Here is a 57671-nt window from a genome sequence, read left to right as displayed (position 1 = left end):
CGACCTTTCGCGGGAGGACGGTCGGCGTCGTGTCCGCCGCCGGGGTGGATTCGCGAGTCGTGCCGAGGCCGCGCGTGAGATGGCTGCGGTTCTGGATGGCGAGCTGCGCGGCGTCTACGAGAACCGTCGCACCACCGTCGCCAGCTTCCTGCGCGAGTGGCTCGCGACAAGGAAGCCGGTGCTCGCGCCGAACACATACGCCGGGTACAAGGCGTGTGTCGAGCGTGACCTGATTCCGGCGTTCGGCCGCTACCGGCTCCTGGATCTGCGTCCGAAGCACATCGACGACTGGGTCACCGCCCAGCTGGAGGCGAAGCGGGGGCGCGTCACCGTCTATCGTGCCGTCGCCACCCTGCGCAACGCGCTCAACGCCGCAGTGCGCTCTTGGCGGCTGCGCTACAACCCCGCCAAGCACTCCGTCCCGCCGAAGCCCCGCGCCGCCGAGCGCACCTGCTGGACCCCGGACCAGGCGGCCACGTTCCTGCGCCACGGCGCCGAGCAGTATGCCGATCAGCTCACGGATCTGTTCGAGGTCATGCTCGGCACCGGCATGCGCCGCGGCGAGATCCTCGCCCTGCACTGGTCCGACGTCCACCTCATGGACCGCAAGCTCTACGTCCGCTGGACCCTCGCCGCCATCGACAACGGGAAGATCCACCTCGGGGAGCCCAAGACCGAAGCCAGTAGGGCCTGGATCAGCCTCTCCCCCAGAGTCATGGCCGCCCTCCACCGCCAGGCCGCGATCCAGATGAACGCCCATCCGGACGGCCGGCTGGAGGGGCTGGTCTTCGGCCGCCCGGGCGGAACGCCGCTGCGGCCCCAGTGGGTCCTCGACCAGCTCCGCAAGCGCACCGCCGAACTCGGGCTTCCCCGGATCGGGCTGCACGACCTGCGCCACACCGCCGCCAGCATCATGATCGCCGAGGACATCCCCGTCGCCGTGGTCTCCAAGACCCTGCGCCACTCCACTATCGCCGTCACCATCAACCTCTACGGCCACCTCCTCAAGGACTCGGCCGACGAAGCCGTCACGGCACTCGCTTCCTCCCTCGACCGGGCGGACGCCTCCGTGGCGAGCCCGGCCGATCCCGTCACCGGTCGCCGGTTCGGACAGGCGGCGTGAGCCAGCCGGTACTGCTCGCGTCAGGCATTCGTGCCCGGCCGAGGATCGGCGAGCTCCGAATCGCCGGAGCGAGCCTCCTCGTCCGGGGCCTCTGCCGTGTCCGGCTGGAGGAGTTCGAGAAGGGTCTGTGCTGCCCAGTCCGGCAGGGTGACCGCCGCTGGGACCGGGAGCAGGGCATCACGCCGGAGGGATTCTTCCTCAAAGACGGTTCTGGTCCAACTTCTGTGAAGCAGTCACGCTCTGTAACCTCTGGGGGCTGGAGGCCCTTCGCGGCTCGTTGACAGACCTGTTTGGGATCATGCCTGCATGGACTTCGACCTCGACCCACCAAACGGCCTTGGTCCGTTGCGGATCGGCATGAATCGGCAATCGGCCAACGTGGCACTGGACTCGCTCCGCGATGTGTCCGCAGTCTCGACGTCCGACCGGCCGGGGCAGCACATCTTCCGTCCCAGTGGACTGATGATCAGCATCCACTGCACGCGAGACATGCTCGAAGCCATCGAGCTCGGGAGGCCGTCGACTCAGACAGACCGAGTCGTCTTCCGGGGCCTGGACGTGTTCGCGATACCGGCCCGCGAGCTGGTGCAACGCATGGGCGAGCACACCTCGATCGAGGCAGACCCCGACGATCCAGCGTCTTTCGTCGCCTCTGATCTGCTCCTGAGCTTCTGGCGCCCGTTCGCAGCCGACGACGAGCCAGAGGAAGAGCAGGGCTACTACTTCAGCTCGGTCCTGCTGGCACGGCCTGGCTACTACGACACCCCTGCTCAGGCTACAGAGCGACTCCAGCAGAGCTCATGACTGTCTGGTCAGGATGCCAGCAGGACTCGTTTCCGCAGGAGGCCGAAGCCAGCCCGACCGTACATCTGGCGCTTGATCATTTTGATCCGGTTGACGTGGCCTTCGACGACGCCGGAGCTCCACGGCAGTGTCAGGCCCGCGGTGACGGCGGCGAGATCGCGTTCGAGGCCGTTGGCGAAGGTATGGAGGCTGGGCAGGTCGTCGGCGCGGACCGCCTTGATCCACTGTGGGAGCCGGTCGCCCTGCAGTTCGGTGATCATCCTCCCGAACGTGCGGACGTGACCGGTGAGCGCGTCCAGTTCAGGGCAGTGCGCGAGCACTGACTTCAGCTTGAGTCGCTCGTTCTCCGGCAGGGCGTCGGGGTGGGTCAGGATCCACCCGGCGACGGTCCGCGGCGATGGTGGTCGGGCGGCCGGTGCGGTCGGTGTGGTGCGGAACGGCTGGAGGTAGGCGCGGACGGCGCCGTAGCCGCCGTGGTAGCCGTGCGTCTTGATCTCTTCCCAGAGGGTCCAGGCGTTCGTGCAGCCCTCGGCCCACCGGTCGTTCAGGTACGGCTTGAAGTCGTCGAGCTTGGTCCTGCGGTTCTGCCACTGTCCCTGGAACAGGTCTTCCGGCCTCGCGGCGTCCGCCAGCCGCTGGACGGTGCGGTAGGTCATGCCGAGCTGGCGTTGGATCGAGCGCCGGCTGTGGCCGGCGGCCAGCAGCGCGTGGACGGTGGCGTGCTTGGTGCGGGTGCGGTCGGCGAAGCGGTGTCCGGTGGGCCATGGCGAGCCGCCGTCCGCCAGTGTTTGGGCCTCTGCCTTCTGCGGGGCCGCCTCGGCGGTGGTCGCGCGCAGGCAGGAACGATGGCGGGAGATGCACCGTTCGGCGGCTTCGCCGAGGTTGCGCCAGAGGTGGAAACGGTCGGCAACCTGGACGGCGGTGGGTGCCCCGGTGCTGGCGCCTTCGGCGAAGAACGGAGCGCGGTCACGGCAGACGACCTCGATCCCCGGGCGTTCGGCCAGCCAGGCCGCGACCGTGGCCGCCTCGCGATCCGGCAGCAGGTCAACTGGTCGGCGGGTCTCGACGTCGACCAGGACGGTCCCGTAGACACGTCCCTTGCGCATCGCGTACTCGTCGACGCCGACCACCCGCGGGGTCCGCGGCTGCGGCTCCGGGAGCGCATCGACCAGTCGCAGGACCGTGTTCCGGCTGGCTCTCGCCCCGAAGACGTCGGCCAGCCGGGCACCGGCGCGGCCGGCCAGGGCGAGGCCGACCTCGGCCAGCGCCGACCGCATTCGTTCGGTCCGCTGGCTGTGTCGGCGGGTCAGGCCCGTGACCTGCTCGACGAACGTCCGCCGCTCGCATGAGGCGGCGTCGCACGTGAAGCGCCGGACCCGAAGCCGCAGTACCACCCGCCGTCCTGCCACGGGAAGATCGGCGGGAAACCGCAGGTAGGAACCATGCACCCGCTCCGACCAGCTCCCGCAGCCCGGGCAGCACGCCTTGGTTGTACGGGATCTGACACCGACGCGGACCACCTCGCCGTCGTCCTGCACCGACACCACCCTGATCTCCGGAGCCGACAGGAAGAGCAGCTCTTCCAGCCGGAGCAGTACCTCGCGCACAGCCCAGAACCATCCGCCCGAACGCCGCCGCCACCGGCCGTTTCCAGACGATCTCGGGAGGCGTCCGACGAGCGCAACGGTCACACGGAGTAGTCACACCACAGAAGTTGGACCAGAACCTCAAAGACGGCATTGGTGAGCCAGGCGAAGGTGTCGTCGTCGAGCATGTCGGGGTAGCAGGCGGCTGCGTCCGCGAGCCGCTCGGCGTCGGAAATGGCGGCCATCGCAGCGGCCGGGAGGCTGCCGTCGCCTGCGGCGCGGGCGACGTCGGTACCGAGCTCGCCGCCGTGGAGAACGCCGAACTCGGCGACCTCACCGGCCGCGCCCGCCAGGCCGTCCTCCTCAGCCGCGAAGGCGCCTCCCCCGTCCAGGTCGCCGCCGCCGACCACCTCCTCGAACAGAACCCCTTCGGCCCCGCAGCGCTGTTCACCGACATCGACCCCACCGCCGCGGCCATCGCCGCAGCCCACTGGCTCGCAGCCGCCGCCGAGGTCACCGTCGAAGCCACCGGCCACTCCCCCACCGCTGTGCTCTTCGAAGCCGACAACATCGAAGCCCTCCCCCACGAAACCCCCACCCACGTCCTCGAACTCCTCGAATCCGGCACCTCCCCGTACGACGCCGTCACCGGCCTCGTACGCCACGCCCTCCACATCGCCGACGGCCTCCTCCCCGACCCCGCCGGCCTGCGCGAACAACTCGAAGACATCGACGACACCCTCGCCCAGCACACCGGCCCCGACACCGACCCCGAGGACACCGGCCTGCGCCTGACCCCCCTCGACCCCAAACGCCCCGCCCCCGACCTCCTCGAAGACCTCCTCGCCGGCATCCACGGCTGCTGGCTCCTCCACGACGAATACGACGAACTCGACGACGAAGACGACTTCGGCGATGACGAGGACCGGGACGACGACGAACAGGACGGGCAGCAGCACGACCGCGGCCGCAACGACTTCGCCCACCTCGTTCGCGAAGCCGCAGCCGCCCACCGCAACCGGCTCATCTGAATCGCCTGCCGCAACCACCCATCGCGGATCAGGGCACCCCGACCTCGGCGGCCCGCCCGCTTCAGCCCAAGGCCGCGCACGGCCGGCCAACCCGACTGGCCGTTCACACTGCGTAGCCGCACCGGGGGGCAGGAAACACTCCCCTGCGCCCGGACGAACCTCCAGAACAGGGCTCCGGGTAGTCATGCAGGGTGGCAGTTTCCGCGTGCCCACATCGACCATGATGGGTACCACGGCAACCCACCCGTGCATTGGCGCGCCCAGCGGATCCTCACCGTGAACCGCAGGTCAGAGCCCCATTTCCGCATTGGTGATCGCATGGTGGTCGCAGACGATCATCCAATCTCGGCGCAGGTAGCCTCCGTGAACCGATCAAGAAGTCACAGCCACAGGAGGTACACAGAGTGCGCACGTCAGGACGACCGGGCCGGGTCTACCGCCGCTGCGGGTGCCGCGATGCCACCCGACGTCAGCTCGGCGCGAAGTGCCCACGCCTGGCCGAGGAGAAGCACGGCACATGGACGTTCGCCGTCGACATCCCCTCCCTCAACAGCCGCAGGCGCACCATACGGCGCGGCGGGTTCGAGGACGAGTGGCACGCCGAAACGGCACTGCGACGCTTCCTCGAAGGCCGACAGCTGGGCTTCGACGCCGACCCCCACGAGACGGTCGCCACCTACCTCACCAAGTGGCTCAAGGGCATGGAGTTCCTCCTCAAGCCCACCACCTACGCCCGCTACCGCACCTACGTGCTCTGCGAGTTGATACCCGTCTTCGGCAAGATGCGCCTGGAGGAACTCGCCCACGACCACATCGCCGCCTACACCCACCAGCAACTCGAAGTCGGCCGCGGACGCCAGGCCGTCTACCACTGCCTCGCCACGCTCTCCAGCGCCCTGGGCTCCGCCGTGCGCACCCACCGCCTGCCGTTCAACGCCGCCCAGCCCCTGCCCATGCGCCGGCCCCAGGCCGCCGAACGCGCCCCCTGGACCGCGGAACAGGCCGTCACCTTCCTCGCCCACTGCCGCGACGTCGACCCCGCCTTCGCGGACCTCTTCGAGGTCATCATCGGCACCGGACTGCGCAAGGGCGAGGCACTCGGCCTCCAGCGCCCGTGCGTCCGGCTGGACGACCGCGTCATGTACATCCGCCACACCCTGTCCGCGGTCGACAACCACGAACTCGTCCTGACCGCACCCAAGACGAAGAAGAGCCGCAACTGGGTGCCCCTGTCCGAGCGCGTCGCCGCCGCCCTCCAGCGCGCCATGGACCGCAGCACCGCCACCGTCAACGGCCACGTCTTCCAGGACACCGACGGCAAGCCCCTCCACCCCGCCGCCGTCCGCCGGCGCTTCCACGAACTGCGCGAACAGGCCGCACTGCCCCACGTCACCATCCACGACCTGCGCCACCTCGCCGCCACCCTCGCCCTGGAGGGCAACGTGCCCATGGCCGTCATCTCCAAGACCCTGCGGCACTCCACCCTGTCGACCACCGCGAACATCTACAGCCACCTGACCTGGGACGTCGCCATGGCCGCGGTCCACACCATCGAAACCAGGCTCCACCTCGCCGAGTCCCGCGCCCACTGCGGCGCCGACGCCCTCGCCAGCCCCTTGCCGAACCCGCTCTTCAGTCACGCGGCCTGAGAGCTGCGCGGCTACAGCCACCCCGGTCCACCGGGCCGCCCAGGACGCGGCAAGGACCAGCTAAACGGCCGGAACCGCCGGTCCATCACTGACACCCGCTCAGCCCCGGAGCCACCACCACACCTGACGCCGCGGGCTCCACAGGCATGCCCACTTCCGGGAACCCATGCCTGCTTCGACATGGGGCAGAAGCCCACTCAGCGAAGAACTACACTCAGTCACCACAATCGAACGGACAAAAGTCGCAAATCGATTACGTCCAAGCGCTCCACGCCCCTGAATGCGCCCCCTGGAATGACGCGAACGAGCGCCCGCGACCACACTGCGACCACCACAGCAAAAGAACGGGCACCTGGCTTCCCAAGTACCCGCCCTCACAACCGACTTCACAGTCGGGACGACAGGATTTGAACCTGCGACCCCTTGACCCCCAGTCAAGTGCGCTACCAAGCTGCGCCACGTCCCGTGGTCTCGGCGCCTTCGGCGGAGCCTGGGGGGCTCTGCGGTGGGGCTTCTCGACCTTGTTGCCGGTGTCCCGGCGACGTGGAAAACAATACAGCACGTCGGGGGGTGCTCGCTGCCAGGTATCGGGGTGGCGGGGTGGTGGGGGTCAGGGGGTGGGGTTGCGGGCGTCGTAGCGGAGGAAGGCGGGGCGGCGGGCGGCGAGGAGGAGGATGGCGGCGACGCAGGCCAGGCCGCCGCTGACGACGGAGGTGGCGGGGCTGGTGAGGGAGGCGACCGCGCCGGATTCGAAGTCGCCCAGGCGGGGGCCGCCGGCGACGACCACGATGAAGATGCCCTGCAGGCGGCCGCGCATCTCGTCGGGGGCTGCGACCTGCATCATCGTGTTGCGGAAGATCATGCTGACGGTGTCCGCGCAGCCGGCGACGGCGAGGAAGAAGAGGCCGAGCCAGAGATTGTGGATCAGGCCGAAGGCTGCGATGGCCAGGCCCCAGGCGGCGACGGCGGCAAGGACGGCGGCGCCCTGGCGGTTGACCTTGCCGACCCAGCCGGAGAAAAGGGCGCCGGCCAGGGCGCCGACGGCGGGGGCGGAGACCAGCAGGCCGACGGTGCGGGCGTCGCCGGCGTAGAAGGTGACCGCGATGGCCGGGAAGAGGGCGCGCGGCATGCCGAAGATCATGGCGGCGAGGTCGGCGAGGAAGCTGGTGCGCAGGTTGGGCTGCTCGCGGAGGAAGCGCAGGCCGTCGAGGACGGAGGCGCGGCCCTTGCGCTCGCCGAGCGGGAGCATGGTGGGCAGGCGCCACATCGCGTAGAGGGTGGCGCCGAAGGCGACGGTGTCGACGAGGTACGCGGCCTGGGCGCCGTAGGTGCCGATCAGGACGCCACCGAGCATGGGGCCGACGGTGAGGCCGAGGTTCATGCTGACGGTGTTCAGGGCGTTCGCCGCGGGGAGCTGGTGGGCCGGGACGAGGCGCGGGATCATCGCCGAGCGGGCGGGCGAGCTGAGCGCGAAGAAGCCGGCCTGGGCGGCCACGGCGACGTAGAGGACGGCGACCAGGCCGAGGCCCGCGATGGCCTGGGCGGCCAGGACGGCGGAGACGGCGGCGAGGCCGGCGGAGCCGATCAGGCCGAGGCGGCGGCGGTCCGCGGTGTCGGCGATCGCGCCGCCGTAGAGGCCGAAGGCGATCAGCGGGAAGAGCGAGAAGAGGCCGACCAGGCCGGTGGCGAAGCTGGAGCCGGTGAGGTCGTAGACCTGGACCGAGACGGCGACGGCGGTCATCTGCTGACCGATGGAGGAGACCGCCTGGCCGAACCAGACCCGCCGGTAGTCGGCGTTGTCGCGCAGCGGGCTGAGGTCGGCGAAGGCCCCGCGCGCCAGTCTGCGGTGCCAGGGGAGCGGGCCGTCCGGGAGCGCGGACGGGGAGACGGCGGCCGGCGCCGGGGCGTCGGACGGTTCGGACGGTGCTGCGCCGGGTTCCGGCGCCCCGGGGGCGGCCGTGGAATTGGCAGGATGATTGGTCGACACAGTGCCCCATACTCACTCCGCCCGCAGACCGGTCCACCACCGGGGCACCGGCTGCAGGCCTCCGTCCGGCATGACCAGCGTCCATAACCGGCAGCCGCGGCAGTGCTTATCGCCCCGGGGCGGCGGGCCCACAGACACCCCTGACCCGCCACCCGCCAGGTCCCTTGACCCGCGGCGGCCCGGCGGGCGCCGACGCCCCCGCGCTAGCGCGTGAGGACCTGCTTCTCCCCCGCCTCGACCGCGAAGTCCAGCCGGTTGCCCGGCGGCGGGAACGGGCAGATGAAGTGGTCGGCGAAGGCGCACGGCGGCAGGTACGCGCGGTTGAAGTCGACCACCGTGTGGCCGTCCGCGTCGGGGGCGGGCAGGGTGATGAACCGGAAGCGGTAGGTGTCCGTCCCGCTGCTCGCGTCGGCGATCACGCCGCTGAGGCCGTTGCCCGCGCGGCTGACCGTGAGAGTGCGGTGCTCGCCGGCGACGGTGAAGGCGATCCGGCCGGTGACGGCCAGCGGGCGCTCCTTGCCGTCCGCGTTCGCCACCACGACGGCCTGGTCGTCGCCGCTCCCGAACGGGGTGAAGATCGCCGGGACGGCCCACTCCGGCGAGTAGGGGTACGCGGAGATCCCGGCGAAGGCCGCCCGGCCCGGTGCGTCCGGGTCGAAGACCCGAAGGGCCAGCTCGCCCTCGCGCTCGATCGGGACGAGGAGCAGCTCGCCCCGCGAGGCGGTGTCGGCGGCCGGGTCGGTGTCCGGGCGGAGCAGGGCCTCGCCGTCGACCGGGGCCGTGGTGCCGGCGACGGTGATGCCGTCGCCCGCCGCCGCCCGGAGCCGGACGCCCTCCGCGTCGACCCACCAACGGCCGGGCAGGCCGGGGATCTCGGTGGGCTCGGGCTCCAGCCAGTGCGTGCCGGTGAGCGCCAGCGGTCCGTGCGGTGAACTCACGGCGGCTGCCCGGCCGTCGCTCCAGTGCTTCCATTCCTCCGCGGCTGTCGCCGTCATCGGCGTGCCCTCCCACTTCGGTCCGAGGCCCGCAGGCCTTCCTGACAGGACGTCCCCACAAGCCTTCCCGGCCGACCCGCCGGCAGGCCTTCCTGCTCCGTCAAAGGGTCGCCGCGCCGACGCGGGTCCGTACAGACCCGACATCGGCGCGTGACGACATTGGCACGGCGCGACACGAGTACGCCATCGCGTCGACACGTCTCGACGTCCTCGACACGCCCCGACACGTCTCGACGCGTCACCAGGTCAACACCGGCCACGGGGGTGGTTCATCCCTTCAGGGGCCTGAACAGACCCTCCTGCACGACCGACACCACCAGCTGGCCACTCCGGTCGTAGATCTGCCCACGGGCCAGGCCGCGCGCGCCGTGCGCGATCGGGGACTCCTGCTGGTAGAGCAGCCAGTCGTCGGTCCGGAACGGACGGTGGAACCACATCGCGTGGTCGAGCGAGGCCATGTCGAAGTGGCGGGTGCCCCAGAGCGGCTCGACGGGGGCGCGGACGGCGTCCAGCAGCGTCATGTCGCTCGCGTAGGTCAGGGCGCAGACGTGGATCAGCGGGTCGTCGGGCAGCGAGCCGTTGGTGCGCAGCCAGACGCCGCTGCGGGCCTCGACGCCGGCCAGCTCCTCCTTGCTCCACCGCAGCCGGTCGACGTACCGGATGTCGAAGGGCTGTCTGCGGCTGATGAACGGCGGCAGCTCGCCGAGCCGGGAGCCGACCTCCTCCAGCGCGCTCGGCAGGTCCTCGGGAGCGGCGACCTCCGGCATCGGGTACTGGTGCTCGATGCCGCCCTCCTCCGGGAGGTGGAAGTCGGCGGTGAGGGCGAAGATCGAGCGGCCGCCCTGGATGGCGAGCACACGGCGGGTGGTGAAGGAGCGGCCGTCCCGGATCCGGTCGACCTGGTAGACGATCGGCACACCGGGCACACCGGGGCGCAGGAAGTAGGCGTGCAGTGAGTGCACGGGGCGGTCGCTGTCCACCGTGCGCCCCGCCGCGACCAGCGCCTGGCCGGCGACCTGGCCGCCGAAGGTCCGCTGGAGCGCCTCCTCGGGGCTGCGGCCCCGGAAGATGTTCAGCTCGATCTGCTCAAGGTCCAGCAGTTCGACGAGTTCGTCGACGGGGGTACCCATGCGTGTGCTTCCTCTCCGGGTGTCCGGCCCGGACGGAGGTCTTCCGTCCGGCCGCCGGCGCCCGTTCTCTCGAATTCTCCCGCCCCTTCGAATTCTCCAGCGAGTCCGGGCATTCCCCACACCCGGGGTGGCCGTCGCCGAATCACTCGAACGAGGTGTCGACCGCCAGAACGCCCCAGCGCGCCTCCGGACCGCTCCGGAACGCACTTCCGGAACGTGCTTCCGGAACGTGCTGACCGTACTGACCGGCGGGTCGGCCCGCCCCCGGAACCGCCCCGCCCTCGGCCCTCGGCCCTCGGCCCTCAGCCCTTGGCGCCGACGCCAGCACGGGGGCCGAGGCCGGACTGCCGGACGGTGATGTTGAGCCGGCCGGTCAGCCCCAGCGCCGGATCCGCCGTACCGGGCAACGTGCGCACCACACCGTGGTAGGCCAACCGGGACGGACCGCCGAAGACCAGCAGGTCGCCGCTGTGCAGCTCCAGATCGGTCCACGGGCGGGTACGGGTCTCGGTGTTGCCGAGGCGGAAGACGCAGGTGTCGCCGAGTGAGAACGAGACGACGGGCGCGTCCGTCCGCTCGTCGCGGTCCTGGTGCAGGCCCATCTTCGCGCCGTGCGGGTAGTGGTTGACGATGGCGATGTCGGGCTCGTAGCCGGCCGCGCCCGCGATCGTCCCGACCGCCTCGCCGTACGCCTCTGCGACGGCCCGGCGGGCGAGCTCGCCGAGCTCGGGCGGGAAGGCCTTGACCGGCGTGCCGTCGGCGGCGGTCCGGCGGTAGCCGTAGGGGTACCAGTGCCAGCCGAGGCTCACCATCTGCACGGACATCATGCCGCCGGTGGGCATCCGGACGGTGTGCATCCCGGCTGGCGGTCGGGCCCACTGGCGGCAGGCGGCGACGAGGCTCAGCTGGGCGTCGACGTCGAGCCAGCCGGGGAGCAGCACCGCACCGGGCGCCGGCTCAGACCTCTCCCGGGCTTCTCCGGCCCCGGTGCCCGCGCGCCCGCCCGTTCCCGGCTCGTCGCCGAACAGCTCGCCCTGGATCACACCACCATCCTCGCGCAGCGGTCCGACAACCCGGACGACACGGGCCGGGCAGGCTCGCCCGGGCCGGCCCGGGCGAGCCTGCACAACCATCGGGCCACCGGACCGGAGGCGGCGCGCTCACTCCTCCCCGATCATCCCGATCTCCCGGGCACAGACCGGCCAGGCCTCCCACCCCTGCATCCGGAGGATCTCCTCGGCGACGGCGGTCTGCTGCCGACGGCTCGCGCGGTCGGGCCGGTCGGCGAACCGCAGGCCGCCGGACTCCTCCCAGGTCGGCGGCCAGATCTGCAGGCCGCCGAAGTAGCCGTTGCCGGTGTCGGCGCGCCAGTCTCCGTCGCTCTCGCACTCGGCCAGGTCGTCCCAGACCAGGTCCGCGACGGTCACCACCGCCCGCGCCCGCCCGTCCGGCAGCACCACGGCGGTCGCCGGCACCGCAACCGCGGCGGCAACCCCGGCGACCCCGACCACCCTGGCAACCCCGGCAACCCCGACGACCCGGGCAACCAGGGCAGCTACAGCACCGCGCCCACCCCGCGCCGGCCCGCCCCCGGTAGGGACGAATGATCCACGGCTGATCCTACGAATCGAAGGCATAGCAGCCGACCCTAGGCTCGCGCCGCCCCGCCACGCCCCGACACACCGGACACGCCGACGGCCGCTCCCCCGCACAGCGGAGAAGCGGCCGTTCCGGATCCCTCAGGACCCACTGGATCTGCGGAACCCACGGGTCCCAGGCGATCCGACCAGGCGAACCGGATCAGACGGTCAGGGCCTGGCCCGGGAAGATCAGGTCGGGGTTGCCGCCGATGACCTTGGTGTTCTTGTTGTACAGGTCGTGCCAGTCCAGGCCCTTGGCCGCGGCGATCTTGCTCAGGGTGTCGCCGGACTTGACGGTGTAGCTGCCACCGTTGACCTGCTTGGCGTCGTTCGAGGTCTCGGCCTTCCACGACTTGGCGGAGTCGTTGGACTTCGGCGCGACGGCGGCCTTCGGGGCGGCGGCCGGCTTCGGGGCCTCGGCGGCCTTCGGGGCGGCGGCCGGCTTGGGCGCCTCGGTCGCCTTCGGCGCGGCGGGCTTCGGGGCGGCGGTGGCGGCCGGGGCGGCCGGCTTCGCGGCGGTGGTCGCACCGGCGGAGGTGTCGACCGCGGCCGGAGCGCCGCCCTTGGTCAGGCCGGCCTTGACGGAGCAGACGGGCCAGGCGCCCGGGCCCTGCGAGGCGAGGACCTTCTCGGCGATGGAGATCTGCTGCGCCTTGGTGGCCAGGTTGGCCTGCGGGGCGAAGGCGGTGCCGCCGAAGGCGGCCCAGGTGCTGGAGGTGAACTGCAGACCGCCGTAGAAACCGTTGCCGGTGTTGATGGCCCAGTTGCCACCGCTCTCGCACTGGGCGACAGCGTCCCAGGTGGCGACGGAGGCGGCGGAGGCCGAGGTGGCCGTGACGAGGCCGGCCACCGGCAGGGCCGCGACAGCGGCGCCCGCCACGACAGCCATCCGAACGCGGTTGCGCTTGGTGACGGTGGAGGTGGTGGCAGCGGCAGACTCGTTACGGAAAGACATGAGGTTCCTCTCGACAGCCCCGGGCGGGCATGCGGAACCAAGCCCTCGGAGGGGATCGATTCGCTCGCCGCGTCCGTCGGGCGGCCGGGCACGTGTCGGACGTGCCGCGCCGCCCCGGCCACCCGCCACGCACCGGCGACCTGTTCGAGCGGTCGCATCGGCGGGCACGGCCTGCGCCGGGGTGAGCCGGCGGGCTGTGCGTCGGGGGTGAACCCGGGTGGTGCTCGTTGCACCGCCAATGAAGCTACGAGTCGACCGCCGGGGAACCAAACATCCGACGGTCTTCCCAGCTCAGCCAAGGGTTACCGGCGGTAATGACCTTTCAACGCCGCACCATATGTCCGTTTTGGCTGTCATTTCCTAGATCAAACATCGGCGAGCCGTGACTCACCTCACGGCTTCATTTCGGCAGTCCCGTCGCCGACATCGACACATTGCGACCACGAGAACACGCGGGGCGATCGATTCCGTGGCAATAACCGTCAGCCTCGGCGACCACCCGTGACCCCTGCCACAGGGGTCCGTTGGTAGAGGCGGCCACAAACGGTCCCCTGCCCGCCCACGTCACCAGCCCGCACCCCGACCCCGCACCCGCCCCTCTTCGCCCTCCGCCCATCCGCCCATCCGCTCGTCTGCCCATCCGCCCGTTCCTCCCTTCCCACACCCCGACATCCCGAGGAGTTCCAGTGCCGCGCATGCTCGACGTCAGCGACGAAGTCCGGTCCGAGATCGGCGACGACGAGGCCGACCGCCTGCTCGGTGGCGCCCACGCGCCCGACAGCTACGAGTGCACCTCCTGCCGCACGCCCGGCGACTCGCTCCAGGAGCCCACCAGCACGGTGCTGTTCGTCGGCGAGGAGACCGCGGTGCTCGCGTTCGCGCACGCCCGCTGCATCCCGTCCCAGGTGGTGCCGGTCGCCGAGGAGCAGCTGGTCGGTGCCGTCCGCAGCATCAGCCAGGCCCAGGTCGGCGTCCCGGCGGCCGTGGGCGGCCCGACGGTGCCGTCGCCGGCCGCCGCCCCGGAACCCACCGCTTCCGCCGCCCTCGCCGATCGGCCCACCGGCGCGCTGGACCAGCCCAGCGCCCCCGGGCAGGCCGCCATCCTCGGCATCACCTGCGGGCTCGTCCTGCACGGGGAGACCGGCCACGCCTCGCTGGTCGTCGAGCCCACCGGTCCGGTCGGGCGCCCGGGCAACACCTCGGGCACCGACGAGTTCCTGGACCTCCTGCAGGACGCGGGCTTCCAGCTCGTCACCGATCTCAACAAGACGCCGGACCAGCTGCCCGGCTGGTCGGTACTGGTCGCGATGGGCAAGCTGCACGCGATCCTGCAGCCCGCCGCGGCCGGCGGCAGCACGGGATGGTGGCAGGCGCACCAGCCGCTCCAGGTCACCGAGGCCTGGCGGATCGCGGCCAGCCAGATGGCGGAGGTGACCATGTACGCCGTGCCGGCCGGCATGGTCGGCCGGCAGCCGCGCGAGGACCTGCTCCGCCAGGCGCTGGAGCGCGCCGTCGCCCTCGGACAGGTGGTCGCCGCTTCGCTGCCGCTCGCCGGCACCTGAGCCGCCCCGGGACGGGCGGCCCACGCCCGTCGTCCGGGGCCCGACCGGCCCCGACCGGCTCCGACCCCCAGCCCCGCCACCCCCTCACCGACCCCACCGAACGCCGCCGTGCGGAGTCCCCGCCCGCGGTCGAGCGGTGCCCGGCCGGTGCCGATCGTCGGCCCCGATCGGCACCGGCCGTCGTCCGTCTCGGCGGCTTGCGCCACCTGCCGGGACTGCCGCCTCCGGGGGCTGCGGACCCCGCATCCCCCGGGGCTCTCGCTCGTTGGCCCTGTGTGTACAGCTACGAGGTCTCCGCATCCCACCGCCGGTCCACCACCGTCCCCCGTGCGATCCCGGGCATGCGCCCGTCGTACGACGCGGAGAACCCCCACTCGACGACGCCGATCTACGACGAGCTGTACTCCGAGTACCGGCGGCTGTTCCGGGCCCTGCCGGGCGACCGCTCGGGCGAGGAGAACCTGAAGTTCACGGGCTTCGCCGTCCGGGACGGCTACCCGCTCTTCGGCGAGCCTCGGTCATACCCCCCGCAGCAGCAGTCCTTCCAGACGTACGCGGGCCAGGCGCTCGGCCTCCCGCAGTTCATGCCCAGCCAGCAGACCGGCCCCGGCGTGGCCGGCCACACGACACACGGCGGACACACCTCCCACGGCGGCACCTCCCACCCCGGCGCCTCCCCCGCCCACCCCGGCGCCTCCCCCGCCCACACCGGCGGCGCCCCCGCCCACACCGGCGGCGCCACGCACACCGGCGCGGCCCCGTACGCCGCGCCGACCGCCCCCGGCGCCCACCCGGCCGACCCCACCAGCGACGGCACCGGCCACTCCGCACCGGCCGACCGCCACCTCGCCCACGCCCAGAGCCACCCCGCACCCTCGCCGCACACCCAGCCGACCGGCCACGGCGGCCCCACTCCCCCCGGCGGCCAACCCTCCCAGCCCACCGGCCAGTTCGCCAACGGACAGGGCTGGGTCGCGGCGGGCTACCTCGGCCCGGTCCCGCACCCGATTCCCGCACCCGCGCCCTCCCCGGCACCGGTCGTGGACACGGGCGCCGGTGCCACCGCCGGCCCGGCCACCGGGGGCCGCCACCGCAACCTGCTCTCGCTCCCCCCGGGCCGCAGCGGCGACCAGCACTGACCCCGTCACGGCCCCGTCCCCGGCCGGGCGCACCAGTCCCCCAGCCCCAGCGCCAGCCCTCCCAGGCGGCATCCCCCAACCCCACGGGACAGCCCCGCACGCAGGAGGGCCCCGCCACCGAAGTGGCGAGGCCCTCCTCGTCGTTGCGCGGCACGCGGCGCGCGCCACGCCCGTCCTACTTCTTCTTGCGCTTCTCACGAACCCGGACGGAGATCGAGATCGGCGTGCCCACGAAGCCGAACTCCTCCCGCAGGCGGCGCTCGATGAAGCGGCGGTAGCCGGCCTCCAGGAAGCCCGAGGCGAACAGCACGAAGCGCGGCGGACGGGTGCCCGCCTGGGTGCCGAACAGGATGCGCGGCTGCTTGCCACCGCGGATCGGGTGCGGGTGGGCGGCGACCAGCTCGCCGAGGAAGGCGTTCAGCCGCGCGGTCGGGATACGGGTCTCCCAGCCGTCCAGCGCGGTCTCGATCGCCGGGACGAGCTTCTCCATGTGCCGGCCGGTCTTGGCCGAGACGTTGACCCGCGGCGCCCACTGGACCTGGACGAGGTCGCGCTCGATCTCGCGCTCCAGGTAGTAGCGGCGCTCCTCGTCCAGCTGGTCCCACTTGTTGTAGGCGATGACGACGGCGCGGCCGGCCTCGACGGCCATCGAGATGATCCGGGTGTCCTGCTCGGCCAGGGTCTCGCTGGCGTCGATCAGGACGACCGCGACCTCGGCCTTCTCCAGCGCGGAGGAGGTGCGCAGCGAGGCGTAGAAGTCGGCGCCGGCGGTCAGGTGGACCCGGCGGCGGATGCCGGCGGTGTCGACGAACTTCCAGGTCTTGCCGCCGAGTTCGATCATCTCGTCGACCGGGTCGCGGGTGGTGCCGGCCAGCTCGTTGACGACGACGCGCTCCTCGCCGGCGACCTTGTTGAGCAGGCTGGACTTGCCGACGTTCGGACGGCCGATCAGTGCGACGCGGCGCGGGCCGCCGGGGGCGGCGTCGCCGAAGGTCTGTGGCGGGGCCTCGGGCAGGGCGGCCATCACGGCGTCGAGCAGGTCGCCGGAGCCGCGGCCGTGCAGGGCGGAGACCGGGTAGGGCTCGCCGAGGCCGAGCGACCACAGGTAGGCGGCCTCGGCCTCGGTGGACGGGCCGTCGACCTTGTTGGCGCAGAGCACGGTCGGCTTGCCGGCCCGGCGGATGATCTTGATCAGGGCCTCGTCGGTGTCGGTCGCGCCGACGGTGGCGTCGACCACGAAGAGCACCGCGTCGGCGGTCTCGATGCCGAGCTCGGCCTGGGCCGCGACCATGGCGTCGATGCCGAGGACGTCGATCTCCCAGCCGCCGGTGTCGACGACCTTGAAGCGGCGGCCGTTCCAGGCGGCCTCGTAGCTGACCCGGTCGCGGGTGACACCCGGCTTGTCCTCGACGACGGCCTCACGGCGGCCGATGATGCGGTTCACCAGGGTCGACTTGCCGACGTTCGGGCGGCCGACGACGGCCAGCACCGGCAGCGGCGCGTGGCCGCCGTCGCCGAGGCCGTCGACGTCCTCCAGGTCGAAGCCCTCTTCGGCGGCGATCGCCATGAACTCGGCGTACTCGGCGGCGTCCAGCTCGCCGTGGCCGGCGGTGGGGTGCTCTGCGGTCATGTTCGTGTTTTCCGTTTCCCGGCCCGGCCCTTCCCAGGGGCGCGCCGTGCGTACCTGCCCCGCTCGGGGCAGCGCCAGTACTGCGACGGGGTGCCTCGGTGGCACCCCGCTTCCTGCATGGAGCCGGCTCCGGCCCGGAACCGGCCGAGCCGACCTGCCCGGTGAACCCGCCCGGCGGACCGAACCGACCCACCCGACCGAACCGGCCCGGAGGACCAGGCCGACCGAACCGAGCGAACCGACCCGGAGGACCAGGCCGACCGTCCGCGGATCGGAGCGGAATCAGCTAGCCGTGGACCGGAGCGGCATCAGCCGGCCGACGGCATCAGACGGCCGACAGCCCGGCGCGCTCCTCCACCAGGGCGGAGATCCTGCCGATCACCTGGTCCAGGGTGAGCTCGCTGGTGTCGACCAGAACCGCGTCCGCGGCCTGGGTCAGCGGCGCCGTCTCCCGGGAGGAGTCGGCGGCGTCGCGGCGGGCGAGGTCGGCGGCCATCGCGGTGATGGTCGCCTCGTCCACCCCCTTGGCCCGCAGCTCGGCGGCGCGGCGCTGGGCGCGGGCCGCCTCCGAGGCGGTGAGGAAGACCTTGACGGTGGCGTCCGGGAACACCACGCTGCCCATGTCCCGGCCCTCGGCGACGATGCCGCGCTCGGCGACCTCGGCGCAGCCGCGCTGCAGCTCCACCAGCCGCGACCGCACCGCCGGCACCGCGGACACCGCGCTGACGTGCGCCGTCACCTCGGGGCCGCGGATCGGGCCGGACACGTCCTGGCCGTCCACGGTGATGGTCGGGCCCTCCGCGTCCGTGCCGGAGACGATCACCGGCTTGCCGCAGGCGACGGCCACGGCGTCGGCGTCGTCGACGTCCACGTCGTTGGTCAGCATCCACCAGGTCATCGCCCGGTACATCGCACCGGTGTCCAGGAAGCTGAGCCCCAGCCGGGCGGCGACCGCCCGCGAGACGGTCGACTTGCCGGAGCCGGAGGGTCCGTCGATGGCGACGACGACCGGGGCGTGCGCTCGGTCGGCAGTGTCCACGGGGCGAACCTCTCTCTGAAAGCCTGGGGCCCGGACCCCGCGCGACCTGATTCCGCGCAGCGTGAAACCCGGGGATGTCTCCCTCAAGGTTAATGGACCGCCGCGGAAGGCCGCCCCGCCCGGTCGGCCCCCGGGCCGCGACCCCGCCGCAGGCCCGGGAAAGCCCCGACCGGGCTCAGTCCCGGACGCTCCAGCCGCTCGCCCGCAGCGCCGCCGTCAGCGGCTTGACCGCCGCCGGCGCGACCGACAGCTGGACGAAGCCGACCTGCTGGCCGGTGGAGTGCTCGATGGCGACGTCCTCGATGTTCACGCCCGCCGCGCCGACCTCGCCGAAGAGGCGGCCGAGCTCGCCGGGCTGGTCGCCGAGCACCACGGCCACCGTCTCGTACCGGGTGGGCGGCGCACCGTGCTTGCCGGGGATCCGGGACTGCCCGGTGTTGCCGCGTCGCATCACGGCCGCGATCCCGGCCGCCCCGGCCCGGCGCTCGCCCTCCTCGGTGGCCTGGAGCGCGCGCAGCGCGGAGACGGTGTCGCCGAGGTCGGCGGCGACCTCCTCCAGGATGTCGGCGACGGCTCCGGCGTTGGCGGAGAGGATGTCCACCCACATGCCGGGGTTGGAGGCGGCGATCCGGGTCACGTCCCGGACGCCCTGGCCGGAGAGCCTTATGGCCGTCTCGTCGGCGTGCTCCAGCCGGGCGGCGACCAGCGAGGAGAGCAGCTGCGGGGCGTGCGAGACGAGGGCGACGGCGCGGTCGTGGGCGGCCGCGTCCATCACGATCGGCATCGCACCGCAGAGGGCCACCAGCTCCAGGACGGCGTTGAGCGTCTCGGTGTCGGTGTCGGGGGTCGGAGTGAGTACCCAGGGCCGCCCCTCGAACAGGTCGGCGCGGGCGGCCAGCGGGCCGGAGCGCTCGCGCCCGGCCATCGGGTGGCTGCCGATGTAGTGGACGGTGTCGCAGCCCAACGCGGCGATCTCCGTGCGCGGGCCGTCCTTCACGCTGGCGACGTCGGTGTACCAGCGGGCCAGGCCGCGACGCTGGCAGTCCGCGAGGACCTTGCCGACCAGGGCGGGCGGCACGGCGATGATCGCCAGGTCCACCGGGCCGTCGGCCGGCTCGGTGGTGCCGGCGCCGAGCGAGGCGGCGGTCCGGGCCGCGTCCGGGTCGGCGTCCTCCAGATGGACGGTCAGCCCGCGTCCGGTCAGGGCGAGCGCGGCGGACGTCCCGATGAGTCCGGTACCGACGACGACGGCAGTGCGCATGGCGGGTTGGCTCTCCTCCGGCTGGCCTGGGCGTGCTCGCCCCATCCTCTCGCATCCCCGGGCGCCGTCCCCCACCGCAACCCGGTCCTGCCGCCCGAGTGCCTCTGCGCGACCCCGCGCGACCCCGCACCCGCGCAACCGCCGGGCCCACGGCCCCGTCCCCTCTCACGACGACGACCACGATCACTCCACAACCACGACGGCCACGGCCACGACGGCCACGGCGATTGCGACCAGCGCCACCGCCACCGCCACCGCCACCAAGACGTCGAGCACCGAAACCACCACCACCGGGACCGCAGCAGGACGCGGGCCGGAACGCACACGCACACGCCACGCAGGGACGAAATCCAGCGACGCCCGCGCCGAAGCGAGGCAGACTGACCGCTCAGGGGGGCGGCAGCGCGCGATTCGGCGCGGGAGAGCGCGAACGAAGGGGCAGGCCGGGTGAACGATCAGCACAGGGCAGAGAACAGGGAGCGACCGGACGGGCCCGGGGTACCGGCCCACCCGTCGGTGCTCGACTCCGTCGTGGTCTACGCCGCCGGCGCGGTCTGCCGCCGCCGGGCCCGGGTGGCGCTGCCGCCGGACGGCCGGCTCCGGCTGACCGGCCTGCCCCGCGTGCTCGACGGCCGGTCCCTGCGCGCCCGGGTCCTCGACGGGCCGCCGGGCACCGCCGTGACCGAGGCCCGCCTCGAACCGGTCGCCGAACTCCGCAGCCGCTCCGAACTCCCGGAGCTCCGGCGCCGGCTGGACGAGGCGCGGGAGCACGAGCACGCCGTCCGCGAGCGGCACCGGCTGGCCCTGGTCACGATCGCCGAGACGGCCGCCCTGCGTGCGGTGCCGCCGCCGCGCCGCGAGGACGAGCCGCTGCGCCGGACGCCCGCCGACGCCTGGCTGGAGCTGGCCGAGTTCGTCGACGAGCGCCTCGACCGGCTCCAGCATCGGGCCGAGGAGCTGACCCGGGATCTGGAGGCCGCCGAGCACGAGTCGGCGGTGCTCGCCGACCGGCTGGAGCGCTCCTCCACCGCCGAACCGGCCCACCCCGTCGAGACCTCGGCCACCGTGCTGGTCACGCTCGCCACCCCGGACGCGGCGGCCGCACCCGGCGGCAGCCCGCCGGACGGCAGCCCGATCGACGGCAGCGCTCCCCTCCCCGGCCCCGCGGCTCTCCCGAACAGCACCCCCGCCGACACCGACACCCCCGCCGACACCGCCGCCCCCACCGAGCCCCCGGCCGAGATCGAGCTCGAACTCGAGTACGGCGTCCCCGGCGCCCGCTGGGTGCCCGCCTACCGTCTCTCCTACCGCCAGGGCGCGGACACCGGGCAGCTGCTCCTGCGCGCCTCCGTCGCCCAGCGGACCGGCGAGGACTGGACCGGCGTCCGGCTCGCCCTCTCCACCGCCGACCTGGACCGGCGCACCGACCTGCCCAAGCTCCGCTCGCTGCGGATCGGCCGCAGCCAGCCCGTCCCGCCGCCGTCCGGCTGGCGCGAGACCCCGGGCGGCCTGGCCGACCTCTTCACCGGCTACGACGCGGCGGGCCCGCGGCCCGTGCCCGAGCGCCCGGCTGCGATCACGGCAGCGCCGCCGCCCGCCCCGGTCACGGCCCGCGCCCCGCGCACGGGCGGCACCCTCGACGCCGACGGCCCGGACTTCCTGCAGGCCGGCTTCGCCGGGTACGGCGGGCCGCCGCCCCCGCAGCCCGGCGGCCCGCTGCCTCCGCCCGCCGTCGCACCGGCGCCGGCCCCCGCCGCATCGGCGCCTCCCGCGCCTCCCGCGCCGGCCGCCCCCGGCGCCGCCCGCGCCAGGCGCGCCGCCCGCCCGGCTGCGCGCCCCGCCCTCGCCGCACCGGCCGCCGACACCACCGCACGATTCGCCGGTAACGCCGGTTACGGCGGCGATGCCGGGGCGGGCGGCCCGGCCGGGCCCGAAGCCGCCGGCGGCGCCGGAGCCGAGCCCGCCGCCGAACCGTTCGCGCCGCTCACCCCCGACGCCACGCTGCTCGACTACCCGGCCCTCTTGCTGTCCGGCCCCGAGCAGCCCGCCGCCCGCCGCGGCACGCTGCGGACGCCCACCGCCGGGCGGCCCACGCCGGCCCGGCAGCACTCGGCGAACGCCGCCCGGTTCGTGGCCGCCCTGCCGCTGCCCCGCCACGCCGTGCCGCCGCGTGCCTCCGCCGGCTCCTTCGACCACCGCTTCGACGCCGCCGCCCCCGCCGACATCCCGTCCGACGGCACCTGGCACACCGTCACCATCGGCGAGATCCCGCTCTCCGTCCGCCCCGAGTACGTCACCGTGCCCTCCGTCGAGGAGAAGGTGTACAGCACCGTCGTGCTCGCCAACCCGACCGCGCAGGCCGTGCTGGCCGGGCCGGTGGAGGTCACCGTCGACGGCGAGTTCCTGCTCACCGCGGCGCTGCCCACGCTCGCCCCCGGCGGCACCCGCCGGCTGGGCGTCGGCGTGGCCGAGAGCATCGAGGTGGTGCGCCGCACCGAGCTGCGCGAGTCCACCGCGGGCATGCTCAACAACACCACGCTGCTCGACCACCGGGTGCACCTGGAGCTGGCGAACCGGCTCGGGCGGCCGGTCACCGTCGAGGTCCGCGAGCGGGTGCCGGTCGCCTCGGACGCGGACATCCGGATCGAGGAGCGCGCCGACTGGCACGCGTCCGCCGACCCCGCCCCGGAGTACCCGCCGGGCACCCGGCTCTGGCGCGTCGAGCTGCCGCCGGGCGGCCGGGCCGAACGCGACGGCGGCTTCCAGATCAGAATCCCGGCCGGCAAGGCCATCGTCGGCGGAAACCGGAGGAACTGAACGATGACCAGCACCACCGCCCCCCTCCCGGTCACCGCCGTCACCTGCCTGGAGGACCGCAGCCAGATCGAGCGCACCGCCACCGTCGAGCTCTCGGCCGGCGTCCAGCGGCTGCGCCTCGGCCCGATCACCGCGCTCGCCGTCGACCGCACCCTGCGCGCCGAGGCGGACGCCGCGGGCACCCGCGTCCTGGACGCCCGCATCGTGCGCGCCTGGACCCCGCGCTCCCCGCAGCCACCCGGCCCGGGCGACTCCGAGCTGCGCCACCGCGTGCACGAGCTCGAACAGCGGAGCCGCCGCGAGGACCAGCTGCACGACCGCCTCCAGGCCAGGCTGGCGCTGCTCGCCCAGCTCTCCGCCGACCTGCTGCGCGAGATCGGCGAGGGCGCCGGCGCCGGCGAGGTCGAACGGGCCCGCTGGACACGCGAACTCGACCGGGTGGACGCCGAGCGCGAGCGGTACGGCGAGGAGCTGCGCGCCGTCCGCTCCCGGCTGCGCAGACTGGAGGAGGAGGCCACCCGGGCCCGGATCGCGCTCGACCAGGCCGAGGAGGAGCCGTCCGAACTCGTCGCCCACCTCGACCTCACCGTCGAGGCCGCCACCGCCGGACCGGCCCGGCTGACCGTCAGCCACCTGGTCCCGTGCGCGCTCTGGCGGCCCTCCTACCGGGCCACCCTGGTCGACGGAACCCTGCGGCTGGAGTCCGAGGCCGTGGTCTGGCAGCGCACCGGCGAGGACTGGACGGCCGCCCGGCTCACCCTGTCCACCGCCCGCTCCGCGCTGGCCACCGAACCGCCCGCCCTGGCCGAGGACCGGCTGACGCTGCGCGAGCGCAGCGCCGAGGAGCGCCGCACCGTCGAGGTCGAGCTGCGCGAGGAGTCGATCGGCACGCTCGGCCCGTCCGGGGAGGTGCCGGGGGTGGACGACGGCGGCGAGGTCCGGGTGCTGCGCGCGCCCGCGCCGGCGTCGGTGCCCTCGGACGGCCGGGCGCACCGGGTGCCGCTGGGCGCCTTCACCGTGCCGGCCACCACCGAGTACGCCTGTGCGCCGGAGCTGTCCCCGCTGGTCACCCAGGTGGTCCGGTTCCGCAACGCGGCCGGGCACGCGCTGCTGGCCGGCCCGGTCGAGCTGGTCCGCGGCAGCGGCTTCACCGGCCGCGGCGAGCTGCCGTTCACGGCGGCGGGCGCCGATGCCGAGCTGGCCTTCGGCAGCTCCGACGGCTACCGCGTGGTCCGCGAGGCCGAGGAGAGCCAGGCCACCACCGGGCTCAGCCAGCGCCAGGTGACCACCCGGACGGTCCGGCTGCACATCTCCCGCTTCTCCGGCCCGGAGGAGCAGGACGAGCAGCTGGTCGCGGTGCGCGAGCGGGTGCCGGTCTCCGAGGTGTCCGCGGTGGAGGTGCGGCTGCGCAAGGAGGACTGCCGGCCGGCCCCCGACGCCTTCGACGCCGAGGGCATCGCCCGCTGGGACGTCCCGCTGGGCCCGGGGGCGCACCGCACCGTGACGCTGGTGTACGAGGTCTCCGCCTCTTCGAAGGTGGCCGGCCTGTGACCGCGACCAGGACGGCCGCCACGACCACCGCCGCGACCACCGCCGCGACCACCGCCGCGACCACCGCCGCGACCACGGCGACGACCGCGGCCGTCCGTGGCAACCTGCCACTCCGGCGGGACCGCCCGGCGACCCGCCGCCGTGACACCCGCTCAGTCACGGACGTCCGCTCGGCTACCGCCTCGGGTACAACAGAACCATGATCCTGCACCTCGCCCCCCTGGACGACTGGCTGGCCGACCCCGGCCGGCCGTACGCCACCGCCTCGTTGCTCACCGACGGGTTCATCCACTGCTCGGCGGACGAGCAGACGGCACTCGCGGTGGCCAACGCCTTCTTCGCCGACGCCCGCGAGCCGCTGATGGTGCTGCTGATCGAGGAGTCGCTGGTGGAGCCGATGGTCAAGTGGGAGGCTCCGCACGGCGCGCCGCCGCCCGGCGCCACGCCCGGCGTGCTGTTCCCCCACATCTACGGACGGCTGAACCGGTCGGCCGTGGTCGGCCTGGAGAAGGTCGAGCGCGGTCCGGACGGCCGCTGGGCGAGCCTCACCCCCTGGAGCTGAGCCCGCGCGAGCACCGGCGCGACCGGGGCTCCCGCGTTACCGGGGCTCCGCCGACGGCCGGCCGTCCGACGACGGCCGGGCTCCGACCACCACCGGCGGCCCGACCCCAACCGGCGGTCCGACGCCGGCCGTCCGACAACGGCCGGGGTCAGAGCCAGCCGCGCTCCCGGGCCGCCATGCCGGCCTGGAACCGCGTGGTGGCGCCCAGCTCGCGCATCAGGCTCTGCAGCCGGCGCTGGGTGGTCCGGGCGCTCCAGCCGAGCGAGCGGGCGATCGACTCGTCGGTGAGGCCGGCCGCGAGCAGGCCCAGCAGCTTGCGGTGGTCGGCCTCCGGCTCCAGCGCCTCCTCCGCCGCCCCGAGCGCGGCCTGGAGCTGGACGGCGCGCTCCCACTCCGCCTCGAACAGCGTGTCCAGCGCCTGCAGCAGCGCGGACGGGTGGATGACGTAGGCGGCGTCGAGGACGCTGTCCCCCACACTGATCGGGATGATCGCCATCCGGTCGTCCGACATGATCATCTTCATCGGCAGCACCGGCCGGACCCGCGCCTCCTCGCCGTCCGCGACGCCGACCAGGATGTTCTTCTCCAGCCGGCCCGGCCAGGCCACCGCCTCCCGGTCGTAGATGGTCCGGAACCGCAGCCCCTCCTTCATCCGCCGGCGCTGCAGCGGGATGTTGGCCACCGGGTCCTGGATGTACGGCGGGCAGTCGAAGCCGCGGACCTGGTACTGGCTGGTCTCGGTGATGTGCTCCAGCCGCTGGGCGATCGCCTCCCCGCCGGTCAGCACCTCGACCGAGTGCGCCGGGTCGGTGTAGCGCGAGGCCTCCCGGAAGGCGTCCATCAGGCGGTGCATCTCGGCGCGGGCGTGTCGCAGTTCGGACTCGCGGTGCCCGATCAGCGTGCCGATCGCCACGTCGGGGGCCACCGGCAGGAACCGGTGCCGGTCCACCGGGGCGCGGGTGGCCATGCCGTGCTGCGCCAGCCGGTCCAGCGCGCGCACGCTCTGCTGGAGGGTCAGCCCGCACGCGACCGCCAGGTCCTCCGCCGTCGACTGCGGATTGGCCACCAGCGCCGCGTAGACCCGCCCGTCCGGGGCGGCCAGTCCCAGTGCGCTGAGTGGTGCATCGGACACGACGCCGCTCCCCCGTCCCGCCTCTCGCCCGCGCCACCGTGGCGCAGTCCCGCCACTCGGCGGGCCGCGGTCAGGTGGCAATCCTCGGCCACGGATCATCACGCTGACAAGGCGGTGACCAGGCGATGCGTCCCGGCTCACAGCAGGACCCGCCGAACGGCGTGAGGGCCTCCCCGCCACTCGGCGGGGAGGCCCTCAGAACGCGTAGGCCCGGAGGCGCAGGCCGGTCCGCCGGCTGCGCGACCGACCCGCCCGGAACGTCGGCCGGTCTACAGACCGACCTCGCGCATCAGCTGGCCGACCTCGGGGTTGGTCAGGCGGCGCAGCCAGCCGGACTTCTGGTCGCCCAGGGCGATCGGGCCGAAGTGCGTGCGCACCAGCTTCTCGACCGGGAATCCGGCCTCGGCCAGCATCCGGCGGACGATGTGCTTGCGGCCCTCGTGCAGGGTGACCTCGACGAGGTAGTTCTTGCCGACGTTGGAGACCACCTTGAAGCTGTCGGCCCGGGCGAACCCGTCCTCCAGCTCGATGCCCTGCGCGAGCTGCTTGCCCAGGTCACGCGGGATCGGGCCCTGGATCGCGGCCAGGTAGGTCTTGGTCACGCCGTACCGGGGGTGGGTGAGGCGGTGGGCCAGCTCGCCGTGGTTGGTGAGCAGGATGATGCCCTCGGTCTCGGTGTCCAGGCGGCCGACGTGGAACAGCCGCGTCTCGCGGTTGGTCACGTAGTCGCCGAGGCACTGACGGCCGTCCGGGTCCTCCATGGTGGAGACCACGCCGGCCGGCTTGTTCAGCGCGAAGAACAGGTACGACTGGGTGGCGACGGTCAGGCCGTCCACCTTGATCTCGTCCTTCAGCGGGTCGACGCGCTTGCCCTGCTCGGTGACGAGCTTGCCGTTGACCTCGACCCGGCCCTGCTCGATCAGCTCCTCGCAGGCCCGGCGGCTGCCGACGCCGGCACGCGCCAGCACCTTCTGCAGGCGCTCGCCCTCCGGCTCGCCGAAGGTCTTGGGCAGCTTCACGGCCGGCTTGTCGTGCCGGGCGAGCACCGCGTCCTCGATCCGCGCCTGCAGCTCGCGCGAGCGCTGCGGCTGGCGGCGCGGGTCGCCCGGGGCGCCCTGGCCCTCACGGCGCGGGCGCGGGGCCGGGCCGGGCCGGCGCCCGGCGTAGCCGCCGCGCGCGGGGGTGGCGTTGGGGCCGCCGCCGTACTCGGGGCGGTCGTAGCGCCGCTCCTCGGGGCGCAGCGGGCGGTCCGGGTACCGGCGGTCGTCACGCCGGTCGTCACGGCGGTCGTCGCGCCGGTCGTCGCGCCGGTCGTCACGGCGGTCGTCGCGCCGGTCGTCGCGCCGGTCGTACGAGCCGCCGCGCGAGGAGCCCGAGCCGCCGCTGTACGAGCCACCGGACCCGCCCCGGCCCGAGCCGCCGCGGCCGGCGCCGCCGCCGCGCGAGGAACCGGAGCCGCCGCCGTACGAGCCACCGCGGCCGGAGCCGCCCCCGTAGGAGCCGCCGCCCCGGCCCCCACCCTGTCCGCCGCGACCGCTGCCGCCGCCGCTGCTGTTCCTGCCGTTGCCACTGCTACGCATCAAAGTGTCCGTACGTCGTTTTCCGTCTGGGCTGTGCGGTCGTTTCGGCCGACCTCACCGCCCCCTACCGATCAGGCGCAGCCCGATCGGCCTCGCCACTGCCGTCCGCGGCCTGCACGGCAGCGGCGGCGACCGCCTCCGCGATCATCGTGCCCTCCAGGGACTCCGCTTCCACGTCGTCGACCTCGGGCAGGAAGGGAGCGAGCTCCGGCAGCTCATCCAGGCCGCGGAGCCCCATCCGTTCCAGGAAGTAGTTCGTCGTCCGATACAGGATCGCACCTGTTTCGGGCTCGGATCCGGCCTCTTCCACCAGTCCTCGCTGTACCAGGGTACGCATCACGCCGTCACAGTTCACACCACGGACGGCCGAGACCCGCGATCTGGACACCGGCTGACGGTAGGCGACGACGGCCAGGGTCTCCAGCGCGGCCTGGGTCAGCCGGGCCTGCTGGCCGTCCAGGACGAAGCGTTCGACGGCCGGCGCGCACTCCGCCCGGCTGTAGATCCGCCACCCGCCGGCCACCAGCCGCAGATCGAAGCCCCGGCCCTGGGCGGTGTACTCGGCGGACAGCTCGCGCAGTGCCGCCGCCACCTCCGCCCGGGGGCGTTCCAGCACGGAGGCCAGGTGGGCCTCCGCGGCCGGCTCGTCGACGACCATCAGGATCGCCTCCAGCTCGGCCCTGAGCCCCGGCCCTGCCGGGCCGCCCCCGCCTTCTCCCTCGCCCGGGCCTTCGCCGGCCCCGGCGCCGGCCCCGGCGCCGGCCAACGGTACCGCGTCGAAAGTCGAAGGGGTCGACTTCTGGTGCACGAGGAGCGGCTCCACCACGGCCACCGGAGCCGCCACGGGAGCCTCCGGGGCCTCGGCCGGACGGAAGGCCTCCGGCCGCGCCGCCACCGGCCCGTCCACGACCGCCTCGCCGCCCGTGGACGCGCCGCCCGCCGCCTCACCCCCGACGAGCTCCGGCACCGGCTCCGATACCGGCTGCGGCACCGGCACCGGCCCGTCGGGACCGGCCGGAACCACGCCGGGCGCCGGCTCCAGCCACTCCTCGGCGCGCGGCTGCCCGGGGACGCCCAGCGGCCGCCGCGCCGGCCGCCCGACGCCGTCAGCGCCACCCGTCATCGCCGCTCCTCCTTCTTCTTCTCCCGCTCCGCCTGCTCCGGCAGCTCACCCGCGGGCCGGTCGAACTCGTCCGTCACCCGGACCGCGCCCCGGTCCGCCTCGGCCACCCAGCGCACCAGCAGCTCGCCCAGCGCCTCCGGCTGGTCGAAGTCGAGCACCCGCTCGCGGTAGAGCTCCAGCAGGGCCAGGAAGCGGGCGACCACGACCAGCGTGTCCGGTGCGTCCGCGACCAGCCGCTGGAAGGACGCCTCGCCCAGCTCGGTGAGCAGGTCGACGACCAGCCCGGCCTGCTCCCGCACGCTGACCGGCGGGGTGTGGATGTGGTCGACGTAGACCACCGGCTTCGGCTTGGGCACCATGGCCCTGGCCGCCAGCTGCGCGAACCGCTCCGCGCCGATGCCGATCACGACCTCCGGCAGCAGCTGCGCATGGTGCGGTTCCGGTCCGACGGTCCGCGGGCGGCGGAGCAGCTCGGCCGCCCAGCGCTCGCCGAACAGGGCGGCCGCCCGCTTGTACGCCCGGTACTGCAGCAGGCGGGCGAAGAGCAGGTCGCGCGCCTCCAGCAGGGCGAGGTCCTCCTCGTCCTCGACCTCGGCGGCGGGCAGCAGACGGGCGGCCTTGAGGTCGAGCAGGGTCGCGGCGACCACCAGGAACTCGGTCGCGGCGTCCAGGTCCCAGTCCGGGCCCATGGCCCGGATGTGCGCCATGAACTCGTCGGTGACGGTCGCCAGCGCCACCTCGGTGACGTCGAGCTTGTGCTTGGCGATCAGGCTGAGCAGCAGGTCGAAGGGGCCCTCGAAGTTCTGCAGCCGCACCCGGAAGCCGCCCCGCGACGCGTCGGCGCTCTCGACGGTCTCGGCGACGGTGCCCCCGGGAGCGGCTCCCGCGGGGGCGGCCCCTGCGGGAGCGGCTCCCGCGGGGACGGGCGGTTCCAGGCTGCTCGGCATGACGGTCCATCTTCACCCGGCCCCGCCGCCCGCCCCACGCCGGGGCCACCGACACGCCGCGCACGGCGCACCCGCGCACGGCGCACCCGCGCACGGCGCACCTGCGCCCGGCGTGCCCGCGCCCTCACGGCTCCGCGCCCGGACCCCGTACCCAGCCCCCGCAGCTCGGCACCCGGTCCCGGAGCGCCCCGGCGCCTCAGCGCCCGCGCAGCCGCCGCACCAGGATGCTGGCCTCGCCACGCTGCTCCAGGTCGGCCAGCACCACAGCGATGGCCTCCCGGACGATCCGGCCGCGGTCCACCGCAAGGCCGTGCTCACCGCGCAGCACCAGTCGCGTGTGCTCCAGGTCCATCAGCTCTTCGGCCGAGACGTACACGGTGATCTTCTCGTCGTGCCGCTCCCGCCCGCTGGGGCGGCGCGGTGCCCGGCCGCGCGGCCGGGGGCGCCCGGCGGCGCCCGCCTGCTCCTCGGCGGCGGCCGCATGCTGGCGCCCCGCGGGTGCGGCGGTCCGGCTGCCCACGGCCTGCGCGGCACCCGCCACGCCACCGGCCGCACCGCCCGGCGCCCCGGCGCCCTGGGAAACGCCCTGGGCGCCCCCGGCACCCGTTCCGGCCCCGTGCGCGCCGCCCGGCTGCGCCGGAGCGGGCACCGTCGCGCCAGCCGCACCACGGCGCTCCCGGGCCCTTCCGGCGCCGCCTGCGGCCTCCGTGCCCCCGGCCGTCCCGGCGGGCGCGTCGACGGCCCCCGGGGCGTCCTCACCGTCCGTGCCGGCCGTACCGTCCGCGCCGGCACCACTGCCGACGGGACTGCCGCCGGCACCGTTGACGGTCCGCGCGGTCTCCGGTCTGGGCGCCTCTGCGGCCGGACGCGGCGCGAGGGACGGCGACAGCGCCATCCCCCCGGTGGTCCGGAACAGCTCGTCGGCACCCGGGAGACTCACTCGGCGGGGCGGCACCGGTCGAGCACCTCCCTGGCGAGCTGGCGGTAGGCGGCGGCACCGACCGAGTTGGTCGCGTACGTGGTGATCGGCTCGCCGGCGACGGTGGTCTCCGGGAAGCGCACGGTCCGCCCGATGACGGTGTGGAAGACGTGGTCGCCGAACGCCTCGACGACGCGCGCCAGCACCTCGCGGCTGTGCACGGTGCGCGAGTCGTACATGGTCGCGAGGATGCCGTCCAGGCGCAGCTCGGGGTTGAGGCGCTCGCAGACCTTCTCGATGGTCTCGGTGAGCAGCGCGACGCCGCGCAGCGCGAAGAACTCGCACTCCAGCGGGACGATGACGCTGTGAGCGGCCGTCAGGGCATTGACCGTCAGCAGGCCCAGCGAGGGCTGGCAGTCGATGATGACGTAGTCGTAGTCCGGCAGCAGCGGCTTCAGGGCGCGCGCCAGCGCGGACTCCCGGGCCACCTCGCTGACCAGCTGCACCTCGGCGGCGGAGAGGTCGATGTTGGACGGCAGCAGGTCCATGCCCGGCACGGCCGTCTTCAGCAGCACCTCATCGGCCGTCAGGCCCCGCTCCATGAGCAGGTTGTAGACGGTGACGTCGAGCTCCATCGGGTTGACGCCGAGGCCGACCGAGAGGGCGCCCTGCGGGTCGAAGTCGACGAGGAGCACGCGGCGGCCGTACTCGGCCAGCGCCGCGCCCAGGTTGATGGTCGACGTGGTCTTGCCGACGCCGCCCTTCTGGTTGCACATCGCGATGATCTGCGCGGGGCCGTGCTCGGCCACCGGCGCGGGGATCGGGAAGTACGGCAGCGGACGGCCGGTCGGGCCGACCCGCTCGCGGCGCTGGCGCGCGGCGTCGGGGGCCAGCGTGGCGGCGTACTCCGGGTCCGGCTCGTACTCGGCGTCCGGGTCGTCGTAGGCGCCGTAGGCGATCTCGCCGTAGGCCAGGCCGTAGGCCGGCAGGTCGGCGTCGTAGTCGGTCACCGTGGTCACCTGTGCTGTGTTCTGGCGTGCTTCGAAGGTACGGAGTGCGACCGAGCCGACCTCGGCCGAGCCCACGGTGGCCTGCCGGGCCCCGGACTCCTCACTCGGCTGGCCGGCGGTGTGCTCCGCCAGTCCTGGCTGACCACCCCCGGGAGCAAATGTCGACTCATTCACAAGTCGTCTTACCTCCTTGGGCATCCAGGACTCTATGTCGATTCGTCAGCGTGGCAGCATGCCGACGGTTTGCGACTCTAGGCCGTTCAAGGCGTTCGCAGCAACACAATCCACGGTAGTGGGCCTGATGTGTCGACTATCGGGCAACCCTCTGTCAAGGGATGCGCGGGCCCTTGACCCTAACGTTTCTGCGGTGGGGTGACGCGACCCACAGAAATTGACGACAGAGCGACCCGCCGATGAAACCCCCTGTTCACGGGCATGGCGAAGCCCCCGACCCGGAAAAGGGTCCCTCCGGCCCGCGGACGGGGAGGAGAGAGGGTCGGGGGCCTGCGAACCGCTCCCGGGGAAGCAGCACGGCCGGGCCGGGTCCGGCGCCTGCGGGGCGCGGACCCGGCCCGGACCGGAGGTCGGACGTCAGGCGAGGACGCTCTCCAGGGAGACGGACTCCAGGCCGAAGGCCTCGGCGACGGCGCCGTAGGTGATCTGGCCCTCGTGCACGTTCAGGCCCTTGGCCAGCGCGGCGTCGCGGCGCAGCGCCTCCTTCCAACCACGGTTCGCCAGCTCGACGACGTACGGCAGCGTCGCGTTGGTGAGCGCGTAGGTGGAGGTGTTCGGGACGGCGCCCGGCATGTTGGCCACGCAGTAGAAGACCGAGTTGTGGACCTGGAAGGTCGGCTCGGCGTGGGTGGTCGCGTGCGAGTCCTCGAAGCAGCCGCCCTGGTCGATGGCGATGTCGACGAGCACGGAGCCCGGCTTCATGCGGGAGACCAGCTCGTTGGTGACGAGCTTGGGGGCCTTGGCGCCCGGGATCAGGACGGCGCCGATCACCAGGTCGGCGTCCAGGACGGCCTTCTCCAGCTCCAGCGAGTTGGAGGCGATGGCCTTGATCTTGGTACCGAAGATCTTGTCGGCCTCGCGCAGCTTGTTGATGTCGCGGTCGAGCAGGGTCACCTCGTAGCCCATGCCGATGGCGATGGTGGCCGCGTGCCAGCCGGAGACGCCACCGCCGATGACGACGGCCTTCGCCGGGTGGGTGCCGGGCACGCCGCCGGGCAGCACGCCGCGGCCGCCGGCCGGACGCATCAGGTGGTAGGAGCCGACCTGCGGGGCCAGCCGGCCCGCGACCTCGGACATCGGGGCGAGCAGCGGAAGGGCGCCGTTGGCGAGCTGCACGGTCTCGTAGGCGATCGCGGTGGTGCCGGACGCGATCAGCGCGTCGGTGCCGGAGCGGTCGGCCGCCAGGTGGAGGTACGTGAAGAGGGTCTGGCCCTTGCGCAGACGGTGGTACTCCTCAGCGATGGGCTCCTTGACCTTCAGCAGCAGGTCGGCGGTGGCCCACACCTCGTCGGCGGTGGGGAGGATGGTGGCGCCGGCGGCCACGTACTCCTCGTTGGGGATCGAGGAGCCGAGACCGGCGTTGTCCTCGATGTAGACCTCGTGTCCGTTGCGGACCAGCTCATGCACGCCGGCGGGCGTGATGGCCACGCGGTACTCGTGGTTCTTGACCTCGCGGGGGATGCCGACCTTCACGGCTAAACACGTCCTCTTGCCATGGGGGTCCCTACCGGAGAAGACCGGCGGGCGACGCGCACGGGGGGAAGCCTCCGGGCAGAGCGGAGGCATGGATCGCTGCGCGACTGAGTTCGAGTGTAATGAAGCCCAGTCGGCGTGTCAGCCTTCCAAAGTGAATAAATCTGCGAGATGCATTGGCAGGTTCGTAGGCTTCCACGACGATCTTCCCGCCAAAGCCGTCCCAACCGGGCATCTTCGACAATACTCCCGAACCGCCCGCTACCACCCGGCGTCGAGGCGTTCCCGCAGCTCCGCGAGGGCGGCCCCGACCGCCTGCTGCCCGCGCTCGTCGCCGAGCCGCCGCAGCACCCCGAGGGACGCCCGGTACTCCCGCTCGGCCTCGTCGAAACGGCGCTGCGCGGTGTGCGCCTCTGCCACCCGGGCGAGCAGCCGGGCCTCGGCCGCCTGGTCGCCCATCGACTGCCGCAGGCCGAGCGCCCGGCCGTACCAGTCGGCGGCGCGCACGGCGTCCCCGAGCGCCCGGTGGCAGCCGGCCGCGCCCTCCAGGGCCCGGGCGCAGAGCGGCTCGTCGTCGGCGGAGCGGGCGTGGTCCAGGGCGGCCCGGTAGTGCGCCGCCGCCTGCTCCCAGCGGCCGGCCCCGGCCTGCAGATCGCCCAGGTTGAGCAGGGCGGCGGAGGCCCGGCGGGGTTTGCCGTGCCGCTCGGCGACGGTCAGCACCAGCTCGTGCAGCTGGTAGAGGTCGGCGGGGGCGGCGGCGCCGGTCAGCGGCAGCGCCCGGAGCAGGGCGGTGACGAGCCGGCCGGCCGACCCGTCGAGGTCGCCCTGACCGATCGCGTCGGCGACCGCGCCGAGCAGGACGTCGCGCTCGCCCAGCAGCCAGGCGCGGGCCTCGCCGGCCGACCGCAGCCGCAGCGGGCCCGGCAGCGGCTCCGGACCGGGCCCGTCGGCGGGGTCGAGCAGCGTGCGGGCGGAGTCGGTGAGCCGGACCAGCCGCTCCAGCAGCCGGGCCCGGGCCAGCTCGACCTCGGCGGGCCGGTCCTCGGACTCGCGCAGCCGCACCAGCCGGGCGTGGAGGCGGCCGGGCACCCGGTAGCGGGGGGTGCCGTCGGCGGCGGCCGGCTCCTCGCCGAGCAACTCCCGCTCGGCGAGGGCGGCCAGCGTGGCGGCGGCCTCCGGCGCCGGGCAGCCGACCAGCGCGGAGGCGGTGCGCAGGTCGGCGGACTGTGCGGGGGCGAGGGTGAGGGCGCGCAGCATCCGGGCCTGGTTGGCGGGCAGCGTGCGGTAGAGAAGGGTGAAGGCGCCGATCAGCGGGTCGTTGTCGGGCACGGGTACGGGCTCGGCGGGCTCCGGAGCGGGCTTCACCCAGGCGGCCGGATCGGTCGCCGGCTCGGCCGCGGCGGGCGCCTCGTGCCGCACCGGCCCGGCGGGCGCCTGCTCTCCGGTAGCAGCGGGCCCGCCCCCCTTGCCGGTCCCGGCCCCCCGCCCGGCCCGGGCCTCGGCCGCCGCGGCCCCGCCGGGGCGGCCCTTGCCGACGGTCCCCTTCGCCGCTGTCCCCTTCGCCGCTGTCCCCTTCCCCGCTGTCCCCTTTCCTGCAGCACCGGCCGCGCCGCCACCGGACGCGCCCCCGTCCGCAACCGCCGCAGCCCCCGGCGCCGTGGACGGCCCGGTGGCCGACCGCGCCGCGGCCCCCTTCCGGCCCGGGCCCCCCGCCGGCCTTCCGTCCGCCTCGCGGACCGCCTCGGCCAGCTCCCGCGCCGCGTCCGTGACGGCCAGCTTCGGATTGCCCCGCAGCCACCCCGCCATCAGCCGCAGCGCGGCCGGCCGGGAGGCACAGGCCTCCGCGAGGTCGGCCCCGCCGACCGGGTCACAGCTGATCCTGGTCCCGCCGACCAGGTCGCCGAGCAGTTCGCCGGCAGCCTGCCGGTCCAGGCCACCGAGGATGACGGGGTCGATGTCCTCGATCCCTGTGAGCGGCCCGGCGGTGGTGGCCAGCACCAGGCAGCCGGGCTCGTCCGCGACCAGCGGCCAGACCTGCCCGGCGTCCCGGACGTCGTCCAGCAGCACCAGCACCTTCCGCCCGGCCAGCGCCTCGCGCAGCGCCACGCAGGCCGGCTCGTCCCGGCCGTCCTCGACCGCACCGGGCAGCGGGACGCCGGCGCCGTCCGCACCGAGCTGCTCCAGCAGCCGGCGCGCGGCGCGGGCGGGCGGCACCCGGCCGCCGTCGGGCGCCGAGAGGCGGGCGAACAGGATGCCGTCGGGGTAGTCGGCCGCGACCGTCACGGCGAACCGGACGGCCAGCGTGGTCCGGCCGGAGCCCGGGCGGCCGGCCAGCACCAGCACCGGGCTGCGCCCCTCGGACGGCCGCACGGCGGCGGCCCTCAGCGCGGCCAGCTCCGCGCGCCGGCCGACCAGCAGCGAAGGCCCGACGGGCAGCCGGTCAAGTCCGGGAACGCCCGCGACGGGTGCGCCGGGGCCCGGGTCCATCGTCGCCGTCTTCCTCGCCACCCGTGCCACTCCCGACGTCACCCAGCGCTCAGCGGAGGCGGCCCGGGACGGGCGCCCTGTCTGCGAAGCGTAGTTCGACCGTCCGGCGCAGCCGACGTGACATCCGGTCGTACGAACCGGTAAATCACCCCCGCGGGCCAACCCGCCGCACCTGCCGCACCTGCCGAACCCACCGGGGCGGTCCGGCCCGCCTGCCGACCCGCGCGCCGAAGGGGCGCGCCGGTGCCGGGAGGTGCGCCGCCCGTCGGCACCGGACGGGCACGCCCCGGCGGCGAGCCGGGCCCTGGCGGACAGGGCCTAGGAGAACGGCCGGGCCGGCCAGGGGGCCTCGGGGGAGCGCAGGGCGTCCAGCCCGCCGGGGCCGGTGAGCGCGGCGTGCAGGGCGAGGGTGCCGGTGATCAGGGTGGGGTTGTGCAGTTCGCCGGCGTGGATCAGCCGGACCAGCTCGGCGAGCGGGACCCGGGCGGTCTCGATCTCCAGCTCCTCGCCGTGGGCCTCGTAGCGGTCGCCCTCCGCGGCCGCGAGGTCGGTGGCGAGGAAGAGCCGCAGCGCCTCGTCGGTACCGCCGGGCGAGGTGTAGAAGTCGACCAGCACCCGCCACGTCCCGGCCTTGCAGTGCGCCTCCTCGTACAGCTCGCGCTGGGCGGCGTGCAGCGGGTTCTCCCCGGGCACGTCGAGCAGGCCGGCGGGCAGCTCCCAGAGGCGCTGGCGGACGGGGTGCCGGTACTGGCGCACGATCAGCACCCGCTGCTGGTCGTCGAGCGCGAGGACGGAGACCGAGCCGGGGTGGGTCTGGTAGTCGCGGCGGGCCCAGCCGCCGTCGGGCATCCGGACCTCCTCGGTGCGCACACCGGTGACCCTGCCCTGGAACGGTGTGGTGGTCCCCCGGATCTCCCACTCCTCGGCCACGTCGTGGATGCGCTGGTCGTCCATCGGTCTCCCCTTTTCGTCAGTACGACACAATCTAACGCCGAACGGCGGCCCCGCGGGAATCGCGGGACCGCCGTCCGGTGACGTGTCGTCGACTACTCGGCGGCGGGCTGCGCCGTCTTGATGTCGATGGCCGCCTTGACCAGGCCCGCGAACAGCGGGTGCGGGCGGGTCGGGCGGGACTTCAGCTCCGGGTGGGCCTGGGTGGCCACCAGGTAGGGGTGCACCTCGCGCGGGTACTCGACGTACTCGACCAGGTCGCCCTTGGGCGAGAGGCCCGAGAAGATCAGGCCGGTCTTCTCCAGGTCCGCGCGGTAGGCGTTGTTGACCTCGTAGCGGTGGCGGTGGCGCTCCTCGACGTACTGCTCGCCGCCGTAGACCTCACGGACGATCGAGCCCTCGGCGAGCTTGGCCGGGTACAGGCCCAGGCGCATGGTGCCGCCCAGGTCGCCCTTGCCGTCGACGATCGCCAGCTGCTCGGCCATCGTGGAGATGACCGGGTACTTGGCCGCGGCGTCGAACTCGGTGGAGTTGGCCTCGGGCAGGCCGGCCAGGTTGCGGGCGGCCTCGATGACCACGCACTGCAGGCCCAGGCAGAGGCCGAGCAGCGGGATCCGGTTCTCACGGGCGTAGGTGATCGCGGCGACCTTGCCGTCCACACCGCGGTCGCCGAAGCCACCGGGGATGCAGATCGCGTCGACGTCGCCGAGGTGCTCCTGCGCGCCCTCCGGGGTCTCGCAGTCGTCCGACGTGACCCACTTGATCTCGACCCGGGCGTTGTTGGCGAAACCGCCGGCGCGCAGCGCCTCGGTCACCGACAGGTAGGCGTCCGGCAGATCGATGTACTTGCCGACCAGCGCGACCTTGACGATGTGCTGCGGCTCGTGGACACGGCGCAGCAGGTCGTCCCAGGTGGTCCAGTCGACGTCGCGGAACGGCAGGTCGAGGCGGCGGACGACGTACGCGTCCAGGCCCTCGCCGTGCAGCACCTTCGGGATGTCGTAGATCGACTTGGCGTCGATGGCCGCGACCACGGCCTCCTCGTCCACGTCGCACATCAGCGAGATCTTGCGCTTGATGGCCTGCGGGACCTCGCGGTCGGCGCGCAGCACGACGGCGTCCGGCTGGATGCCGATGTTGCGCAGCGCGGCCACCGAGTGCTGGGTGGGCTTGGTCTTCAGCTCACCGGAGGGACCGATGTAGGGCAGCAGGGAGACGTGCACGAAGAAGACGTTGTCCCGGCCGACCTCGTGGCGGACCTGGCGGACGGCCTCCAGGAAGGGCAGCGACTCGATGTCGCCGACGGTGCCGCCGACCTCGGTGATCACCACGTCGACGTCCTCGGTCGCCATCCGGCGGATCCGGGACTTGATCTCGTTGGTGATGTGCGGGATGACCTGGACGGTGTCGCCCAGGTACTCGCCGCGGCGCTCCTTGGCGATGACGGTCGAGTAGACCTGGCCGGTGGTGACGTTGGCCGAGCCGTGCAGGTTGGTGTCCAGGAACCGCTCGTAGTGGCCGATGTCGAGGTCGGTCTCGGCGCCGTCGTCGGTGACGAAGACCTCACCGTGCTGGAACGGGTTCATGGTGCCCGGGTCCACGTTGAGGTACGGGTCGAGCTTCTGCATCGTGACGCGCAGGCCGCGGGCCTTGAGCAGGGCACCGAGGCTGGAGGCGGTGAGGCCCTTGCCGAGCGACGAGGCGACACCCCCGGTGACGAAGAGGTGCTTGGTCGTCACGGCGCGGCCGTTCGCTGCCTTGCCGGAATGGGGCTGTGCCAAGAGGGGGCTCCCGTGGGTCGCGTGTCGAAGGTGACGTGGGCGGGAGGCTCGCGGCTCGCCTGGCGACGGGAGCGCGGTGCTGGCGCACGTCGCTCGCGGGGTCGTCGGTTCGGCTGGTCCGGGGCGTTTGATCCCACCGGTCCACGGGATACCAGGGTATCAGTGACCCGGCCGGGGCGCTTTCCGGCCCGCGCCCGGTGGCACGGAACCACACGCCCGGCGCACCACCGGCGCACCGTACGGCGCACGTGTCACATCCGCCGCACCACCGGCCCGGGCGGGCCACTCGGCGGCGCTCGTACGGGCCATGCGGCGCCCTCCCGGCGGACCATCCGGAGCTGATCCTTCCGGGCCATCCTGCACGTCGGCCCCGCGATGCACGGCATTTCCGCCGAATTGCGGCGCCACGCAGGGCGGCGCCCGCGTGCTTCGCCCCTTTCGTCCGTCGTAAGCTGCACGGACGCATCGCCGACGTACGAGCACGCGGAGGGCGTGGGAGGGTCAGAACACCTCTCGGTCCCCGATGCGCGACCGGACCTCCCCGTACAAACAGCTCCTCCCCACCCACTCCAGGGGCTCGAAGAGCCTCGCGCGGACACTCCAGCAAGGCCCGCCACCACCCAACGGCGGGCCGGACGTCCCGGGGTGGCCCCCCGGCCCCGCAGACCCGCTGGCTCTCCCCGGATCGCCGATGCGTCCTGACCACATTGCGAACTGGAGATCCACGTGGCCGGCCGTATCGAGGACTACGCACTCATCGGGGACATGCAGACCGCCGCCCTGGTCAGCAGGGACGGGGCGGTCGACTGGCTGTGCCTGCCCCGGTTCGACTCGCCGGCGGTCTTCGCCGGCCTGCTCGGCACCGATGAACACGGCTTCTGGCGGATCGGGCCGGCCGAGGCGGTGGCCACCGAGCCGCCCGCCCCCGCGGCCGAGCCGTCCCCGGCCGCCGAGCGCGTGCGCCTCACCGACACCGGCGACCTGCGCGTCCCGCCCCCCACCGCCGCCGCGCCGGCCGTCCCCGCCGACCGGCGCCGCTACCGGGGCGACTCGCTGATCCTTGAGCAGGAGTGGGACTGCCCGGGCGGCAGCGTCCGGGTGATCGACTTCATGCCGCCGCGCCCGCTGGCCGGCCGCGACGCCGTCCCCCAGATGATCCGGATCGTCGAGGGCCTGTCCGGCACCGTCCGGATGCGCTCGGCGCTGCGGATGCGCTTCAGCTACGGCCGGGTCGTGCCCTGGGTGCACCGGGTCGAGCAGGCCGACGGCGGCCACCGCACCGTCGCCGTGGCCGGCCCCGACTCGGTCTGGCTGGACGGCGAGGCCGAGACCTACGGGCGCAACCTCACCACCTACGCCGACTTCGCCGTCGCGGCCGGCGAGCGGATCGCCTTCGCCCTGACCTGGCAGGCCTCCCACCTCGACCCGCCGACCGCCCCGGACGCCGAGGAGATGCTCGACGCCACCGCCGACTTCTGGCACGACTGGGCCGGCCAGTGCACCTACCAGGGCCCCTACCGGGAGGCCGTGATCCGCTCGCTGATCACCCTCAAGGGCCTCACCTACGCCCCCACCGGCGGCATCGTCGCCGCGCCCACCACCTCCCTGCCCGAGGACCTCGGCGGCGAGCGCAACTGGGACTACCGCTACACCTGGCTCCGCGACGCGGCGATCACCCTCTCCTCGCTGCTGCGCACCGGCTACCGGGACGAGGCCCGCGCCTGGCGCGAGTGGCTGCTGCGCGCCGTCGCCGGCGACCCGGAGAACCTGCAGATCATGTACGGCATCGCCGGCGAGCGCGAGCTGACCGAGTCCTCGCTGGACTGGCTGCCCGGCTACGAGGGCTCCCAGCCGGTCCGGGTCGGCAACGGCGCGGCCGGCCAGCTCCAGCTCGACGTCTACGGCGAGGTGGTCGAGGCCCTGCACCTGGCCCACATGACCGGCCTGGTCCGCAACGACCACGCCCACCACCTCCAGCTGCGCCTGATCGAGTACCTGGAGGACCACTGGCAGGAGCGGGACGAGGGCATCTGGGAGGTGCGCGGCCCGCGCCGGCACTTCGTCCACTCCAAGGTGATGGCCTGGGTCGCCGTCGACCGCACCATCAAGCTGCTGGAGCAGACCCCCGAGGACGCCCCCTCCGACGGCCACCTGGAGCGCTGGCGCGAACTGCGCGACACCATCCACCGGGACGTCTGCGAGAAGGGCTACGACCCGGAGCGCAACACCTTCACCCAGTACTACGGCGGCAAGGAGCTGGACGCCTCGCTGCTGCTCATCCCCCAGGTGGGCTTCCTGCCGCCGGACGACAAGCGCGTCATCGGCACCATCGAGGCGATCCAGCGCGAGCTCTCCACCGAGGACGGCTTCGTGCTGCGCTACCCGACCCACGACGAGAGCGGCAACAACGTCGACGGGCTCTCCGGCCACGAGGGCGCGTTCCTCGCCTGCTCGTTCTGGCTGGCCGACGACCTCGCCATGATCGGCCGGGTGCAGGAGGCCCGGGAGCTGTTCGACAAGCTGCTGTCGCTGCGCAACGACCTCGGCCTGCTCGCCGAGGAGTGGGACCCGCGGGAGAAGCGCCAGGTCGGCAACTTCCCGCAGGCGTTCAGCCACGTCCCGCTGATCGACACCGCGCTGCGGCTGACCGCCTGCGGCGGCGCGTACCTCTCCGCCCAGCCGAACGGCCCGGCCGCCGACCGGGCCGAGCAGGCCACGGTCTGACCGGTGGCGCCCGGCCACCGGCCGGGCGCCCGCCCGCGCGCCGACCCGCCCGCTACAGGCTGCGCTGGACCAGCTCGTCGTAGGTGCTGAGCACCTGGGCCACGGTGGCGGCCTCGTCCGGCCAGGTCTCGGCCTGCTGCCGGCCGGCCTCCGCCAGGCGGTCCCGGCCGGCCGGGTCGGCCAGCAGCCCGCGCACCGCCCGGCCGATCGCCGCCGCGTCGCCGGGCGGGACCAGCACCGCCGCGTCCCCGACCAGCTCGGGGATGCCGCCGACGGACGTCGCCACCACCGGCACACCGGCCCGCATCGCCTCCTGGACCACCAGCGAACGGGCCTCCCAGCGGCTGGGGACCACCACCACGTCCGCGGCCGCCAGCAGGTCCGGCACGTCGGTGCGGTAGCCGAGCAGCCGTACCGGCAGCTTCTCGGCCGTCACCCGCTCGCGCAGGCCGGGCGCCTCGGGGCCGTCGCCGGCGAGCAGCACCAGCGGCTGCGGGTCCAGGGCGGCCAGCTCGCGGGAGGCGTCCAGCAGCAGTCCGAACGCCTTCTGCGGGACCAGCCGGCCGACCGCCAGCACCAGCGGCCGGTCCGGTCCGGCGCCGAGCAGCGCGGCCCGGGCCGCGGCCCGCTCCAGCCGGCCCTCGGGCACCGGCGGCGCGGCGACCGGCCCGAGCCGGGCGTCGGTGGCGCCCAGCTCGCGGGCCCGGGCCACCAGGTCGGAGGAGGCGCCGAGCACCAGGTCGGCGGCGCGCGCCACCCGGCGCTCCATCAGCCGCTGCAGCCGGCGCTCCATGCCGGTGGCGAGCAGCGCGTGGTGCGAGGTGACCACCAGCGGGGTCTCGGGGCGCAGGCCCGGGAAGCGGCCGGCGGTGCGCAGCGCCAGGTCGGACAGGAGTCCGGCGCGCAGGCCGTGGGCGTGCACCACGTCGGCGCCGGTGAAGGCGCGGCGCAGCTCGCCGATCGCGGTGGCGTCGCTGCGGGCGCCCGCGGTGGGGGTGATGTCGACCAGGTGGAACCTGGCGCCGGAACGGGAGAATCCGAACAGCTCGTCCGTGCCGGCGGGCCCGCACACCGTCACGGTCACTCCGTGCGCGACCAGGCCCTGTGCCAGGGAGCGCACGTGCGCACCGATGCCACCGGTGCTGGCGGCCAGGACGAGCACCACGTGCAGCTGGCCCGGTTCGGGGGCGGCCGCGGTGACCCGGGCGGCGGAATGGTCCACGTCGTCTCGCATCCGACTCGATCAGGTTCGCGCGCCGTGGTGCGAGGATTGCCCGCAGCGGCGCTCGGGACTGGAAAGCCAGTGTCCAGCCGCCACCATGCCAGGTCGGCGGCCCTCTTGGACAGTCGGCGCCACCGGGGCGCGTCGCCGTCGGCCGAGGCCCGCCGCCCACCGGGCGGCGGAGCCGGGGCCGGCCTCGTGGGCCGGGCCCCGGCGGTGGACTCGTGGGTCAGACTCGGGTTCGCCCAGGCCCTGTCTCTCGGATCCTTGCCGGGCCCGCGGCGTCAAGATCCAAGAGACAGGACCTACCGGTGGCGCGGGGCCCGGGCGGCGGCCAGCAGCTCCTCGGCGTGGGCGCGGCCCAGCTCCGAGTCCTCCAGGCCGGCCAGCATCCGGGACAGCTCGCGCACCCGCTCCTCGTCGCTGAGCACCTTGACGCCGCTGCGGGTCACCGTGCCGTCGTTGGTCTTCTCCACCACCAGGTGCCGGTCGGCGAACGCGGCGACCTGCGGCAGGTGGGTGACCACCACGACCTGGGCGGACTCGGCCAGCTTGGCCAGGCGGCGGCCGATCTCGACCGCGGCCTTGCCGCCGACGCCGGCGTCCACCTCGTCGAAGAGGTAGGTCGGAACGGGGTCCGCGCCGGCGAAGACCACCTCGACGGCCAGCATCACCCGGGAGAGCTCACCGCCCGAGGCGCCCTTGGCGATCGGACGGGGCTGGGCCCCCGGGTGCGGGGCCAGCAGCACCTCGACCTCGTCCACGCCGTGCGGGCCGTAGGCGACGGTGCGGCCCTCGATCTCGATCCCGGACAGGTCGTCGACCTGGCTGATCGAGAAGGTGACCCGGGCGTGCGGCATGGCGAGCTCGGCCAGCTCGGCGGAGACGGCCTCGGCGAAGCGGCCGGCGGCGGCCTGCCGGGCGGCCGACACCTCGGCCGCGAGCTCGGCCAACCCGGCGCGCAGTGTGGTCTCCTGGGCGCCCAGCTCGTCGATCCGCTCGTCGTCGCCGTCGAGTTCGGCCAGCCGGGCGGAGCCCTCCTCGGCCCAGGCCAGCACCTCGGCGAGGGAGTTCTCCGGGCCGCCGTACTTGCGCAGCAGCTGGGCCAGCACGGCCCGGCGGTCCTCGACCGCGGCCAGCCGGACCGGGTCGGCGTCCAGGTCGTCGGCGTAGCCGGCCAGGTCGCCGGCCACGTCGGCGAGCAGGTAGCCCACCTCGTTCAGCCGGTCGGCGAGGGCGGCGAGCCGCTCGTCGTGGTGGCGGACGGCGTCCAGGGCGCGGCGGGCCTGCGCGAGCAGGGTGCCGGCGTCCAGCGCCTCCGGGTCGGCCGGGTCCCCGGCCAGCGCGGCGTGGGCGAGGGTGGCGGCGGAGGAGAGCGCGTCGGCGTGGCCGAGCCGCTCGGCCTCGGCGCCGAGCTCGACGTCCTCGCCGGCGACCGGCTCGGCGGCGGCGACCTCGTCCAGGCCGAAGCGGAGCAGGTCCGCCTCCTGGGCACGCTCGCGGGCCCGGGTGGTCAGCTCCTCCAGGGTGGCGGAGACCTCGCGCAGCCGGCGGTAGACCTCGCGGTAGCGGGCCAGCGGCTCGGCCACCGCCTCGCCCGCGTACCGGTCCAGGGCGCCGCGCTGGCGGGCCGGGCGGAGCAGCCGCTGCTGGTCGGTCTGGCCGTGGACGGCGACCAGGTCCTCGCCGAGCTCGGCGAGCAGCCCGACCGGCACGGCCCGGCCGCCGACGTACGCCCGCGAGCGGCCCTCGGCGGAGACGGTACGGCTGATCAGCAGCGCGCCGTCGTCCAGCTCGGCCCCCGCCTCGACGGCGCGGGCGGCCACCGGGGAGTCGGCGGGCAGTTCGAGGCGGCCCTCGACCACCGCGCGCCCGCTGCCGTTGCGCACCAGGCCCGGATCGGCCCGGCCGCCGAGCAGCAACCCGAGGCTGGTCACCACCATGGTCTTGCCGGCGCCGGTCTCACCCGTCACGGCGGTGAAGCCGGGGGCCAGCTCGACCACCGCGTCGTCGATGACCCCAAGATCCCGTATCCGCATCTCGTCCAACACGGAGACGACCTTACGAGGTTCCACCCCCGCCGCGCGACGAGCGACAACGCCGCGCGGCAACTCCGTGCACGCAAGTTCATCCCTTCAGGGAGGTTTGCCCCGGGGTGGGCACGGTGCACCACGGCAGGAAGAACTGCGCCAGCGGGCCGATGGCCAGCGCGTACGCGACGGTGCCGACCCCGGCGGTGCCGCCGAGCAGGACGCCCGCCGCCAGTACGGTCAGTTCGATGCCGGTACGGATCAGCCGCAGCGAGCGGCCGGTGCGCCGGTGCAGGCCGGTCATCAGCCCGTCGCGCGGCCCCGGGCCGAACCGGGCGCCGATGTAGAGGCCCGTGGCCAGGCCGTTCAGCACGATCGCGGCGGCCATCAGGGCGATCCGGGCCGGCAGCGGGCCGGGCTCGCCGACCACCCGCAGGGTCAGGTCCATCGCCGCACCGATCACCAGCACGTTGGCCACCGTGCCGAGCCCGGGGAGCTGGCGCAGCGGGATCCAGAACAGCAGGACGAGGGCGCCGCAGATGGTCACCCAGGCGCCCACCGAGAGGCCCGCGGTCCGCTGCAGGCCCTGGTGGAGGACGTCCCAGGGGTCGAGGCCGAGCCCGGAGCGCAGCATCAGCGCCATGCTCGCCCCGTAGAGGGAGAGCCCGACGGCGAGCTGCGGGAGCCGGCGGCCCAGCGCGTGGGTGTCGCCGAGCAGTCGGTCGGCGAGGCCCCGGCGCCCGGCCGGCGCCGCCGGGAGCGGCGGGCCGGCGGCGGTGGCGCGCCCGGCCGGGCCGGAGGCTGCGTCGGCCGGGTCGGCGGTGGTGGACGGGGGCGGGCTCGTGGTGGCCATCGGTACTCCGGCAGGTGGTACTGCACCGCCCGGGGGACGGCCCCGACGGTGGCGGACTCGACGGCCGCCCTGCGATGATGACAAGGCCAATGAGGCCCACTCCAGGGCCAATCCCGAGCAAGTGGACTGATTCCGCCATGGCCGACTGGCACACCACCGTCACCGCCGCCGCGCTCGCCCGGCTGCTCTCCGCCGCCCGCCTGCCCGAACCCGCCACCACCCGGCGGCCCGCCTACCGCACCCTGGCCGGGCAGATCCGCCTGCTGGTCACCGAGGGCCGGCTTCCGGTCGGCGCCCGCCTCCCCGCCGAGCGCGAGCTCGCCCTGGCCCTGCGGCTCAGCCGCACCACCGTGGCCACCGCGTACGAGGCCCTGCGCACCGACGGCTACCTCCACAGCCGCCGCGGCTCCGGCAGCTGGATCGCCCTGCCCGAGGGCGCCCCGCCGCCCGGCGACGCGCTGCACCCGGTGCCGCCGGACGAGCAGGGCCGCACCCTCGACCTCGGCGTCGCCGCCCTGCCCGCCCCGCAGCCGTTCCTCGGCGCGGCCGCCGCCCGGGCCGTCGAGCAGCTGCCCGCCTACGCCGCCGGACACGGCCACTTCCCCACCGGCGTCCCCGTCCTGCGGGAGGCGGTCGCCCGCCGCTACACCGAGCGCGGCCTGCCCACCTCCCCCGACCAGATCCTGATCACCATCGGTGCGATGGGCGGCCTCCACCTGGTGCAGCGGGCGCTGATCGGAAACGGCGACCGGGTGGCGGTCGAGGCGCCCAGCTACGCCCACACCCTGCAGGCGCTGCGCCGCGGCGGCGCCCGGCTGGTCCCCGTCCCGTACGCCTCGCCGGACGGGCCGACCCGGCCGCCGCGCTGGGACCTCGCCGAGTGGCGCCGGGTGCTGCACGGCGCCGCGCCCAAGGCCGCCTACGTGATCCCCGACTTCCACAACCCGACCGGCGCACTCGTCGACGAGGAGCAGCGGCGCGAACTGCTGGCCGCCGCCCGCGTCGCGGGCGCGGTGGTCCTGGTCGACGAGACCACCGCCGAGCTCGGCTGGGGCGTCGCCGACGACGCCGCCCTCCCCCGCCCGACCGCCGCGCTGGACCGCTCCGCCCAGGTGGTCACGGTCGGCTCGGCGGGCAAACTGCTCTGGGGCGGCCTGCGGATCGGCTGGGTCCGGGCGGCCCCCGCCCTGGTCCGCCGCCTCGCCTCCGAGCGCGTCTACAGCGACGTCGGCGCCCCCGTGCTGGACCAGCTGATCGCCGCGGAACTGCTCGGCGAGCCGCTGGAGGCCGTCCGCGCCCACCAGTTGGCCCGGCTGCGGGCGGGCGCCGAGGCCTTCTCCGACGCCCTGCGCACCCGACTGCCCGACTGGCGCTACGCTCCGCCGCCCGGCGGACTCGCCTTCTGGGTCTCCACCGGCGACCTCTCCGGCGCGGCGCTCGCCCGGGCCGGGGAGCAGGTCGGCGTGCGGATCGCCGCGGGCAACCGCTTCGGCTCGGACGGCGCCTTCGAGCACCACGTCCGGATTCCGCTCACCGTGCCCGCCGCGGCCGTCCCCGACGCCGTCGACCGGCTCGCCGAGGTCGCCGCGCGGGCCGCCACCGGCGGCCGTTGGCGCGACGCCGCCGACGAGAGCCAGCCACTGGCGGTCTGACGCCGCGCCAACTCGCCGTCGAAGCAGGGCCGGTGGCTCCCGCTGCGCGGACGGTGGGGGCGGGATCACGACGGACCCCGCCCCCACCGGCTCAGTGCGTGTCGTGCCGGCCGCGCCAACCCGTCACCGGCAGCGCGAACTTGGCCACCAGCCGGTCGGTGAACGGCGCCCGGTGCAGCCGTGCCAGCCGCACCGGCGTCTGCCCCCGGCGCACCTCGACCCGCGCCCCGGCCGGCAGCTCCACCGAACGGCGGCCGTCGCACCAGAGCACCCCGTGCGGGGTCTTCGGCTGCACCTCCACGGCCAGCACCGAGTCCGGCGAGGCCACCAGCGGCCGGGCGAACAGCGCGTGCGCGCTGATCGGCACCATCAGCAGCGCCTCCACCTCCGGCCAGACCACCGGCCCGCCGCCGGAGAACGCGTACGCCGTCGAACCGGTCGGCGTCGCGCAGACCACCCCGTCGCAGCCGAAGTTGGACACCGGGCGGCCGTCCACCTCGGTCACCACCTCCAGCATCCGCTCCCGGGACGCCTTCTCGATCGACGCCTCGTTCAGCGCCCAGTCGTGGTGCAGCACGTCACCGTTGGTCCGCACGATCACGTCGAGGGTCATCCGCTCCTCGACCTCGTAGTCGGCGTCGACCACCCGCTCGACCACCACGGCCAGGTCGTCCCGCTCGGCCTCGGCGAGGAAGCCGACCCGGCCCAGGTTGATGCCGAGCATCGGGAGCCCGTGCTCACGCGCCAGCTCGGCCCCGCGCAGCAGCGTCCCGTCGCCGCCCGCGACCAGGATCAGCTCGCAACCGTCGGCGGCCCCCGGCCCACCGGGCACCCGCTCCACGCCGTCCGGCAGGTCCAGGTCCACCGCCTCGGCGGCCAGCAGCCGGATCCGGATCCCCGCCTTGAGCAGGCCGTGCACCAGACCCTCGACGCTGCGCAGCGCGGCCTCCCGGCCGGTGTGCGCGATCAGGAAGACCGTCCGCTCGTCGCTCATGCGCCCACCTCGCTGCCCCTGCCGCCGATTCCACTGATTCCGCTGATTCCGTCGCTTCCGTTGCTGACACCGCTGCCGATTCTGATGCGGTTGCCGGTGCCGGGGCCTTCGCCCCGCCCGACGGCCGCCCCGCGAGACGCGTTCCCCGCGACGATCCGCCCCCGGCTCCCCGCCAGGAGTACCCCCATGATTCGCACGCTCATGCCAGCTGCCCTCTCCCTACGTCGGCCGGGTCGCTCTTGGCCGGTGCGGCCGCGTCGACCCAGCATGACGGACCGGACGTCCGCAGAGCACCCTATCCGGGGCCCTCCGCGACGGCCCGGTCCGCGTCCGCCGGATCCAACTGCGGTGCGTCCCGCCGCAACCAGAGGAAGTACTCGACGTTCCCCGACGGCCCCGGCAACGGGCTCGCGGTCACCGCCCGCACGCCGAGCCCGAGCTCCCACGCCTGCCCCGCGACCTGGCGCACCATCTCGGCACGCAGCTGCGGGCTGCGCACCACCCCGCCGCTGCCGAGGCGCTCCTTGCCGATCTCGAACTGCGGCTTGACCATCAGCACCAGGTCCGCGTCCTCGGCGGCGCAGCCGGCCAGCGCGGGCAGCACCAGGCCCAGCGAGATGAAGGAGAGGTCGCCGACCACCAGGTCGACCGGCGTCCCGCCGATCAGCTCCAGGGTCAGCTCGCGCACGTTGGTGCGGTCCATCACCGTCACCCGCTCGTCGCTCTGCAGCGACCAGGCGAGCTGCCCGTAGCCGACGTCCACCGCCAGTACCTGCGCCGCCCCGGCGCGCAGCAGCACGTCGGTGAACCCGCCGGTGGACGCGCCGGCGTCCAGCGCCCGGCGGCCCTCGACGACCAGGCCCTGCGGGACGAAGGCGGCGAACGCCCCGGCCAGCTTGTGGCCGCCGCGCGAGACGTAGTCGGGGTCGTTCTCGTCCTTCGCCACCACGACCGCCGCCGAGGTCTCCACCTGGGTGGCCGGCTTGGTCGCGGTGGTGCCGCCGACGGTCACCCGGCCGGCCGCGATCAGCTCGGACGCGTGCTCCCGCGACCGGGCCAGCTTGCGGCGGACCAGCTCCGCGTCGAGACGGCGTCGTGCCACTGCCACTGGTGTTTCAGCTCCTACGGATGGGGTCTTTCGGGTCAATCCCGGTCGAGCGCGGCCAGCGTGTCGGTGAGCCGCTGGTGAACATCTTCGTACACCGCGACGTGCGCCCCGGTCGGCACCCCGTCCAGTGCCGCGAGCCGGGCCAGCCCGGCGTCGACGGCCGGGTGGCCGGTCGGGGTCAGCTCGACGCCGAGCGGGAGCGGCTCGCCGCCCAGCGGATCGGCGACGTCGAGGTCGGCCCGGGCGTCGAGGGCGCCGGGGCCTTCGTGGCCGTCCGGACGGTCGGGGGTAGTGGGGGCGGGGTCGGGGGCGGGGTGGTCGAGGTCGAGGTCGGGGCCGGAGTCGCGATCAGGCATCGGGCTTCTTCGTCGTGCTGGTCTTCCGGACCGTGGTCTTCCTGGTCGCGGTCCGCTTGGCGGGAGCCTCCTGCCCGACCGCGGTCTTCTTCGCGACCGTCCGCTTGGCGACCGTCTTCTTGGCCGCTGCCTTCTTGGCGGCGGCCTTCTTCACCGGGGCCTTCTCGGCAGGCGCCGCACCGGCCGCCGCCTTCTTCGCCGTCGCCCTCTTCCCGGCAGCCTTCCCGGCCGGCGACTTCCCGGCCGGCGACTTCCCCGCCTGCGCCGCCTCCGGCGCCGCGGTCTTCCCGGCCGCCGGCTTCGGCACCGGGTCCGCCACCGCCGGTGCCTTCGGCTCCGGGGCCGTGCGCGCCGGCGGCACCGGCGGATCGACCTCCACCGGCGCGTCCACCTCCACCCGTTCGGCCACTATCGACTCGCCGGCCGCCCGGGTGGCCGGCTCCTCCCCCTGCTCCCAGCCCCGCCCGAACAGCCCGTCCGCACGCGGTGCCGGCCCCGGCTCCTCGGCCGCCGGCGCCTTCGCCGCGGGCACGGTCTCCCCCTCGACCTCGCGCAGCTTGCTCTCCAGGTAGGCGAGCACCACCCCGACCTTGGTCACCTGGTCGCCGACCTTCTCGAAGGCCCGCTCGACCTCGCCCCGCGCCACGCCGACCGCCAGGTCCACCCCGGCCCGGCCCGCGGTCACCGCCTCCTCGGCCAGCGTCTGCAGCGCCTTGGGGGACGGCGGGAACTGCCCGCCGAACTTCCGCTCCACCCCGGCGACGTCCACCCCGGTCTTCTCCAGCAGCTCGGCCGCCGTCCCGACGACCCGCTTGCCGACCTCCTCCACCAGCCCGGCGGCGACCTCCACCACTCCCCGCACCGTCTTCGGCAGCATCCGGGTGCCTCCTAAGCGCCTCTGCGCATCGCTCTGTCGCCGTGGCACCCGGACCCGTTCCGGGCACCCACTGACGACGCTACAGCCAAAACCGTGCTGGGGTACCGTGGCCCCGCAGTCACCGCCACCGTCGTCCGGGGAGTGGACCAGCCGCCATGGCCAACGCCGAGGAGTGCCGCACGGCACTGGAACAGCTCAGCAGGAACCTGGCCCGGTCCACCGGCGACGTCCGCAAGGCCGCCGCCCTCGACCGCTCGCTGACCTGCCGGATCACCGACCTCGACCTGACCTTCTCGGGCCGCCTGCGCGGCGGCCGGATCGAGGACGTCACCGAGGCGCCCGGCCCGCCCGCCGCGAAGGCCGAGATCCGCCTCACCATGACCAGCGACGACCTGGTCGCAATGGTCGACGGCAGGCTCAACTTCGCCTCGGCCTGGGCCACCGGCCGGGTCAAGCTGGAGGCCGGCTTCCGCGACCTGCTGCGGCTGCGCACCCTGCTCTGACCCGGCCCGCGCCCGCCCGGGCCCGGCCGCGCCCGCGGCCCCCGTACGGACGCCGGGGCTCAGAAGCCCAGCTCGGCCAGCGCCTTCCGGCCGTCCACCGGCTCGCCGCCCGCGTCCAGCGCCGTCCACGCCGCCGCGCAGAGCGCCCGCAGGCCGTCCCAGCGGTCCTCGCCGGTGGCCGTCAGCCGCAGCTCGCCGTCCTGCGCCACGGCCACCCAGCCGCCGCAGCCGAAGCCGCCGCCCGGCTGCCCGACCGCCGCGGAGTGCGGCACCAGCAGCCCGCGCAGGTCCGCGGCCAGGTAGGTCGGCCGGTGCTCCGCCGGCGCCGCGAGCAGCTGCGCCGGCGTGGTGACGCCGGTGAAGACCAGCAGGCTGTCCACCCCGCCGTTGAACGCGCCCTCGATGTCCGTGTCCAGCCGGTCGCCCACCACCAGCGGCCGCCGCGCACCCGTACGCAGCACCGTCTCGCGGTGCATCGGCGGCAGCGGCTTGCCGGCCACCTCCGGCTCCACCCCGGTCGCCGCCCGGACCGCCGCGACCAGCGTGCCGTTGCCCGGCGCGATGCCGCGCGCCTGCGGGACGGTCAGGTCCAGGTTGGACGCCACCCACGGCAGGCCGCGCTGAACGGCGAACGAAGCCTCCGCCAGATGCTGCCAGCCCACCGAGGGGTCGAAGCCCTGCACCACCGCGAGCGGCTCCTCGGCCAGCGTGCGCACGGGCACCAGCCCGCGCTCGGCCAGCGCCTCCTCCAGGCCCGCACCGCCGACGACCAGTACCTTCGCCCCGGCCGGGACCTTCTCGGCCACCACCCGGGCGGCCGCCTGGGCCGAGTTGATGACGTCACCGGGCTCCGCGGCCACGCCCAGCTCGGTCAGGTGCTCGGCCACCACCCGGGGCGGGCGGGACGCGTTGTTGGTCACGTAGGCCAGCCGCATCCCGGCCGTCCGGGCCGCGTCCAGCGACTCCACCGCGTGCTCGATCGCGTCCGGCCCGGCGTAGACGACGCCGTCGAGGTCCAGCAGGGCCGTGTCGTACGCCTCGGTGAGCGGGCGGCCGCTCCCGCCGGGGGCGGTCCGTCGCGCGGTGGTGGCCGTCTCGGTCATGCCTGCTCTACCTCATTCACTGGGTCGCTCACTCGTTCGTTCCCGGGGCGGGGCCCCGCCCGTCCGCGCCACCCCGGTCCGCGCCCCCGCGCTCCTCCCCACCGCTCGGCGGCAGGTCGGACGGCCCCTCGGACGCCTCCGGGGGTTCCAGGTAGCCCGGCGCCCCCGGCAGCAGCGGGCCGAACGCCCCGGCGCGGGCCGCCAGGGTCGCCCGGGTCTGCCGCAGCGCGGCCCGGTAGTGGTCGGTCTCCGGCCGCATCGCCACGGCAAGCGCCAGGTGCTCGGCGGACGTCTCGAAGTCGCCCAGCCGGGCCGCCGCGACGCCCCATCCGAACTGAGCGTAGTCGTCCGACGGATCGGCCAGCGCGACGGCCCGGAAGTTCTCCAGCGCCGCCGTGTAGGAGCCGGCGTCGAACTGCGCTCTCGCCAGCGTCTCCCGGATGCTGCGCGAGTGCGGCTCCGCGGCCGCCGCCCGCGCCAGCAGCTGCTCGGCCGCCGCCGGGTTCCCCTGCGCCAGCAGCCGGCCGCCGCGGCGGAACCAGTCGTACACGTCCCCCGCGGGCTCCCCCGCCCGTTCCTGCTCCGGCACGCCGTCACCCCCGCCGGGCGTACCCGCGCCCCTGCCGGGACCGGTTCCCTCGGTACCCGAGACGGCCGCCTCGTGGGACGCCTCGCCCCCGCCTGTCCGATCGTTCACGCCGTACCTCGCCCTCGGTCACGACACCCGCCCCACCGACCAGCACGGGTGTTCCGATCTCTGAACAACGCGTACCCGGTTACGATGCCCAGAATGAGCGCACCCAGTGCAGAAAGCGGAGCGGAGTCTCCGCAGGGCGGCCCCGGCGATCCCGGGCACGTCGCCACTGCAGGCCTGTCCCTGTTCCCCTTCCGAGGCCTGCGTTACGTCCCCGACCGGGTCGGAGCGCTGGCTGCCGTGACCTCGCCACCGTACGACGTGGTCGATCCCGGCCGACGGCTCGACCTGGAGACCGCCGACCCGCACAACGTGGTCCGGCTGATCCTCCCGCGCCCCGAGCCGGACGAGCCCGGCGACCGCCCGGACCGCGACACCCGGTACCGCCACGCCGCCCGCCTGCTGCGCGACTGGCAGCGCGAGGGCGTCCTGGCCCCCGATCCGGTGCCCGCGCTGTACGTCTACGAGCAGCGGGTGCCCGCCGCCGGCGACTCGCCCGAGCTGCTCCAGCGCGGCCTGATCGGCGCGCTCGCCGTCAGCGGCAGCGAGGCCGCCGTCGTCCTCCCCCACGAGGACGTGATGCCCAGACCGGTCGCCGACCGGGTCGGCCTGATGCGCACCACCCGCGCCAACCTCGAACCGCTGCTGCTCACCTACCGGGGCAACGGCGGCGCGGCCGGCGTGGTCGAGCGCGCCGTCCAGGGCGAGCCGCTGCTGACCACCACCACCTCGGACGGCACCCACCACCGGCTCTGGGCCGTGACCGACGTCGCCGAAATCGCCGAGGTCAGCCGCGACCTCTCCACCTGCCGCGCGCTGATCGCCGACGGGCACCACCGCTGGGAAATGTACCTGCGGCTCCAGCGCGAGCACCGCCACCTGCCGCGTAGCCCCTGGGACCGCGGCCTGGTGCTGCTGGTCGACACCGCCCGCTACCCGCTCCAGGTCCGGGCGATCCACCGGGTGCTGTACCGGCTGCCGATCGCCGAGGCGCTGGAGAAGCTCGGCGACCGCTGGCAGGTCAAGGAGGTCGCCGGCCCGCTGGAGACCGCCCTGCAGGCGCTCGCCGAACAGAAGCGACACGGCGGCAGCAGCTTCGTACTCACCGGCGGCGACGGCACCTACTGGCTGGTGAGCGAGCCCGACGAGGCACTGCTCGACGCCACCGTCCCGCACGACCGGCCGGAGGAGTGGCGCCACCTGGACGCGACCGTCCTGCACGCCGCCCTGCTCGACCACACGTGGCGCGTCCCCGACGGCCCGGACGACATCGGCTACCTGCACACCGCTGTGGCCGCCGAGCGCGAGGCCGCCCGCGTCGGCGGCACGGCGGTGCTGCTCCACCCGGTGCGCGAGAGCGTGGTCCGCCGGCTCGCCGAACAGGGCGTCACCATGCCCCGCAAGTCGACCTCCTTCGGCCCCAAGCCGGCCACCGGGCTGGTCCTGCGCAACCTCGAACTGGGCTGAGGACGGCGCCCGGTCGGCGGTCTGCTGCCCGGTCGCCGGTTCGCCTGGTCCCGACGCGGCCGACCGGCCGACCGGCCGCAGACAACGAAGAGGCCCTGCCTCCACCACGGGATTCCGTGGTGGAGGCAGGGCCTCAGTCAGTACCGGGTGCCGTCAGGCCTCAGGCCTTGGCGTCGGTGGACCGCTCCGGCACGACGCCGTCGAAGTCCTCGTCGATCTCCAGGTCGTCCTCGTCGTAGAACTCCTCGACGTCTTCCTCGTCCTCGAAGATCTCCCGCTCGTCCGGCACGCCGCCGCGCGACTTCGCCGCAGCGGGGGCCTCGGCCGGCTCGGCCTCCTCCTCCGTCTCCGGGTCGAGCGCGTCCACGAACTCCAGGCCGTCGATCTCGGCCAGCCGCTCAGAGGCGTTGGTCGCGCCGTCCGCGTCGGCCTCGGCGGCCTTGGCGAACCACTCGCGGGCCTCGTCGCCACGGTCGGCCGCGATCAGCGCCTCGGCGTAGGCGTACCGCAGGCGCGCGGTCCACGGGTGCACGGTGTTGGAGGCCAGCTCCGGGCTCTGCAGGGTGACCACGGCCGCGTCGAACTGCTCCAGGTCGGAGCGGGCGCCGGCCGCGACCAGGCGCATCTCGACCTGGCCGGCCTTGTCCAGCTGCTTCACCTCGGCCTCGCCGGCCATCGCCAGCGCGCGCTCCGGACGGCCGAGGCCGCGCTCGCAGTCCGCCATCACGGGCCACAGGTCGGCACGACCGGTCATCCGGCGGGCGGCGCGGAACTCGGTGAGCGCCTCGGAGTAACGCTGCGTCATGTACGAGGCGAAACCGGCCGCCTCGCGGACGGCGGCAACCCGGGAAGCCAGCCGCAGCGCGACGCGGGAGTACTGGTAGGCCTCCTCCGGCTCGCCGTCCAGCAGGCGGGCGACCATCACCAGGTTGCGGGCGACGTCGTCGGCCAGCGTCTTGGGCAGGCTCTTGAGCTCCTGGCGCACGTCCGCGTCCAGCTCGAAGCCGGTGACGTCCTCCGGGATCGGCAGGCGCTTGACCGGCTCGTAGTTGCCACGGCGGTCGTCGTAGTCCCGGCCACCGCGGTCGTCACGGTCGCGGTACGACGGGCGGTCGTCACGGCGCGGACGGTCGTCGCGACGGAAACCGCCGCCCTGCGGACGGTCGTCACGGCGGAAGCCACCGCGGTCGTCACGGTCACGGTTGTAGCCGCCGCCCTGCGGGCGATCGTCACGGCGCGGACGGTCGTCACGGTCGTCCCGACGGAAACCACCGGACGGACGGTCATCGCGACGGAAACCGCCAGCCTGCGGACGGTCGTCACGACGGAAGCCACCGCGGTCGTCACGGTCACGGTTGTAACCGCCACCCTGCGGGCGATCGTCACGGCGCGGACGGTCGTCACGGTCGTCCCGACGGAAACCACCGGACGGACGGTCGTCCCGACGGAAACCACCGGACGGACGGTCGTCACGGCGGAAGCCGCCACCCTGCGGACGGTCGTCACGGCGGAAGCCACCGCGGTCGTCACGGTCACGGTTGAACCCACCGCCCTGCGGACGGTCATCGCGACGGAAACCGCCACCCTGCGGACGGTCGTCACGACGGAAGCCACCGCGGTCGTCACGGTCACGGTTGAACCCACCGCCCTGCGGACGGTCGTCACGGCGGAAGCCACCGCCCTGCGGACGGTCGTCACGGCGGAAGCCGCCACCCTGCGGACGGTCGTCACGACGGAAGCCACCGCGGTCGTCACGGTCACGGTTGAACCCACCGCCCTGCGGACGGTCGTCACGGCGCGGACGGTCGTCACGGTCGTCCCGACGGAAACCACCGGACGGACGGTCGTCCCGACGGAAGCCGCCACCCTGCGGACGGTCGTCACGGCGGAAGCCGCCACGGTCGTCACGGTCACGGTTGAAGCCGCCACCCTGCGGACGGTCGTCACGGCGGTAGCCGCCGCGGTCGTCACGGTCACGGTTGAACCCACCGCCCTGCGGACGATCGTCACGGCGGAAGCCACCGCCCTGCGGACGGTCATCGCGACGGAAGCCACCGCCCTGCGGACGATCGTCCCGACGGAAGCCACCGCGGTCGTCACGGTCACGGTTGAACCCACCGCCCTGCGGACGGTCATCGCGACGGAAACCGCCACCCTGCGGACGATCGTCCCGACGGAAGCCGCCACGGTCGTCACGGTCACGGTTGTAGCCGCCGCCCTGCGGGCGGTCGTCACGGCGGAAGCCACCGCCGCCCTGGGGGCGATCGTCGCGACGGTAGCCGCCGCGGTCGTCGCGGTCGCGGTTGTAGCCGCCGCCCTGGGGGCGGTCGTCGCGGCGCGGACGGTCGTTCCGGTCGTCACGGCGCGGACCACGGTCGTTGGACCAGCCCCCGCGAGACCGGGGCTCGTAGCCGCGGCCGTCGTCCGATCGACGCTCGGGACGGTCCTGGGGCTGGTTCGACATTGTGGTGACTCCTTCTGCTGCTTCAGCTCCACCGCGGACCGGGCGACACCACTGCCCTCACGCGGTTCGATGCCGGCCTGCTGGCCGAGCACCCTCTCCATTGTCCGGCATCCGGGGACAGCCCGCGTCAGGGCGGAAGTCCCGAGCACCGGAGGTGCACACGTTCGCAAAACACAAAAAGGCCGCGGCCCCAGCGAATCGCTGGGGCCGCGGCCTTGAATGATTGTTCGGCGGCGTCCTACTCTCCCACAGGGTCCCCCCTGCAGTACCATCGGCGCTGTGAGGCTTAGCTTCCGGGTTCGGAATGTAACCGGGCGTTTCCCTCACGCTATGACCACCGAAACCCTATCGGGTATTCAGCGAAACACACTTTTCAGTTGATAAGTGTTTCCTTGTTCGCCGGCGATAGCTGTTCGCTACCCGGGAACCACACAGTGAACGCGAGCGTCTGAGGACAAGCCCTCGGCCTATTAGTACCGGTCAACTCCACCCCTCACAGGGCTTCCATATCCGGCCTATCAACCCAGTCGTCTACTGGGAGCCTTACCCTCTCAAGGAGGTGGGAGTGCTCATCTCGAAGCAGGCTTCCCGCTTAGATGCTTTCAGCGGTTATCCCTCCCGAACGTAGCCAACCAGCCATGCCCTTGGCAGAACAACTGGCACACCAGAGGTTCGTCCGTCCCGGTCCTCTCGTACTAGGGACAGCCCTTCTCAACACTCCTACGCGCACAGCGGATAGGGACCGAACTGTCTCACGACGTTCTAAACCCAGCTCGCGTACCGCTTTAATGGGCGAACAGCCCAACCCTTGGGACCTACTCCAGCCCCAGGATGCGACGAGCCGACATCGAGGTGCCAAACCATCCCGTCGATATGGACTCTTGGGGAAGATCAGCCTGTTATCCCCGGGGTACCTTTTATCCGTTGAGCGACGGCGCTTCCACAAGCCACCGCCGGATCACTAGTCCCTACTTTCGTACCTGCTCGACCCGTCAGTCTCACAGTCAAGCTCCCTTGTGCACTTACACTCAACACCTGATTGCCAACCAGGCTGAGGGAACCTTTGGGCGCCTCCGTTACCCTTTAGGAGGCAACCGCCCCAGTTAAACTACCCACCAGACACTGTCCCTGATCCGGATCACGGACCCAGGTTAGACATCCAGCACGACCAGAGTGGTATTTCAACGACGACTCCACAACAACTGGCGTTGCTGCTTCAAAGTCTCCCACCTATCCTACACAAGCCGAACCGAACACCAATATCAAGCTATAGTAAAGGTCCCGGGGTCTTTCCGTCCTGCTGCGCGAAACGAGCATCTTTACTCGTAATGCAATTTCACCGGGCCTATGGTTGAGACAGTCGAGAAGTCGTTACGCCATTCGTGCAGGTCGGAACTTACCCGACAAGGAATTTCGCTACCTTAGGATGGTTATAGTTACCACCGCCGTTTACTGGCGCTTAAGTTCTCAGCTTCGCCCCACCGAAATGGAGCTAACCGGTCCCCTTAACGTTCCAGCACCGGGCA

44 protein-coding genes, 1 tRNA gene, 2 rRNA genes and 1 pseudogene (1 of these 48 running past the window's edge) are annotated in these 57671 nt (G+C 73.9%); 13 read left to right on the top strand and 35 right to left on the bottom strand.

Annotated elements, in window-relative coordinates; all coding sequences use genetic code 11:
- Positions 1-79: 79 nt before the first annotated feature.
- Both RMN57_RS28260 and RMN57_RS28255 read left to right on the top strand, forming a co-directional pair.
- Entirely contained in the window at positions 80-1123 is a 1044-nt protein-coding gene (locus RMN57_RS28260) for a site-specific integrase (RefSeq protein ID WP_313766099.1), read from the top strand.
- 306 nt (positions 1124-1429) lie between these two features.
- Positions 1430-1927: a hypothetical protein gene (locus RMN57_RS28255; RefSeq protein ID WP_313766098.1), complete on the top strand. Its 498-nt coding sequence runs from the start codon at positions 1430-1432 to the stop codon at positions 1925-1927.
- 8 nt (positions 1928-1935) lie between these two features.
- Here the strand turns inward: RMN57_RS28255 and RMN57_RS28250 are convergent, their stop codons facing one another.
- Together RMN57_RS28250 and RMN57_RS28245 are read right to left on the bottom strand one after the other, a co-directional pair.
- Positions 1936-3465, bottom strand: a complete 1530-nt coding sequence (locus RMN57_RS28250; protein ID WP_313768000.1) for an ISL3 family transposase — start codon at positions 3463-3465, stop codon at positions 1936-1938.
- Positions 3466-3614: 149 nt separating this feature from the next.
- Positions 3615-3758, bottom strand: coding sequence for a hypothetical protein (locus RMN57_RS28245; protein ID WP_313766097.1), 144 nt, complete (start codon positions 3756-3758; stop codon positions 3615-3617).
- Positions 3759-3821: 63 nt separating this feature from the next.
- Here RMN57_RS28245 and RMN57_RS28240 point away from each other — a divergent pair, with 63 nt between their 5' ends.
- Both RMN57_RS28240 and RMN57_RS28235 read left to right on the top strand, forming a co-directional pair.
- On the top strand, positions 3822-4544 hold the full coding sequence (locus RMN57_RS28240; protein ID WP_313766096.1) for a hypothetical protein: 723 nt from the start codon (positions 3822-3824) through the stop codon (positions 4542-4544).
- Between the two features lie 404 nt (positions 4545-4948).
- Positions 4949-6193 carry a tyrosine-type recombinase/integrase gene (locus RMN57_RS28235; RefSeq protein WP_313766095.1) on the top strand — a complete coding sequence of 415 codons (1245 nt, stop codon included), beginning with the start codon at positions 4949-4951 and terminating at the stop codon, positions 6191-6193.
- Between the two features lie 392 nt (positions 6194-6585).
- On the opposite strand, the gene RMN57_RS28230 is transcribed toward RMN57_RS28235, so the two are convergent.
- The 7 genes from RMN57_RS28230 to RMN57_RS28200 form a co-directional block, all read right to left on the bottom strand.
- Positions 6586-6659 (bottom strand) — tRNA-Pro (locus RMN57_RS28230).
- A gap of 144 nt (positions 6660-6803) precedes the next feature.
- Positions 6804-8180, bottom strand: a complete 1377-nt coding sequence (locus RMN57_RS28225) for an MFS transporter (RefSeq protein ID WP_380236801.1) — start codon at positions 8178-8180, stop codon at positions 6804-6806.
- A 203-nt stretch (positions 8181-8383) separates the two neighbouring features.
- Entirely contained in the window at positions 8384-9175 is a 792-nt protein-coding gene (locus RMN57_RS28220) for a DUF1684 domain-containing protein (protein WP_313766094.1), read from the bottom strand.
- A 269-nt stretch (positions 9176-9444) separates the two neighbouring features.
- The gene (locus RMN57_RS28215) at positions 9445-10305 is read right to left on the bottom strand and encodes an acyl-CoA thioesterase II (RefSeq protein ID WP_313766093.1); all 861 of its coding nucleotides are present in this window, start codon (positions 10303-10305) and stop codon (positions 9445-9447) included.
- Positions 10306-10607: 302 nt separating this feature from the next.
- Entirely contained in the window at positions 10608-11246 is a 639-nt protein-coding gene (locus tag RMN57_RS28210) for an alpha-ketoglutarate-dependent dioxygenase AlkB (RefSeq protein WP_313767998.1), read from the bottom strand.
- A 219-nt stretch (positions 11247-11465) separates the two neighbouring features.
- The gene (locus RMN57_RS28205) at positions 11466-11780 is read right to left on the bottom strand and encodes a transglycosylase family protein (protein WP_313766092.1); all 315 of its coding nucleotides are present in this window, start codon (positions 11778-11780) and stop codon (positions 11466-11468) included.
- Positions 11781-12105: 325 nt separating this feature from the next.
- Positions 12106-12900 (bottom strand): transglycosylase family protein, encoded by a 795-nt coding sequence (locus RMN57_RS28200; RefSeq protein WP_313766091.1) that lies wholly within the window; start codon positions 12898-12900, stop codon positions 12106-12108.
- Between the two features lie 686 nt (positions 12901-13586).
- On the opposite strand from RMN57_RS28200, the gene RMN57_RS28195 reads away from it, so the two are divergent.
- Both RMN57_RS28195 and RMN57_RS28190 read left to right on the top strand, forming a co-directional pair.
- Positions 13587-14462 carry a hypothetical protein gene (locus tag RMN57_RS28195; protein ID WP_313766090.1) on the top strand — a complete coding sequence of 292 codons (876 nt, stop codon included), beginning with the start codon at positions 13587-13589 and terminating at the stop codon, positions 14460-14462.
- 341 nt (positions 14463-14803) lie between these two features.
- The gene (locus tag RMN57_RS28190; RefSeq protein ID WP_313766089.1) at positions 14804-15601 is read left to right on the top strand and encodes a hypothetical protein; all 798 of its coding nucleotides are present in this window, start codon (positions 14804-14806) and stop codon (positions 15599-15601) included.
- Positions 15602-15776: 175 nt separating this feature from the next.
- Here RMN57_RS28190 and der read toward each other — a convergent pair whose 3' ends face one another.
- From der to RMN57_RS28175, 3 genes are all read right to left on the bottom strand, one after another.
- Entirely contained in the window at positions 15777-17231 is a 1455-nt protein-coding gene (gene der / locus RMN57_RS28185; RefSeq protein WP_313766088.1) for a ribosome biogenesis GTPase Der, read from the bottom strand.
- A gap of 325 nt (positions 17232-17556) precedes the next feature.
- Positions 17557-18270, bottom strand: coding sequence for a (d)CMP kinase (gene cmk, locus RMN57_RS28180; protein ID WP_313766087.1), 714 nt, complete (start codon positions 18268-18270; stop codon positions 17557-17559).
- Positions 18271-18445: 175 nt separating this feature from the next.
- Entirely contained in the window at positions 18446-19531 is a 1086-nt protein-coding gene (locus RMN57_RS28175) for a prephenate dehydrogenase (protein ID WP_313766086.1), read from the bottom strand.
- Between the two features lie 447 nt (positions 19532-19978).
- Between RMN57_RS28175 and RMN57_RS28170 the strand changes: the two genes are divergently transcribed.
- The 3 genes from RMN57_RS28170 (at position 19979) to RMN57_RS28160 (ending at position 24461) form a co-directional block, all read left to right on the top strand.
- The gene (locus RMN57_RS28170; protein WP_313766085.1) at positions 19979-22348 is read left to right on the top strand and encodes a DUF4139 domain-containing protein; all 2370 of its coding nucleotides are present in this window, start codon (positions 19979-19981) and stop codon (positions 22346-22348) included.
- Positions 22349-22351: 3 nt separating this feature from the next.
- On the top strand, positions 22352-23899 hold the full coding sequence (locus RMN57_RS28165) for a mucoidy inhibitor MuiA family protein (RefSeq protein ID WP_313766084.1): 1548 nt from the start codon (positions 22352-22354) through the stop codon (positions 23897-23899).
- Between the two features lie 199 nt (positions 23900-24098).
- Positions 24099-24461 carry a DUF952 domain-containing protein gene (locus RMN57_RS28160; RefSeq protein WP_313766083.1) on the top strand — a complete coding sequence of 121 codons (363 nt, stop codon included), beginning with the start codon at positions 24099-24101 and terminating at the stop codon, positions 24459-24461.
- A gap of 148 nt (positions 24462-24609) precedes the next feature.
- Here RMN57_RS28160 and RMN57_RS28155 read toward each other — a convergent pair whose 3' ends face one another.
- The 10 genes from RMN57_RS28155 to RMN57_RS28110 form a co-directional block, all read right to left on the bottom strand.
- Positions 24610-25593, bottom strand: a complete 984-nt coding sequence (locus tag RMN57_RS28155) for a helix-turn-helix domain-containing protein (RefSeq protein ID WP_313766082.1) — start codon at positions 25591-25593, stop codon at positions 24610-24612.
- 269 nt (positions 25594-25862) lie between these two features.
- Positions 25863-27173 carry a pseudouridine synthase gene (locus tag RMN57_RS28150; protein WP_313766081.1) on the bottom strand — a complete coding sequence of 437 codons (1311 nt, stop codon included), beginning with the start codon at positions 27171-27173 and terminating at the stop codon, positions 25863-25865.
- Between the two features lie 64 nt (positions 27174-27237).
- Complete coding sequence (scpB, locus tag RMN57_RS28145) at positions 27238-27831, bottom strand: SMC-Scp complex subunit ScpB (protein ID WP_380237599.1); 594 nt, start codon at positions 27829-27831, stop codon at positions 27238-27240.
- Between the two features lie 461 nt (positions 27832-28292).
- Positions 28293-29243, bottom strand: coding sequence for a segregation/condensation protein A (locus tag RMN57_RS28140; protein WP_313766080.1), 951 nt, complete (start codon positions 29241-29243; stop codon positions 28293-28295).
- 196 nt (positions 29244-29439) lie between these two features.
- Positions 29440-30183 carry a hypothetical protein gene (locus RMN57_RS28135; protein WP_313766079.1) on the bottom strand — a complete coding sequence of 248 codons (744 nt, stop codon included), beginning with the start codon at positions 30181-30183 and terminating at the stop codon, positions 29440-29442.
- Positions 30180-31247 (bottom strand): ParA family protein, encoded by a 1068-nt coding sequence (locus RMN57_RS28130; protein ID WP_374209186.1) that lies wholly within the window; start codon positions 31245-31247, stop codon positions 30180-30182. Before RMN57_RS28130 ends, RMN57_RS28135 begins: the two co-directional genes overlap by 4 nt.
- Positions 31248-31763: 516 nt before the next feature.
- The gene (gene ald / locus RMN57_RS28125; RefSeq protein ID WP_313766078.1) at positions 31764-32879 is read right to left on the bottom strand and encodes an alanine dehydrogenase; all 1116 of its coding nucleotides are present in this window, start codon (positions 32877-32879) and stop codon (positions 31764-31766) included.
- Between the two features lie 261 nt (positions 32880-33140).
- Positions 33141-35387: a tetratricopeptide repeat protein gene (locus tag RMN57_RS28120; RefSeq protein ID WP_313766077.1), complete on the bottom strand. Its 2247-nt coding sequence runs from the start codon at positions 35385-35387 to the stop codon at positions 33141-33143.
- A 297-nt stretch (positions 35388-35684) separates the two neighbouring features.
- Positions 35685-36320, bottom strand: a complete 636-nt coding sequence (locus RMN57_RS28115) for an NUDIX hydrolase (protein ID WP_313766076.1) — start codon at positions 36318-36320, stop codon at positions 35685-35687.
- Between the two features lie 92 nt (positions 36321-36412).
- Complete coding sequence (locus RMN57_RS28110; RefSeq protein ID WP_380237591.1) at positions 36413-38098, bottom strand: CTP synthase; 1686 nt, start codon at positions 38096-38098, stop codon at positions 36413-36415.
- Positions 38099-38824: 726 nt separating this feature from the next.
- On the opposite strand from RMN57_RS28110, the gene RMN57_RS28105 reads away from it, so the two are divergent.
- Entirely contained in the window at positions 38825-40822 is a 1998-nt protein-coding gene (locus tag RMN57_RS28105; RefSeq protein ID WP_313766075.1) for a glycoside hydrolase family 15 protein, read from the top strand.
- Between the two features lie 52 nt (positions 40823-40874).
- Here the strand turns inward: RMN57_RS28105 and RMN57_RS28100 are convergent, their stop codons facing one another.
- From RMN57_RS28100 to RMN57_RS28090, 3 genes are all read right to left on the bottom strand, one after another.
- On the bottom strand, positions 40875-42056 hold the full coding sequence (locus RMN57_RS28100; protein WP_313766074.1) for a glycosyltransferase family 4 protein: 1182 nt from the start codon (positions 42054-42056) through the stop codon (positions 40875-40877).
- A gap of 293 nt (positions 42057-42349) precedes the next feature.
- Positions 42350-44083: a DNA repair protein RecN gene (gene recN / locus RMN57_RS28095; protein ID WP_313767995.1), complete on the bottom strand. Its 1734-nt coding sequence runs from the start codon at positions 44081-44083 to the stop codon at positions 42350-42352.
- Positions 44084-44171: 88 nt separating this feature from the next.
- Positions 44172-44927 carry a hypothetical protein gene (locus RMN57_RS28090; protein ID WP_313766073.1) on the bottom strand — a complete coding sequence of 252 codons (756 nt, stop codon included), beginning with the start codon at positions 44925-44927 and terminating at the stop codon, positions 44172-44174.
- Positions 44928-45064: 137 nt separating this feature from the next.
- Between RMN57_RS28090 and RMN57_RS28085 the strand changes: the two genes are divergently transcribed.
- Positions 45065-46579, top strand: coding sequence for a PLP-dependent aminotransferase family protein (locus RMN57_RS28085; RefSeq protein WP_313766072.1), 1515 nt, complete (start codon positions 45065-45067; stop codon positions 46577-46579).
- A 91-nt stretch (positions 46580-46670) separates the two neighbouring features.
- On the opposite strand, the gene RMN57_RS28080 is transcribed toward RMN57_RS28085, so the two are convergent.
- From RMN57_RS28080 to RMN57_RS28065, 4 genes are all read right to left on the bottom strand, one after another.
- Positions 46671-47573, bottom strand: coding sequence for an NAD kinase (locus RMN57_RS28080; protein ID WP_313766071.1), 903 nt, complete (start codon positions 47571-47573; stop codon positions 46671-46673).
- A 295-nt stretch (positions 47574-47868) separates the two neighbouring features.
- Complete coding sequence (locus RMN57_RS28075; protein WP_313766070.1) at positions 47869-48675, bottom strand: TlyA family RNA methyltransferase; 807 nt, start codon at positions 48673-48675, stop codon at positions 47869-47871.
- A 41-nt stretch (positions 48676-48716) separates the two neighbouring features.
- Positions 48717-49037: a hypothetical protein gene (locus RMN57_RS28070; RefSeq protein WP_313766069.1), complete on the bottom strand. Its 321-nt coding sequence runs from the start codon at positions 49035-49037 to the stop codon at positions 48717-48719.
- Positions 49030-49914, bottom strand: coding sequence for a hypothetical protein (locus tag RMN57_RS28065; protein WP_313766068.1), 885 nt, complete (start codon positions 49912-49914; stop codon positions 49030-49032). The genes RMN57_RS28070 and RMN57_RS28065 overlap by 8 nt, the downstream gene beginning before the upstream one ends.
- Positions 49915-50069: 155 nt before the next feature.
- Between RMN57_RS28065 and RMN57_RS28060 the strand changes: the two genes are divergently transcribed.
- A complete protein-coding gene (locus RMN57_RS28060; RefSeq protein WP_313766067.1) occupies positions 50070-50417 on the top strand; it encodes an SCP2 sterol-binding domain-containing protein in 348 nt (115 codons plus the stop codon).
- Between the two features lie 59 nt (positions 50418-50476).
- On the opposite strand, the gene RMN57_RS28055 is transcribed toward RMN57_RS28060, so the two are convergent.
- Together RMN57_RS28055 and RMN57_RS28050 are read right to left on the bottom strand one after the other, a co-directional pair.
- Positions 50477-51520, bottom strand: coding sequence for an HAD-IIA family hydrolase (locus RMN57_RS28055; RefSeq protein WP_313766066.1), 1044 nt, complete (start codon positions 51518-51520; stop codon positions 50477-50479).
- Between the two features lie 28 nt (positions 51521-51548).
- Complete coding sequence (locus RMN57_RS28050) at positions 51549-52109, bottom strand: tetratricopeptide repeat protein (RefSeq protein WP_313766065.1); 561 nt, start codon at positions 52107-52109, stop codon at positions 51549-51551.
- A 201-nt stretch (positions 52110-52310) separates the two neighbouring features.
- Here RMN57_RS28050 and RMN57_RS28045 point away from each other — a divergent pair, with 201 nt between their 5' ends.
- Positions 52311-53681 (top strand): DUF1015 domain-containing protein, encoded by a 1371-nt coding sequence (locus RMN57_RS28045; protein WP_313766064.1) that lies wholly within the window; start codon positions 52311-52313, stop codon positions 53679-53681.
- Between the two features lie 160 nt (positions 53682-53841).
- On the opposite strand, the gene RMN57_RS28040 is transcribed toward RMN57_RS28045, so the two are convergent.
- The 4 genes and pseudogenes from RMN57_RS28040 to RMN57_RS28025 form a co-directional block, all read right to left on the bottom strand.
- The gene (locus RMN57_RS28040; RefSeq protein ID WP_313767994.1) at positions 53842-54711 is read right to left on the bottom strand and encodes a hypothetical protein; all 870 of its coding nucleotides are present in this window, start codon (positions 54709-54711) and stop codon (positions 53842-53844) included.
- 246 nt (positions 54712-54957) lie between these two features.
- A pseudogene (locus tag RMN57_RS37120) lies at positions 54958-55815 on the bottom strand (hypothetical protein); the annotation flags it as partial.
- A 555-nt stretch (positions 55816-56370) separates the two neighbouring features.
- Positions 56371-56487 (bottom strand): 5S ribosomal RNA (gene rrf, locus RMN57_RS28030).
- A 108-nt stretch (positions 56488-56595) separates the two neighbouring features.
- Positions 56596-57671 (bottom strand): 23S ribosomal RNA (locus tag RMN57_RS28025); it runs 2044 nt beyond the window's last position.

This window comes from Kitasatospora sp. CM 4170 (assembly GCF_032110285.1).
Classification (GTDB): Bacteria; Actinomycetota; Actinomycetes; order Streptomycetales; family Streptomycetaceae; genus Kitasatospora; species Kitasatospora aburaviensis.
This window is presented reverse-complemented; position numbering and strand designations above follow the sequence as displayed.

Bases quoted from the DNA above. Each gene is read 5' to 3' on its own strand.
- RMN57_RS28260 (WP_313766099.1), top strand. From the start codon at position 80: ATGGCTGCGGTTCTGGATGGCGAGCTGCGCGGCGTCTACGAGAACCGT.
- RMN57_RS28255 (WP_313766098.1), top strand. From the start codon at position 1,430: ATGGACTTCGACCTCGACCCACCAAACGGCCTTGGTCCGTTGCGGATC.
- RMN57_RS28245 (WP_313766097.1), bottom strand. From the start codon at position 3,758: ATGGCCGCCATTTCCGACGCCGAGCGGCTCGCGGACGCAGCCGCCTGC.
- RMN57_RS28220 (WP_313766094.1), bottom strand. From the start codon at position 9,175: ATGACGGCGACAGCCGCGGAGGAATGGAAGCACTGGAGCGACGGCCGG.
- RMN57_RS28215 (WP_313766093.1), bottom strand. From the start codon at position 10,305: ATGGGTACCCCCGTCGACGAACTCGTCGAACTGCTGGACCTTGAGCAG.
- RMN57_RS28200 (WP_313766091.1), bottom strand. From the start codon at position 12,900: ATGTCTTTCCGTAACGAGTCTGCCGCTGCCACCACCTCCACCGTCACC.
- RMN57_RS28190 (WP_313766089.1), top strand. From the start codon at position 14,804: ATGCGCCCGTCGTACGACGCGGAGAACCCCCACTCGACGACGCCGATC.
- der (WP_313766088.1), bottom strand. From the start codon at position 17,231: ATGACCGCAGAGCACCCCACCGCCGGCCACGGCGAGCTGGACGCCGCC.
- RMN57_RS28175 (WP_313766086.1), bottom strand. From the start codon at position 19,531: ATGCGCACTGCCGTCGTCGTCGGTACCGGACTCATCGGGACGTCCGCC.
- RMN57_RS28165 (WP_313766084.1), top strand. From the start codon at position 22,352: ATGACCAGCACCACCGCCCCCCTCCCGGTCACCGCCGTCACCTGCCTG.
- RMN57_RS28160 (WP_313766083.1), top strand. From the start codon at position 24,099: ATGATCCTGCACCTCGCCCCCCTGGACGACTGGCTGGCCGACCCCGGC.
- RMN57_RS28150 (WP_313766081.1), bottom strand. From the start codon at position 27,173: ATGCGTAGCAGTGGCAACGGCAGGAACAGCAGCGGCGGCGGCAGCGGT.
- scpB (WP_380237599.1), bottom strand. From the start codon at position 27,831: ATGGTCGTCGACGAGCCGGCCGCGGAGGCCCACCTGGCCTCCGTGCTG.
- RMN57_RS28140 (WP_313766080.1), bottom strand. From the start codon at position 29,243: ATGCCGAGCAGCCTGGAACCGCCCGTCCCCGCGGGAGCCGCTCCCGCA.
- RMN57_RS28115 (WP_313766076.1), bottom strand. From the start codon at position 36,320: ATGGACGACCAGCGCATCCACGACGTGGCCGAGGAGTGGGAGATCCGG.
- RMN57_RS28100 (WP_313766074.1), bottom strand. From the start codon at position 42,056: ATGCGAGACGACGTGGACCATTCCGCCGCCCGGGTCACCGCGGCCGCC.
- recN (WP_313767995.1), bottom strand. From the start codon at position 44,083: ATGCGGATACGGGATCTTGGGGTCATCGACGACGCGGTGGTCGAGCTG.
- RMN57_RS28090 (WP_313766073.1), bottom strand. From the start codon at position 44,927: ATGGCCACCACGAGCCCGCCCCCGTCCACCACCGCCGACCCGGCCGAC.
- RMN57_RS28085 (WP_313766072.1), top strand. From the start codon at position 45,065: ATGGCCGACTGGCACACCACCGTCACCGCCGCCGCGCTCGCCCGGCTG.
- RMN57_RS28080 (WP_313766071.1), bottom strand. From the start codon at position 47,573: ATGAGCGACGAGCGGACGGTCTTCCTGATCGCGCACACCGGCCGGGAG.
- RMN57_RS28070 (WP_313766069.1), bottom strand. From the start codon at position 49,037: ATGCCTGATCGCGACTCCGGCCCCGACCTCGACCTCGACCACCCCGCC.
- RMN57_RS28065 (WP_313766068.1), bottom strand. From the start codon at position 49,914: ATGCTGCCGAAGACGGTGCGGGGAGTGGTGGAGGTCGCCGCCGGGCTG.
- RMN57_RS28060 (WP_313766067.1), top strand. From the start codon at position 50,070: ATGGCCAACGCCGAGGAGTGCCGCACGGCACTGGAACAGCTCAGCAGG.
- RMN57_RS28055 (WP_313766066.1), bottom strand. From the start codon at position 51,520: ATGACCGAGACGGCCACCACCGCGCGACGGACCGCCCCCGGCGGGAGC.
- RMN57_RS28045 (WP_313766064.1), top strand. From the start codon at position 52,311: ATGAGCGCACCCAGTGCAGAAAGCGGAGCGGAGTCTCCGCAGGGCGGC.